At 72.9% G+C, this 56,450-nt stretch carries 51 protein-coding genes (1 of these 51 running past the window's edge); 20 read left to right on the forward strand and 31 right to left on the reverse strand.

What is annotated here, in order from left to right:
• Positions 1-99: 99 nt before the first annotated feature.
• Positions 100-258 (reverse strand): hypothetical protein, encoded by a 159-nt coding sequence (locus tag ABZ635_RS11895; protein WP_357762846.1) that lies wholly within the window; start codon positions 256-258, stop codon positions 100-102.
• 277 nt (positions 259-535) lie between these two features.
• On the opposite strand from ABZ635_RS11895, the gene ABZ635_RS11900 reads away from it, so the two are divergent.
• Positions 536-796 carry a PLD nuclease N-terminal domain-containing protein gene (locus ABZ635_RS11900; RefSeq protein WP_357762849.1) on the forward strand — a complete coding sequence of 87 codons (261 nt, stop codon included), beginning with the start codon at positions 536-538 and terminating at the stop codon, positions 794-796.
• A gap of 42 nt (positions 797-838) precedes the next feature.
• Here the strand turns inward: ABZ635_RS11900 and ABZ635_RS11905 are convergent, their stop codons facing one another.
• From ABZ635_RS11905 to ABZ635_RS11930, 6 genes are all read right to left on the reverse strand, one after another.
• Positions 839-2,191, reverse strand: a complete 1,353-nt coding sequence (locus ABZ635_RS11905) for a carboxylesterase family protein (RefSeq protein ID WP_357762852.1) — start codon at positions 2,189-2,191, stop codon at positions 839-841.
• A gap of 164 nt (positions 2,192-2,355) precedes the next feature.
• Positions 2,356-3,132: an MBL fold metallo-hydrolase gene (locus tag ABZ635_RS11910; protein WP_357762855.1), complete on the reverse strand. Its 777-nt coding sequence runs from the start codon at positions 3,130-3,132 to the stop codon at positions 2,356-2,358.
• A gap of 64 nt (positions 3,133-3,196) precedes the next feature.
• Positions 3,197-4,297, reverse strand: a complete 1,101-nt coding sequence (locus ABZ635_RS11915) for an ABC transporter ATP-binding protein (protein ID WP_357762857.1) — start codon at positions 4,295-4,297, stop codon at positions 3,197-3,199.
• Positions 4,294-5,055, reverse strand: a complete 762-nt coding sequence (locus tag ABZ635_RS11920; RefSeq protein ID WP_357762860.1) for an ABC transporter permease — start codon at positions 5,053-5,055, stop codon at positions 4,294-4,296. The genes ABZ635_RS11915 and ABZ635_RS11920 overlap by 4 nt, the downstream gene beginning before the upstream one ends.
• Positions 5,052-5,861, reverse strand: a complete 810-nt coding sequence (locus tag ABZ635_RS11925) for an ABC transporter permease subunit (RefSeq protein ID WP_357763142.1) — start codon at positions 5,859-5,861, stop codon at positions 5,052-5,054. Before ABZ635_RS11925 ends, ABZ635_RS11920 begins: the two co-directional genes overlap by 4 nt.
• A gap of 119 nt (positions 5,862-5,980) precedes the next feature.
• A complete protein-coding gene (locus tag ABZ635_RS11930) occupies positions 5,981-7,024 on the reverse strand; it encodes an extracellular solute-binding protein (RefSeq protein WP_357762863.1) in 1,044 nt (347 codons plus the stop codon).
• Positions 7,025-7,340: 316 nt separating this feature from the next.
• Here ABZ635_RS11930 and ABZ635_RS11935 point away from each other — a divergent pair, with 316 nt between their 5' ends.
• Complete coding sequence (locus ABZ635_RS11935) at positions 7,341-8,378, forward strand: LacI family DNA-binding transcriptional regulator (protein ID WP_357762866.1); 1,038 nt, start codon at positions 7,341-7,343, stop codon at positions 8,376-8,378.
• 159 nt (positions 8,379-8,537) lie between these two features.
• Positions 8,538-10,169, forward strand: coding sequence for a BCCT family transporter (locus tag ABZ635_RS11940; RefSeq protein WP_357762869.1), 1,632 nt, complete (start codon positions 8,538-8,540; stop codon positions 10,167-10,169).
• Here the strand turns inward: ABZ635_RS11940 and ABZ635_RS11945 are convergent.
• Positions 10,162-11,091, reverse strand: a complete 930-nt coding sequence (locus ABZ635_RS11945; RefSeq protein WP_357762872.1) for a DMT family transporter — start codon at positions 11,089-11,091, stop codon at positions 10,162-10,164. The two genes, ABZ635_RS11940 and ABZ635_RS11945, sit on opposite strands and share 8 nt — an antisense overlap.
• A 37-nt stretch (positions 11,092-11,128) precedes the next feature.
• Here ABZ635_RS11945 and ABZ635_RS11950 point away from each other — a divergent pair, with 37 nt between their 5' ends.
• Positions 11,129-12,532, forward strand: coding sequence for a PLP-dependent aminotransferase family protein (locus ABZ635_RS11950; RefSeq protein ID WP_357762875.1), 1,404 nt, complete (start codon positions 11,129-11,131; stop codon positions 12,530-12,532).
• Between the two features lie 17 nt (positions 12,533-12,549).
• On the opposite strand, the gene ABZ635_RS11955 is transcribed toward ABZ635_RS11950, so the two are convergent.
• The gene (locus ABZ635_RS11955) at positions 12,550-13,122 is read right to left on the reverse strand and encodes a TIGR03086 family metal-binding protein (protein ID WP_357762878.1); all 573 of its coding nucleotides are present in this window, start codon (positions 13,120-13,122) and stop codon (positions 12,550-12,552) included.
• A gap of 130 nt (positions 13,123-13,252) precedes the next feature.
• Here ABZ635_RS11955 and ABZ635_RS11960 point away from each other — a divergent pair, with 130 nt between their 5' ends.
• Positions 13,253-14,431: a saccharopine dehydrogenase NADP-binding domain-containing protein gene (locus ABZ635_RS11960; protein ID WP_357762881.1), complete on the forward strand. Its 1,179-nt coding sequence runs from the start codon at positions 13,253-13,255 to the stop codon at positions 14,429-14,431.
• A gap of 25 nt (positions 14,432-14,456) precedes the next feature.
• Complete coding sequence (locus ABZ635_RS11965; RefSeq protein WP_357762884.1) at positions 14,457-15,428, forward strand: patatin-like phospholipase family protein; 972 nt, start codon at positions 14,457-14,459, stop codon at positions 15,426-15,428.
• A 105-nt stretch (positions 15,429-15,533) separates the two neighbouring features.
• Here the strand turns inward: ABZ635_RS11965 and ABZ635_RS11970 are convergent, their stop codons facing one another.
• From ABZ635_RS11970 to ABZ635_RS11980, 3 genes are all read right to left on the reverse strand, one after another.
• Entirely contained in the window at positions 15,534-16,535 is a 1,002-nt protein-coding gene (locus ABZ635_RS11970; RefSeq protein ID WP_357762886.1) for a hypothetical protein, read from the reverse strand.
• Positions 16,536-16,863: 328 nt separating this feature from the next.
• Positions 16,864-18,357 (reverse strand): aminopeptidase P family protein, encoded by a 1,494-nt coding sequence (locus ABZ635_RS11975; protein ID WP_357762889.1) that lies wholly within the window; start codon positions 18,355-18,357, stop codon positions 16,864-16,866.
• Between the two features lie 167 nt (positions 18,358-18,524).
• A complete protein-coding gene (locus tag ABZ635_RS11980) occupies positions 18,525-19,070 on the reverse strand; it encodes a GNAT family N-acetyltransferase (RefSeq protein ID WP_357762892.1) in 546 nt (181 codons plus the stop codon).
• A gap of 139 nt (positions 19,071-19,209) precedes the next feature.
• On the opposite strand from ABZ635_RS11980, the gene ABZ635_RS11985 reads away from it, so the two are divergent.
• Entirely contained in the window at positions 19,210-20,307 is a 1,098-nt protein-coding gene (locus ABZ635_RS11985) for an alanine--glyoxylate aminotransferase family protein (protein ID WP_357762894.1), read from the forward strand.
• A gap of 21 nt (positions 20,308-20,328) precedes the next feature.
• Here the strand turns inward: ABZ635_RS11985 and ABZ635_RS11990 are convergent, their stop codons facing one another.
• Positions 20,329-20,550, reverse strand: a complete 222-nt coding sequence (locus ABZ635_RS11990) for a DUF3099 domain-containing protein (protein WP_357762897.1) — start codon at positions 20,548-20,550, stop codon at positions 20,329-20,331.
• A 204-nt stretch (positions 20,551-20,754) separates the two neighbouring features.
• Between ABZ635_RS11990 and ABZ635_RS11995 the strand changes: the two genes are divergently transcribed.
• Complete coding sequence (locus ABZ635_RS11995; protein ID WP_357762900.1) at positions 20,755-21,468, forward strand: nuclear transport factor 2 family protein; 714 nt, start codon at positions 20,755-20,757, stop codon at positions 21,466-21,468.
• Positions 21,469-21,485: 17 nt separating this feature from the next.
• On the opposite strand, the gene ABZ635_RS12000 is transcribed toward ABZ635_RS11995, so the two are convergent.
• Complete coding sequence (locus ABZ635_RS12000; protein ID WP_357762902.1) at positions 21,486-22,175, reverse strand: response regulator transcription factor; 690 nt, start codon at positions 22,173-22,175, stop codon at positions 21,486-21,488.
• Complete coding sequence (locus tag ABZ635_RS12005; RefSeq protein ID WP_357762905.1) at positions 22,142-23,560, reverse strand: sensor domain-containing protein; 1,419 nt, start codon at positions 23,558-23,560, stop codon at positions 22,142-22,144. The genes ABZ635_RS12000 and ABZ635_RS12005 overlap by 34 nt, the downstream gene beginning before the upstream one ends.
• Positions 23,561-23,696: 136 nt before the next feature.
• Here ABZ635_RS12005 and purB point away from each other — a divergent pair, with 136 nt between their 5' ends.
• A complete protein-coding gene (gene purB, locus ABZ635_RS12010; RefSeq protein ID WP_357762908.1) occupies positions 23,697-25,127 on the forward strand; it encodes an adenylosuccinate lyase in 1,431 nt (476 codons plus the stop codon).
• 84 nt (positions 25,128-25,211) lie between these two features.
• Here the strand turns inward: purB and ABZ635_RS12015 are convergent, their stop codons facing one another.
• Positions 25,212-26,468, reverse strand: coding sequence for a histidine kinase (locus ABZ635_RS12015; RefSeq protein ID WP_357762911.1), 1,257 nt, complete (start codon positions 26,466-26,468; stop codon positions 25,212-25,214).
• Positions 26,469-26,736: 268 nt separating this feature from the next.
• Here ABZ635_RS12015 and ABZ635_RS12020 point away from each other — a divergent pair, with 268 nt between their 5' ends.
• Positions 26,737-28,200, forward strand: a complete 1,464-nt coding sequence (locus tag ABZ635_RS12020) for an alpha/beta fold hydrolase (RefSeq protein WP_357762914.1) — start codon at positions 26,737-26,739, stop codon at positions 28,198-28,200.
• A 77-nt stretch (positions 28,201-28,277) separates the two neighbouring features.
• On the opposite strand, the gene ABZ635_RS12025 is transcribed toward ABZ635_RS12020, so the two are convergent.
• Complete coding sequence (locus tag ABZ635_RS12025) at positions 28,278-28,595, reverse strand: hypothetical protein (protein WP_357762917.1); 318 nt, start codon at positions 28,593-28,595, stop codon at positions 28,278-28,280.
• Positions 28,596-28,774: 179 nt separating this feature from the next.
• Here ABZ635_RS12025 and ABZ635_RS12030 point away from each other — a divergent pair, with 179 nt between their 5' ends.
• Complete coding sequence (locus ABZ635_RS12030; RefSeq protein WP_357762920.1) at positions 28,775-28,927, forward strand: hypothetical protein; 153 nt, start codon at positions 28,775-28,777, stop codon at positions 28,925-28,927.
• A gap of 55 nt (positions 28,928-28,982) precedes the next feature.
• Here the strand turns inward: ABZ635_RS12030 and ABZ635_RS12035 are convergent, their stop codons facing one another.
• Positions 28,983-29,939 carry a threonine/serine dehydratase gene (locus tag ABZ635_RS12035; protein WP_357762923.1) on the reverse strand — a complete coding sequence of 319 codons (957 nt, stop codon included), beginning with the start codon at positions 29,937-29,939 and terminating at the stop codon, positions 28,983-28,985.
• Between the two features lie 50 nt (positions 29,940-29,989).
• Here ABZ635_RS12035 and ABZ635_RS12040 point away from each other — a divergent pair, with 50 nt between their 5' ends.
• Positions 29,990-30,583: a flavin reductase family protein gene (locus ABZ635_RS12040; protein WP_357762926.1), complete on the forward strand. Its 594-nt coding sequence runs from the start codon at positions 29,990-29,992 to the stop codon at positions 30,581-30,583.
• A gap of 12 nt (positions 30,584-30,595) precedes the next feature.
• Here ABZ635_RS12040 and ABZ635_RS12045 read toward each other — a convergent pair whose 3' ends face one another.
• From ABZ635_RS12045 to ABZ635_RS12095, 11 genes are all read right to left on the reverse strand, one after another.
• Positions 30,596-31,267: a maleylpyruvate isomerase family mycothiol-dependent enzyme gene (locus ABZ635_RS12045; protein ID WP_357762929.1), complete on the reverse strand. Its 672-nt coding sequence runs from the start codon at positions 31,265-31,267 to the stop codon at positions 30,596-30,598.
• Between the two features lie 85 nt (positions 31,268-31,352).
• Positions 31,353-32,432, reverse strand: a complete 1,080-nt coding sequence (locus ABZ635_RS12050) for a lytic polysaccharide monooxygenase (RefSeq protein WP_357762932.1) — start codon at positions 32,430-32,432, stop codon at positions 31,353-31,355.
• Positions 32,433-32,494: 62 nt separating this feature from the next.
• Complete coding sequence (locus ABZ635_RS12055) at positions 32,495-33,517, reverse strand: glycoside hydrolase family 5 protein (RefSeq protein WP_357762935.1); 1,023 nt, start codon at positions 33,515-33,517, stop codon at positions 32,495-32,497.
• A gap of 83 nt (positions 33,518-33,600) precedes the next feature.
• Positions 33,601-35,007: a glycoside hydrolase family 6 protein gene (locus ABZ635_RS12060; protein ID WP_357762938.1), complete on the reverse strand. Its 1,407-nt coding sequence runs from the start codon at positions 35,005-35,007 to the stop codon at positions 33,601-33,603.
• Positions 35,008-35,342: 335 nt separating this feature from the next.
• Positions 35,343-36,164: an IclR family transcriptional regulator gene (locus ABZ635_RS12065; protein ID WP_357762941.1), complete on the reverse strand. Its 822-nt coding sequence runs from the start codon at positions 36,162-36,164 to the stop codon at positions 35,343-35,345.
• Positions 36,161-37,000: a carbohydrate ABC transporter permease gene (locus ABZ635_RS12070; protein ID WP_357762944.1), complete on the reverse strand. Its 840-nt coding sequence runs from the start codon at positions 36,998-37,000 to the stop codon at positions 36,161-36,163. The genes ABZ635_RS12065 and ABZ635_RS12070 overlap by 4 nt, the downstream gene beginning before the upstream one ends.
• Positions 36,997-37,953: a sugar ABC transporter permease gene (locus tag ABZ635_RS12075; RefSeq protein ID WP_357762947.1), complete on the reverse strand. Its 957-nt coding sequence runs from the start codon at positions 37,951-37,953 to the stop codon at positions 36,997-36,999. Before ABZ635_RS12075 ends, ABZ635_RS12070 begins: the two co-directional genes overlap by 4 nt.
• Positions 37,954-37,958: 5 nt before the next feature.
• Positions 37,959-39,257 (reverse strand): extracellular solute-binding protein, encoded by a 1,299-nt coding sequence (locus ABZ635_RS12080; RefSeq protein ID WP_357762950.1) that lies wholly within the window; start codon positions 39,255-39,257, stop codon positions 37,959-37,961.
• Between the two features lie 174 nt (positions 39,258-39,431).
• Complete coding sequence (locus ABZ635_RS12085; protein WP_357762953.1) at positions 39,432-40,049, reverse strand: FMN reductase; 618 nt, start codon at positions 40,047-40,049, stop codon at positions 39,432-39,434.
• A complete protein-coding gene (locus ABZ635_RS12090) occupies positions 40,046-41,149 on the reverse strand; it encodes an LLM class flavin-dependent oxidoreductase (RefSeq protein WP_357762956.1) in 1,104 nt (367 codons plus the stop codon). Before ABZ635_RS12090 ends, ABZ635_RS12085 begins: the two co-directional genes overlap by 4 nt.
• Positions 41,150-42,013: 864 nt before the next feature.
• Complete coding sequence (locus ABZ635_RS12095; RefSeq protein ID WP_357762959.1) at positions 42,014-44,278, reverse strand: serine/threonine protein kinase; 2,265 nt, start codon at positions 44,276-44,278, stop codon at positions 42,014-42,016.
• A 163-nt stretch (positions 44,279-44,441) separates the two neighbouring features.
• Between ABZ635_RS12095 and ABZ635_RS12100 the strand changes: the two genes are divergently transcribed.
• From ABZ635_RS12100 to mmsB, 8 genes are all read left to right on the forward strand, one after another.
• Entirely contained in the window at positions 44,442-45,425 is a 984-nt protein-coding gene (locus ABZ635_RS12100) for a LacI family DNA-binding transcriptional regulator (protein ID WP_357763145.1), read from the forward strand.
• 263 nt (positions 45,426-45,688) lie between these two features.
• Positions 45,689-46,906 (forward strand): MFS transporter, encoded by a 1,218-nt coding sequence (locus ABZ635_RS12105; protein WP_357762962.1) that lies wholly within the window; start codon positions 45,689-45,691, stop codon positions 46,904-46,906.
• Positions 46,907-47,164: 258 nt separating this feature from the next.
• Positions 47,165-48,880 (forward strand): ribulokinase, encoded by a 1,716-nt coding sequence (gene araB / locus ABZ635_RS12110; protein ID WP_357763148.1) that lies wholly within the window; start codon positions 47,165-47,167, stop codon positions 48,878-48,880.
• Positions 48,877-49,584 (forward strand): L-ribulose-5-phosphate 4-epimerase, encoded by a 708-nt coding sequence (locus tag ABZ635_RS12115; RefSeq protein ID WP_357762965.1) that lies wholly within the window; start codon positions 48,877-48,879, stop codon positions 49,582-49,584. Before araB ends, ABZ635_RS12115 begins: the two co-directional genes overlap by 4 nt.
• Positions 49,585-49,593: 9 nt before the next feature.
• On the forward strand, positions 49,594-51,030 hold the full coding sequence (locus ABZ635_RS12120) for an L-fucose/L-arabinose isomerase family protein (protein ID WP_357762968.1): 1,437 nt from the start codon (positions 49,594-49,596) through the stop codon (positions 51,028-51,030).
• A 79-nt stretch (positions 51,031-51,109) separates the two neighbouring features.
• Positions 51,110-52,201 (forward strand): multiple monosaccharide ABC transporter substrate-binding protein, encoded by a 1,092-nt coding sequence (gene chvE / locus ABZ635_RS12125; protein WP_357762971.1) that lies wholly within the window; start codon positions 51,110-51,112, stop codon positions 52,199-52,201.
• Entirely contained in the window at positions 52,198-53,763 is a 1,566-nt protein-coding gene (locus ABZ635_RS12130) for a sugar ABC transporter ATP-binding protein (RefSeq protein ID WP_357762974.1), read from the forward strand. Before chvE ends, ABZ635_RS12130 begins: the two co-directional genes overlap by 4 nt.
• The gene (gene mmsB, locus ABZ635_RS12135; RefSeq protein WP_357762977.1) at positions 53,760-54,992 is read left to right on the forward strand and encodes a multiple monosaccharide ABC transporter permease; all 1,233 of its coding nucleotides are present in this window, start codon (positions 53,760-53,762) and stop codon (positions 54,990-54,992) included. Before ABZ635_RS12130 ends, mmsB begins: the two co-directional genes overlap by 4 nt.
• Here mmsB and ABZ635_RS12140 read toward each other — a convergent pair.
• Together ABZ635_RS12140 and paaI are read right to left on the reverse strand one after the other, a co-directional pair.
• Positions 54,989-56,005, reverse strand: a complete 1,017-nt coding sequence (locus ABZ635_RS12140; RefSeq protein ID WP_357762980.1) for a LacI family DNA-binding transcriptional regulator — start codon at positions 56,003-56,005, stop codon at positions 54,989-54,991. The genes mmsB and ABZ635_RS12140 overlap by 4 nt on opposite strands.
• Positions 56,006-56,236: 231 nt before the next feature.
• On the reverse strand, positions 56,237-56,450 hold the 3' portion of the coding sequence (gene paaI, locus ABZ635_RS12145; RefSeq protein WP_357763150.1) for a hydroxyphenylacetyl-CoA thioesterase PaaI. It continues 164 nt past the right edge of the window; 214 of the gene's 378 nt are visible here — the last part of the coding sequence; the start codon falls outside the window, past its right edge; the stop codon is at positions 56,237-56,239.

Raw genomic sequence — 56,450 nt, forward strand, 5'->3', positions numbered from 1 at the left:
CGCGCTGTACCGGGCCCGCAGAAGGAGCGCGACCGCGACCGACACCGCGGAGCACACCGCCAGCACGGCCAGGAGGACACCGGAGGAGGCGTAGGTCGGTCAGTCGCGGCCCACGACCTCGAACTCCAGGGTGTCGACGGGGGTGCGCACGACCTCGACGCCGCCCCGGTAGACGGGGGTGTCGCCGCCGGAGGCGAGGGCCGCCGCGGCGGGGGCCGACCGGCTGCCACCCTCCTCGACGCCGCCGAACGCGGGCACAGGCGCCGACCAACGGCCGACCACCGTTCGGTGACGACTCGCCCCTCTCGGTGATCGGACCCGGGGGCGGAGGACCCCCGACGAAAGTCGGTGCGCGCCGCCACGAAAGCGTCGGCCGGGCGGGGTCGGGCACCGTCCAAGGCGACGCGCGGGAACGTCCCCCGGAGGGAGGCCCCACGGGGGTGGGCGGGCCTAGCGTGGAGTGCGTAGCCAAGGGGCCCGGTCCCGCACCGAGACGGGGGCGGCCGGGCCCCGCCTGACCCTGAGGAGAACCGAGATGTCCCTGCTGTCGCTGTTCGAGTCGATGACCCCGGAGACCGGGATCGCCCTGGCCCTGATGATCGGCGCCCTGTTGGCGGGGCTGGTGGCGGTCGTGCTCATCGTCGCCGCCGTGTTCAGCATCCTGTTCTCCGGGCTGGACCTCGCCATGAAGTTCGTGTGGATCGTCCTCGTGTTCCTCGCTCCGCTGGTCGGCGCGATCCTGTGGTTCCTGATCGGCCGCAACCGGGTCCCGGCCCGGCAGTACGGGTACCGCTGAAGCCCACCGCGCCACCGGACGCCGACGGGCCGGGGCGGTGGGTCAGGAACGGTGGACGGTGAGGCTGTCGGCGGCGGCTTCGGCGTTGTCGGCGGAGACGGTGCCGGTGCGCGCGAAGTCGGCCCACAGGCGCCGCACGGCCCGGCCGCGCCGGTCGAGTTCGGCCCAGTCGGTTCGCCCGACGAGCCTGGTGCCCTCCCAGGCCTCCCTGGTACCGAGCAGCAGGGGGACGTCCACGATGTGGGCCGCGCCGTAGGGGCTGCCCTCCGGACGCCAGGTGACGGTGTAGCGGGTGGCCCGGCCGCCGGACCTTCGGTGGTGGCGGGCGAACCGCTTGGTCGGTCCGGTGTAGATGCGGTGGGTGGTGGCCCACACGAGAAGGCGCCGCAGGGCTCCGCCGACCACGGGCAGGGCGGCCAGGCGCCGGATCGGCGGCAGGAACTCGGCGAAGAGCCCGGTCTCCTCGCTGGTGGCGCCGATGAGCAGGTCGACGCCGGGGGCCGCCGCGCGCCAGGCGCGCAGCCGCAGGGACTCGGGGGGCAGGGGCGCGTGCCCGTACTGGGTGCCGAACGGCATGGCGCTGGCCAGTCCGAACCCCTTGGCCGCCGCGCCCGCCCGTTCTTCGAGGGCGACCAGTTCGGCCGCGGTGGCGTCGGGGTCGGGGGCGCCGACGGCCCGCGCCATGGCCTCCGACATCCGGGAGCGCCCGGTGATGATGCCGAGCGGCGCGCTCTGCACCACCGCGCGGCGGAAGAGGCCCTCGGCGCCTTGGCTGATCATGAGGTGGGCGACGGCGTCGCCGCCGGCGGACTGGCCGAAGAGGGTGACGAGGTCGGGGTCGCCGCCGAAGGCCGCGATGTTGGCGCGCACCCAGCGCAGCGCCTGGACCTGGTCGAGGAGGCCGAGGTTGGCGGGTGCGGTGTCACCGAGGCGCAGGTAGCCCAGCACCCCGAGCCGGTAGGTGAGGGCGACGACGACGATCCGCTGTTCGGTGACCAGCCGGGTGGGGTCGAAGATCTCCATGTCCCCGGCGCCGGTCACGTAGGAGCCGCCGTGAATCCACACCATGACGGGCAGGCGCTCGTCGTCGGCCAGGTCGGCGGGGAAGGTGACCGAGAGCCGCTGGCAGTGCTCGTCGTGGCGTCCGACCGAGACGCCGTCGACGGCCGTGGAGACGACGCGGGAGGTCAGCTGGGGTGAGGCGGGTGCGGGGCTGGTGGCCTGGAAGGGTGCGGTGAACGCGGGGGCGGGCCTGGGCGGGGCGAACCGTTCCGCGTGCGCGTAGGGGATGCCGAGGGCGCGGACGACGTCGCCGCGGACAGTGCCGACGACGGGCCCGGCCGGGGTCTGGACGCGGCGGAGCTCCTCACGGGCGACGGAGGTCTGGTCGGTCATGGTTCCCTCCCGGTGCGGCGCGCCGCGGCTGGGGCCCCGGGCTGCGGGGACGGCGTCCAGGGCGAGGATAGTCCACCCGGCCCCCGCGGCCCCCGTGCCCCGGCACCGCGACCACGGAGGGCGCGGTTCGTGGCCGGGGCGCGGGGACGGGACCGGGGCCGCCGTCAGAAGCGGCTGCCGGGTACGGCGACGCTCACCTTCCCCGCGAAGGCCTCCTGCGCGTGGCGGCGGCCCTCCTCCCAGTCGGCCGGGTCGGCGAAGTGCGTCAGCACGAGGTGTCGGGCGTCGGCCTCGGTGGCCAGCAGCCCCGCCATCCGCGCGGTGAGGTGGCCGTGTCCGTGCAGGGCCTGTTCGTCGGCCTCCAGGTAGGTGGCCTCGCACACGAACAGGTCGGCCGCGCGCGCAGCCTCCGCGACCGGGGCGCAGTACCCGGTGTCGGACGAGAACGCGACGCTGCGGCCGTCGGGCGACTCGAAGCGCAGCGCCGCCGAGGGCACGCTGTGGTGTGCCGGGAACGACCGGAAGGAGACCCCGTCCACCTCGTGCGCGGTCCGGCCGTCCCTGGGCATCGGGGTGATCTCGAAGGACTGCGCGATGGGCTGGTGCATGGTCGGCAGGGTGGGGATGCCGAAGACCGCGTCGAAGGCGGCCACCCGCTCGGTCTCGCCCTCGGGAAGGAAGAGGGGTACGCGCGGCAGCACCCGCGGGAAGGTCCAGCGGTAGGCCCAGGCCATGAGGTCGAGGCTGTGGTCGGCGTGCATGTGGGTCACCACGATGCCGCGCAGGCGGTCGAGCCCGTACCGGGAGCAGTAGGCGAGCAGTGACCCGGGACCGGCGTCCACCAGGACCACTCCGGTCTCGGTGTGCAGCAGGTAGCAGGAGGCGGGCCCCTCCTTGGTGGGCGCGGTGGCGTTCGATCCGAGGATCTCCAGTTCCAGCATGCGTGTTCCTCTCGTGGCCGTGGCCGTGGTCGGCGGGCGGGGGCGGGTGTGCGTCGTGTGCGGGTCAGGGGCGCAGCAGGGTGGCCCTTCCCGGGGCGGCGGCGAGCGCCACAGAACGCCCGATCCGCGCGTCCGGGGGGACCCGCACCCCCAGGTGGTGGCCGCCCGCGCGGACGGTCAGGTGCACGCCGTCGCCGGTGAACTCGGAGTGGGTCACCTCCGCGACCAGCGCCGAGGCGTCGGAGTCGTCGGTGACGGTGAGGCTGTCGTGCCGCAGCAACAGGCGCACGGCCCCGTGTTCGGTGGGGCGCACCTCCAGGTCGCGGACCGGCAGGCGCCAGCTCCCGTCCAGGGTGACGGCGTGCCCGTCGTCGAGATCGGCGTCCAGCAGGACCGCCCCGGCCAGGAAGTCCGCGACGAAGGCGTCGGCCGGGTCGTCCCAGAGGCGTTGGGGCGTGTCGAACTGCACCAGCCGCCCGTCGCGCAGCAGGGCGATGCGCGACCCCAGGGACAGTGCCTCGCGCTGGTCGTGGGTGACGATGAGGGTGGCGCACTCGGTCGCGGCCAGCATCGTGGCCAGTTCGCGGCGCAGCCCGCCGCGCAGCTGCGGGTCCAACGCGGCCAGGGGTTCGTCCAGGAGGAGGGCGTCCGGCTGGATCGCCAGCGCCCGGGCCAGGGCGACCCGCTGGCGCTGGCCGCCGGAGAGCTGGTCGGGGCGGCGGTCGGACAGGTCGGACAGGTGGGTCAGTTCCAGCATGTCCCGCACGAGCGCCTCGCGGCGGACTCCGGCCGTCCCCCGGGCGCGCAGGCCGTAGCCGATGTTGGCGGCCACGCTCATGTGCGGGAAGACGGCGTAGTTCTGGGGGACCAGGCCGATGTTGCGCCGGGCCGGTCCGAGGGCGGTGACGTCGCGTCCGGCCAGGCCGATCGCCCCCTCGGAGACGGGGACCAGACCGGCGACGGCGCGCAGCGTGGTGCTCTTGCCGCAGCCGGAGGGGCCGATGACGGCGACGGTCTCGGCCGGGGCCACGTCCAGGGACACGTGTTCCACGGCGGTGGTGGAGCCGTAGCGGACGGTCAGGCCGTCCACGGTCAGCCCGGCCGCGCGGGCGACGGCGGGGGCCTCGCCGCTCGGGGTCGGTGACGCGGTGGCGTGGGTGGTCACGGGGTCCTCCTCGGGGCCCGGCGCCGGGCCAGGACGATGGCGGTCAGCACCGGTGCGACGAAGGCGACGAAGATCATCGACTGCGCCGAAGCGAGTTCGAGGCGCTGGGTGGAGTAGGAGTCGAAGAGGGCGAAGGGCGCGGTGGGCGTGGCGGGCGGGTTGATGAAGAAACTGATGTTGAACTCGCCGAACGAGAGCGCGAACACCATCGTGACGGCCTGGGTGACGGCGACCAGGCAGGCGGGGACGGTGATCGTCCGCAGGACGCGCACGGAACCGGCGCCCAGGCTGCGGGCGACGCTCTCGTTGGTGCGCAGCTCGTCGTCGGCCAGGGCGGGCACCAGCGCCGCCAGGGTGAAGGGCAGGGTGAAGACGAGGTGGCCCAGGACCAGCAGTAGCCCGCTGGGGCGCAACATCGGGTAGGTGCCCACGAGGGCGACGCTGAGCGCGATGCCGGGCACCGCCAGCGGCACGTTCACCAGGTAGCCGGTGAGACGGGTCAGCCATGAGGGGTGGCGGGCCACCCACCAGGCCAACGGCCCCCCGATCGCCAGGTTCAACACGACCACGAAGGCGGCCACGCCCAGGCTGCGGCCGATCACCGGAGCCAGGGGCGGCCACGCGTAGGCGAACCAGTCCAGGGTGGGACCGCCGCCCCACGGGCCTTGGGAGAAGTCGACGCTGGTGGCGGCGACCAGGGTGGCCACCAGGGGAATGACCACGAAGGCGCAGGTCAGCCGGGCGACAAGCCGGGTCATGAGGACACCGCCCGACGGACGACGCGGGCCAGCACGCGGCCCAGGACCAGGGCCAGCACCGCCGTCACGGCCAGGATGACCGCGAGGGTGGACGAGGCGGCGAGCCGGTAGCCGGTGGTGAGTTCGTTGGCGACGTTGAGCGGCAGCAGCCGCACCCCCTCGGACAGGGTCGCGACCGTGCCGTACCCGCCGAGGGCGACCGCGATCGCGGTACCGCTGGTCTCGATGGCGGCGGGCAGCAACAGGGGCAGGGTGACGGTGCAGAACACGCGGGGTCGGGAGGCGCCCAGCGTGCGGGCGCTCTCGGCCAGGGACGGGTCCAGGGTGGCGGCGGCGCCGCGCAGCGGCCCCAGCACCCGGGGCAGGGAGAAGTAGAGGTAGGCGATGAGCAGGCCGGGGAAGGTGTAGGCCAGTCCCGCGAAGCCGTCCCACGCCAGCCCGAGCAGACCCGTGCGTCCGGTCAGGACGATCGCGAAGAACCCGATGATGATGCCGGGCAGCGCGATGGGCAGGGTCAGCAGGGCGTCCGTGAGGGCTCCGCCCCTGCCCGCCCGGTCGTCGTCGGCCTGGCGCAGCACCACCGGCACGGCGACGCAGAGCGTGATCAGCACCGATCCGAGGGCGATGTAGAGGGAGTTGGCGAGCGCGTCGCGGACGGCCGCCGAGCCGAAGGCCCGGACGTAGTGCTCCAGGGTGGGCCCGCCGTCGGCCGGGGGCTGCCCCAGGCCGAGGGAGTTGGCGACCATCACCACGACGGGGTAGGCGCTGAACAGGCCGATGACGATCAGGGCGGGGAGCGCGGCGATCCAGGCGGGCGCGGCCGCCGCGCGTCCTCGTGTGCCGGGGGCGGCGCCCCCTCGTGTGCCGGGGGCGGCGCCCCCTCGTGTGCCGGGGGCGGCGCCCCCGGCGGTGGCGCTGGAGCGCACTAGAAGCCGACCTCGTCCTGGTAGAGCTCGATGAACTCCTGCTGGCGCGCGCCCTGTTCGACGTAGTCGATCGTGGTGGCGCGCTCGTACTCCTGCGGCGGCAGGACCTTGTCGGCGAGCTCCTCGGGCATCTCTCCGATCACCGGGCGCATGTACCCGGCGGCGAACAGGCCCTGGCCCCGCTCGGAGAAGTAGAAGTCGAGGAGCTCCTTGCCGTTGTCCTCGTTGGGCGCGCCCTCGACCAGGCCCACGATGTAGGGGATCTGGAGCGAGCCCTCCTCGGGGATGACCACGGAGACGTTGGCGCCCTCGTCGCGGAGCTTGTAGCCGTTGAAGTCGGTGTCGATCAGGATCGGGATCTCGCCCTGGGCGACCTTGGCGGTGGCGGTCTGCGCGGAGGTGGAGGCCCCGTTGTCCTTGAGTCGGCTGAGGTAGTCCAGGCCCGGTCCCCAGTCGTCGAGGTCGCCTCCGAGGGCGACGTTGACGGCGGTGGCGGCGGAGTAGCCGACGGCGGCCTGGGTGGGGTCGAGGTAGCCGACCTTGCCCTCGTAGGCGGGGTCGAGCAGGTCCTCCCAGTTCCGCGGTACGGGGGCGCCGTCGAGGTGGTCCTCGTTGACGATGAGGGCGATGGTGCCGGTGTGGACGCTGGTCCAGGCGCCGTCGGGGTCGCGGAGTTCCTCGGGGACCTGGTCGGCGCCCTCGGGCACGTACGCCTGGAGGACACCGGCCTCCACCAGCTGCTCTCCGAAAGCGATGCCGGTGTAGGCCACGTCGGCGACCGGGGAGCCCTTCTCGGCCTGGAGCGCGGCCAGGGCCTGGCCCGAGTTCTTCGGGTCGTTCGGGGCGTTGATGCCCGTCTCCTCCGTGAACGCGCTCAGCACCTCGCCGTAGTTGCCCCACTCGGAGGGCGAGTTGTAGGTGATGACGATGTCGCCGCCGCCCGAGGCCGCGCCTCCGGGGGCGTCGACGTTGCCGCACGAGGTCAGGGCCAGGACGGAGAGGGTCACGACGGCGCCGGTGATCGCCGTGCGTCGGTGGGACATGGGGGCTCCGAAGGGTGGTCGGACGGCCCGGACGCCGGGCCGAGGGGTGGGTTGAGGGTACTTCGTGATGAAACGATTTACCATAGGGGTGACCTGCACTGTCGTGATCGGTGTCCGCGAGGCCAACACCCTGGGAACCCTCGGCCAACCGCGTCACCTGCGTCACCTGCGCACCTCGGTGCGCCCGCCCCGTGCCAGCCCCGGTTCGCGGCCCGTGCTCCCCCTCGACACCGCCGCGCGTACCTCTCGACGCGCGTGGCGTCTCCACCGCCCCACAGGCATCATGACCGCACACCTCCTTTCGGAAGGACCTCCCATGCCCTCCTCACGCAAGCGCGTGACCCTGCGCGACGTCGCCGCCCTGGCCGGGGTCTCCGTGGCCCAGGCCAGCTTCGCCCTGAACGGTCAGGGACGGGTGGCCCCGGCGACCGTGGAACGGGTCCGCCGCGCCGCCGCCGACCTCGACTACCAGGTCGACGGGCGGGCGCGGGCCCTGCGCACCGGGCAGCGCTCCGCCTACGGGGTCGTCATCCGCAACATGCGCAACCCCTTCTTCCTCGACGTCCTGCGCGGCATGGAGGTACGGGCGCACCGCGAGGGCGCCTTCCTGCTGATCCTCAGCTCCGACTACGACGTCGAACGAGAGTCGGCCGCGCTGCGCAGGCTCGCCACCGAGGGGGTGGGCGGAGTCGCGATCAGCCCGATCGGGCGCAGGGGACCGCTCACCGACTGGCTCCCCCGGCACCCGGACGTCCCCGTGGTGGCGTTCAACCGCACCCCGGAACCGGCGGTGCCCGGCGCCGAGCGGCTCTCCACCGTCGGGCCGGACGACGGGGCCGCCGTGGCCCTGGCCCTGGAACACCTGCGCGCGCGGGGGCACCGTCGCGCGACCCTCGTCATGGCCCCCGAGGGGTTGGCCGCCGACTGGGGCCGCGAGGAGGAGTTCGTCCGGCTCTGCGCCGCGTGGGGACTGACGGGGACCGTGGTGCGCTGCCCGCTCGACCACGACAGCGTCGCCCGGATGGTCGCCGGGCGGATCGCTCCCGCCGGAGGGGGCGGGTCGGCCGGACACGAGGCGTTCGTGGTCAACTCCGACTACCTGGGCACCGCCGTGTACGCCGCGGCCCGCTCCCTGTCGATGCGGGTCGGTCGGGACGTGAGCGTGGTCGGGCACGACGACCTCGCCACCTCGGGGCTGCTCGACCCGGGTCTGACCACCGTGGGCCTGGACCGCGAGCTCCTGGGCGACCACGCCATGCGCCTGCTGACCGCGCCCGGGGACGGTCCCGGGCGGTGCGTACGGCTGCCGGTCCACCTCGTGGAGCGCGACTCGGTGGCCCTCCTCGGCGGGTGACGCGGCCAGACCCGACCCGGCGACGCGGCCGCGGCCACACACCCGCGTGGTGGGACGCACCCCCGCACACCCACTCGGATCAGGACGAACGCACGTAGACTCGGCCGGCCCGCCGGGGCCTCCGGCGGGCGCTTCCGATCGAGGGGCAACCTCTTCTCCATGTCTTCCACCGCGAGCCCACGCGTGCCCGAAACCGGCCGCCGACCCGATCTCTGGGTGGTCGGTGTCTCCGGCGGCCTGCTGATCGCGTTCGTCCTTGCGGCGCTGGTGTCCCCGTCAGGGGTGAACACCGCCGTCGACGCCGCCTTCGCGTGGTCGGCGCGCTGGTTCGGCGCCTACTGGCAGGTGCTGCTCCTGGCCACCATGGCCGTCGCCACCGTGCTCGCCCTCTCCCGGTACGGACGCGTGCGCATGGGCGGGACCGACGCCCCCGGATTCACCTGGTTCCGGTGGGTGGCCATGGTCCTGACCACCCTGCTCGCGGCGGGCGGCGTCTTCTGGGCCGCCGCCGAACCCCTCGCCCACTACGTCGACCCGCCGCCGCAGTACGCCCACATGGCCGGTGGCATGGAGGGCGCCTCGGTCGCCCTCGCGCAGACCTTCGTCCACTGGGGGTTCCCGGCCTGGGCGATCGGCGGTTCCCTGGCCACGCTGGTGATGATGCGCGGCGTGGAGAAGGGCATGCCCCTGCGACCGCGCACGCTCCTGTGGCCGGTCCTGGGCGACCGGGTCCGCACACACTGGGTCGGCACCGTCGCCGACATCAGCTGTGTGGTGGCGGTGGTCGCGGGAACGGTCGGCCCCATCGGCTTCCTCGGCCTCCAGATGTCCTACATCGGCGGTGAGATGTTCGGCTTCGGCTCCGGTTTCGGCACCCAGGTGGCGATCATCGTGGGTCTGACCGCCGTGGCGACCGTCTCGGTGCTCAGCGGCCTCGACCGGGGCATCCAGCTGCTCAGCCGGATCAACGTGTGGGCCGCGCTCGTGCTCATCGTGTGCGTGGTCGGGTTGTCCTCGCTGCCCTTCGTCGTCGACCTGTTCCTCCAGGCCAGCGCGGTGCACGTGCGCGAGTTCGTGCCGATGACGCTGTACCGCGGCGACACCGGGTGGCTCGGCTACTGGACGGTCTTCTTCTTCGGCTGGTTCATCGGCTACGGCCCGATCATGGCGATCTTCATCGCCCGCATCTCCAAGGGCCGCACGGTCCGGCAGATCTTCCTGGGCGCGACCGTACTGCCCGCCGTGGTCACCTCCGTGTGGTTCACCGCGCTGGGCGGCAGCGGGCTGTGGCTGGAGCAGCGCACTCCCGGGGCCATCTCCGGGCCCTACGAGGAGCACGGCCTGCCCGCCGCCGCGCTGGCCATCGTCCAGGCCCTGCCGATGAGCGCCCTGCTGGCACTGGTCATGATCGCCGTGACCCTGATCTTCTTCGCGGCCACCCTGGACGCCATGTCGTACTCGATCTCGTCCGCGAGCATGAGGACGGGCGAGCCCTTCCCGTGGGTGAGGGCGTTCTGGTGCGTGGGCATGGGCGCCGCCGCCATCGTGCTGCTCACCGTGGGCGACAACGGGGTGCAGGCCCTCCAGTCGTTCATCGTCGTGACGGCCGTGCCGGTGGGGCTGGTGCTGCTGCCCACCCTGTGGAGCGCGCCGCGCCTGGTCAGGGAGATGGCGGTGGAGCAGGGCGTCGTCGCGGCCCCCGAGCCCGCTGACGGAGCCGGCGCCGACGGTGCCCGGACCGAGGGCTCCGAGGCCGCCCAGGACGTCCCGGAGCGCGTGAGCGCTAGTTAGGGATCGGCCCCGGTGCCGGGGCCACGCGCGCCGTCGTCGTCCGCCCGGCCCTGGAGCGGACGGCGACGGCGGCGCACAGGACCACCGCACCCCCTCCGAGGAGCGCGGGCCAGGTCAGACGTTCGCCGAGCAGCAGGACCGCCCAGCTCAGGGTCATCACCGGCTGGGTGAGCTGGATCTGGCTGACCCGGGTCATCGGGCCGATCGCCAGGCCCCGGTACCAGGCGAAGAAGCCCAGGTACATGCTGACCACCGCGAGGTAGGCGAGCGCCCCCCACTGCCCGGGCGACCCGCTCGGCGGCTGCTGGACCGCGGCGACCCCGCTCAACAGGGCCATGAGCGGCGCGGCCAGCACCAGGGCCCAGGAGACGGTCTGCCACGCGCCGAGCTCACGGGCGAGGAGTCCGCCCTCCGTGTAGCCGATCGCGGCCGCGATGACGGCGCCGAACAACAGCAGGTCGGCCCAGGCGGGGCCGCCGCCCGTCCCCCCGCCCTGGAACGCGGCGAAGCCGACCGCCGTGACCGTGCCCACCGCGGCGGTGGCCCAGAACACCGCGGGGGGCCGCTCGCGGCCGCGCGCCACCGCCGCCACCGCCGTCGCCGCGGGGAGCAGGGCGATCACCACCGCCCCGTGACTGGCCGAGGCCGTCGTCAGGGCGAACGAGGTCAGGATCGGGAACCCGGCCACCACTCCCCCGGCCACGAGGGCCAGACGCCACCACTGGCGCCCGCTGGGCGGGCGCTGACGGGTGAGGAGGAGCGCCGCGGCGGCCAGCAGCGCGGCGACCACGGCGCGGAAGGAGCCCACGAACAGGGGCGACATCGCCCCCTCGGCCACGGCGACGCGCGTGAACGGGACGGTCAGGGAGAAGGCGGCGACCCCGAGCAGACCCCACCAGAGCCCGGAACGCGAAGATAGCACCGGGGGAAGTTTTCGAGTAGCGCTACTATGATTACTCATGAACAACGATAGCAGTGCGCGTATCGTCGAGGGGTTGCGCGCGTGGATCTCCCAGGCTGCCCCCGGAGCCCGCCTCCCCTCGACCCGGTCCCTGGTGGCCGAGTACGCCGCCAGCCCGGTCACCGTGCAAAAGGCCCTGCGCGCTCTGGTGGCCCAGGGTGCGGTGGAGAGCCGTCCCGGAGTGGGCACGTTCGTACGCGCGGTCCGGGTCGCCCGCCCTCACGACTACGGCTGGCAGACCGCCGCGCTCGGCGCCCCACGGCACCGCTCCCCCGGCCCGGACACGGCGTTGCGCACCCCGCCCAACGACGCGATAGCGCTCCACTCGGGATACCCGGACCGGGACCTGCTCCCTGAGCGCCTGGTACGCGCCGCCCTCACACGCGCCGCTCGGAGCGAGGCGACCGTGAGCCGTCCTCCGGCCGCCGGTCTGCCGGATCTCCAAGCCTGGTTCGCCCAGGGGCTCGCCGCCCACACTCCGGTGGGGGTCACGCCCCCCACCTCCGCGGACGTGCTCGTCCTCCCGGGGAGCCAGGGCGGCCTGGGCGCGGTCTTCCGTTCCCTGGTCGGTACCGCGGGGCCGCTGCTGATCGAGTCACCCACCTACTGGGGCGCCACTCGCGCGGCCGCGCGGGCGGGTGTGGAGATGGTGCCGGTTCCCAGCGGGGCCGACGGCCCCGACCCGGACGAACTGGACCGCGCCTTCGAGCGGACCGGGGCGCGGGTGCTGTACGCCCAGCCCAACTTCGCCAACCCCACCGGGGCCCGCTGGTCCGCCGACCTCGGTGAGCGGGTACTGGAGACCGTGCGCCGCCACGGCGCGTTCCTGGTGGAGGACGACTGGGCGCACGACCTCGGGATCGACGCGGAGCCGAGCCCGCTGGCCGCGCGGGACGACGCGGGTCACGTGGTGTACCTGCGCTCGCTCACCAAGAGCGTGTCCCCGGCCGTGCGGGTGGCCGGGATGGTCGTCCGAGGCCCGGCCCGGGAACGCGTCCTCGCCGACGTGCGGGCCGAGTCCATGTACGTCAGCGGCGTGCTTCAGGAGGCGGCGCTGGACGTCGTCACCCAGCCCGCCTGGGGCACCCACCTTCGGGGATTGCGCCAGCAGTTGGCGGCCCGCCGCGACCTCCTGGTCGACGCGCTCCGCGTACACGCGCCCACCGCCTACCTCGCGGCGGTCCCCCAGGGCGGGCTCAACCTGTGGCTACGGCTGCCGGACGCCACCGACCTGCCCCGTGTGGTCCGCGAGTGCGAGGAGGCGGGGGTCCTGGTCGCTCCGGGCGGCGAGTGGTTCCCGGCGGAGCCCACCGGACCGCACCTTCGGCTCAACTTCGCGGGCCCGCGGCCCGGAGCCTTCCCCGAGGGGGCCCGCGTGCTGGGTCGGGCGCTGGCGTCGTAGCCGGGCCCGCTGCCGGACTAAGGCCAGGGCTTTCGCCCGGTGAGGGCGAGCAGGCGGGTCTGGGCGTCGGCGCCGTCGCCGACGGGGACCCGCTCGGCGAACAGCGAACTGCCCGAGAGCACCGCCGTGTTCTCCTCGGCCCAGGCCAAGAGCTCGGCGACCAGGCCGGGGTCGAGCCGCTCGTCCGCGCCGATCCCCCGCGCCAGGTCCCAGGCGTGCACTCCCAGGTCGAAGGTCATCTGCCACAGGTACACGCGGCCCGGAACGTCCCCGAAGGACAGGTGGACGGTCCGTTCGGTGGCGGAGGGCGCCAGCCAGGCGGTGCGTGCCTCGCGGGAGGCCACCGACCAGGTGGCGGCCGGTTCCTCGCCCAGGATGTCGCCGTCGAAACGGTCGCCCACCTCTTCGAGGGTCGCCCCGTCCAGCAGGGGCGGCACCCACAGCTGTTCCGAGGTCAGGTGGTTGACGAGGTCGTGGACGTCCCAGTCCGCGCAGGGCGTGGGCCGGGCCCAGTCGGCGAGCGCCACCTCCGCCACCCGGCGGTCGAACTCCGCCATCGCGGTGCCGTGCAGGTCGACCAGGTCGGCCATGGTGTCTCCCCCGGATTCGGATGCCGTTCCCGGAGCGCCCTACCCCGCGCGACCGGCTCCCCAAACCGGCGCGGCCGGGCGTGCGAGACTGTGCTCGGCGCACGACACAGATCCGAGAGGCTGGAACACCGTGGAACGCGGTCACGACATCGTCCTGTTCGGCGCGACCGGGTACACCGGCGCGCTGACCGCCGAGTACCTGGCGACCAGCGCCCCGCGCGGCCTGCGCTGGGCGCTGGCGGGCCGGGACCGGGACCGTCTGGAGGCGGTACGGGCGGAGCTGGCCGAGATCGACCCCGACCGGCCCGTACCGGAACTGCTGCTGGCCGACGCCGAGGACCCCGGCTCCCTGCGCGCCCTGGCTGCCTCGACCCGGGTGGTCGTCACCACGGTGGGCCCCTACGGCGCGTACGGTGAGCCGCTGGTGGCGGCCTGCGCGGCCGAGGGCACCGACTACGTCGACCTGTGCGGCGAGCCCGCGTTCGTCGACCTCGTCTACGCGCGGCACCACGCCACCGCCGTGCGGACCGGCGCGCGGCTGGTGCACGCCTGCGGGTTCGACTCCGTCCCCCACGACCTGGGGGTGCTGTTCACCGTCGAACGGCTGCCCGAGGGGGTCCCCCTGAGCGTGGAGGGGTTCGTCCGGGCCAGGGGCGGCGTCTCGGGCGGGACCCTGCGTTCCGCCGTGGGCGCCTTCGCCGACACCTCCGGGATGCGGCGCGCCGCCCGCGAGCGGCGCCTCGTCGAGCCCCCTCTCCGGGGCCGCAGGGTCCGTGTCGACCACCGCGTCCGACCGCGCACCCGGCTGGCCCGGGGGTGGGCGGTGCCGCTCCCGACCCTGGACCCGCGCGTGGTGGTCAGGTCCGCGGCGGCCCTGGAGCGCTACGGGCCCGACTTCTCCTACGGCCACTACGCGGCCTTCCGTCGTCTGGGCGGCGCGCTGGGCGCGGTCGGCGGAGCCGCCGGGGTGGTGGCCGCCGCCCAGGTGCCGGCGCTGCGGTCACGGCTCCGGAACCTCGTCCCGGCCGGTGCGGGTCCGACCGAGGAACAGCTCGCCAACGGGTGGTTCACCGTGCACTTCACGGGGGCCGGGGGCGGGCGGCGCGTACACACACTGGTCTCGGGCGGCGAACCCGGCTACGGGGCGACCTCGGGCATGCTCGCGGAATCGGCGCTGTGCCTGTGGGAGGACGACCTGCCGCCGACCTCCGGGCAGGTCACCACCGCCGTCGCCATGGGCGGTGCGCTCATCAGGCGGCTGCCCCGCGCCGGGGTCGACTTCGAGGTCCTGCGCGCCGTGCGGGACTGAGGTCCGGCCTTCCTAGACTGTCCGCGTGACAGACACTCCCCGCACGCCCCGTACCGCCCCGCCCGCCCGCGCCACCGAGGACCCGGCGGACCCAACGGGCCCCGCGCCCACGGCGGGAGGCCCCGGACCGGTGGCCTTCGTCCTGGGCGGTGGAGGCGTACGCGGCGCCGTCGAGGTCGGTATGGTCCGCGCCCTGTTGGAGGAGGGCATCACCCCGGACCTCGTGGTGGGGACCTCCATCGGGGCGATCAACGGCGCGGTGCTGGCCCTGGACCCCTCCATGGCGGCGGTGGAACGGCTCGTCCGGACCTGGACCTCCCCGGAGGCCGACTCGGTGTTCGGTGAGGCGGTGGGCCGCCAGCTGCACCGCATCGTGACGACCCGCACCCACCTGATCTCCCCGGAACCGCTACGCCGCCTGCTGGTGGACGTTCTGGGCCCCGATCCGGTCTTCGAGGACCTGGCGGTCCCGCTGCGGGTGGTGGCGGCCAGTATCGAACGCGCCGCCGAGCACTGGTTCTCGGAGGGGCCGCTGATCGACGCCGTGCTCGCCTCCTCCGCCGTCCCCGGCCTGCTTCCGCCCCAACGGATCGGCGACGAGCACTTCCTGGACGGCGGGATCGTCAACTCGATCCCGATCGAGGCGGCGGTACGCGCGGGCGCGCGCACGGTGTACGTGTTGCAGGTCGGCCGGGTGGAGGAGCCGCTCTCGGTGCCCGCCAACCCGGTGGAGACGGCACGTGTGGCGTTCGAGATCGCCCGTCGCCACCGCTTCGCCCGGGACCTGGCGACGCTGCCCGAACAGGTCCGGCTGCACGTGCTGCCCAGCGGCGGTTCGCTGGCGGGGGACGACCGGCCGATGGCGTTCCGGCGGCTGGACTCCGTACCCCGGCGGATCGACCGGGCCTACACGGCCTCCCGCGACTACCTGGCCGGGGTCGACGCCGCGCCCCCGGACCCGTCCCGACCGGGGCCGGACCCCGCGACGCGGGAGTGACGTCGCGGCCACCTGGTCCGCCGTGTCGTGGACCGTGGCGGTCGCGGTGACCGCGACCGCCGGGACCCCGGTGCCGGGCGGGCCCGCCTCCTGGACCGAGCCGCCCTAGACGCTCACGTGCAGGGCGTACACGCCCTCGGTGGTGGCCAGGACCACCACGTGGTCGGGGGCGGCGACCAGGTCCTCCAGCTCCCCCGGCCACGTCCCGGGCACCTCCACCACGGGCTGGCCCGGGCGGTCCAGGTAGCGCACCCGGAGCCGGTCCAGGTACCAGGAGCCGAGGCCGCCGGGGCGGGCGTCCTCCTCCTGGTAGACGGCCACCGCCTCGCCCTCCCACTCGACCAGCGACACCAGGGTGCGCGGGCCGCCCAGCTCCGCCACCAACTCCAGGTCGGGCAGGGAGTGGACGCGCCCCGCGACCGCCAGTAGAGAGCGGCCCCCCACCCGGGCCGCCACGGTCTCGGAGTCGGCGTGGCTCTCCACCTCGCCGAGGTACTCGCCGTCCTCCAGCCGGTACACGCGCTCGCGCGGGTGCTCGTAGTCGGCGAGGATGACCGGGTCGAACCCCGGGTCCTGCCCCGGGGCGACGAGGAAGTCACCGGCGAAGGACATACGCTCGCCCCTGGCCTCGTGGCCGGGGCGGGAGTCCGCCAGGTCGGGGACGGTCGCACCGGTGAAGGGGTCCACCGCCCACCAGCGGGTGGCGCCGTCGCCGTCCTCTCCGAAGAGGAGGACCACCGCCTCCTTGTCCAGGACCCGCAGGGCCACGTCGTCGGGCCACAGCTCGCCCGGCTCGGCGAGGTCGGTCTCCAGCAGCGGTGTTCCGGTGCTGGGGTCGCGCACGGTCACCGAGCGCCGGGAGGCCTGGACCAGGACCGTGCCGGGCCACCCCTGCCCCTCGGGGGCCCGCGCCAGGTTGACCGGCCCCTGCGCCTCGAAGGCGGTGCCCAGGGGCCTCAGGGAGCGCGTGTCGAAGGCCCGGGCCTCGTACCGCGACTTCCGGGGATCGGGGTTGGGGTCGACGTCGCCGTGAACGAGGACCGTCCGCTCCGCCAGGAACAGGCGGGGAAACCTCAGCCCCCTGCGCCACAGCCGTTCCGCGCGCACGCGTGAACCTCCCCCAGTTCTGTCTTACGTATCCGCCCGCCACAAAAACCGTAGCGGGTGCCAGATCGGACCGCTCCCGGATCGGGAAGGCCGTCAGTGGAACAGCACCGATGGTTCCACACCCGGCCCGGTGAATATCCGGACAGGGCGGTCATGCCCCACTCCCGCCCGCACGTCGGGCCGAGCTACGGACAGCCGAAACGCGTCGGCGCTCCACCCGGTATCGGTCGACCCGTGTCCGAATCCCCGGACACGGCGACGGGCCGCCTTCCCCGGGGGGGGGGGGAAGACGGCCCGCGCTCCGGTCCGGGCTCCGCGAGCGACCGGGTCAGCGCGGCAGGCGCTCGGCCAGCCAGGCCTCGACGTCGGCGGAGGACCTCGGCAGTCCGGCCGACATCACGGTGCGGCCCTCCTCGGTGACCAGGACGTCGTCCTCGATGCGCACGCCGATACCGCGCAGCTCCTCCGGCACGGTCAGGTCGTCGGGCTGGAAGTACAGGCCCGGCTCCACGGTGAGCACCATGCCCGGCTTCAGTTCGCCGTACAGGTGGATCTCCTGCCGGGAGACCGCGCAGTCGTGCACGTCCATGCCGAGCATGTGGCCGGTGCCGTGCAGCGTGTACCGGCGCTGGAGGCCCAGCTCCAGTACGCGGTCGACCGGGCCCTCCAGCAGGCCCCACTCCACCAGACCCTCGGCCAGCACGCGCTGGGAGGCCTCGTGGAAGGCGGTGAAGGGCCGACCGGGGGCGACCGCGGCGATACCGGCCTCCTGCGCCTCGTACACCAGGTCGTAGACCTTGCGCTGGAGCTCGGTGAAGGTGCCCGAGACGGGCATGGTGCGGGTGACGTCGGCGGTGTAGAGGGTGGTGGTCTCCACCCCGGCGTCCAGGAGCAGCAGGTCGCCCTCGCGGACCGGACCGTCGTTACGGGTCCAGTGCAGGGTGGTGGCGTTGGCGCCGGAGGCGGCGATGGTGCCGTAACCGACGTCGTTGCCCTCGACCCGGGCACGGAGGAAGAAGGTGCCCTCCACGTAGCGCTCGGAGGTGTCCCTGGCCTGGGGCAGCGCCTTGGCGACGTCGCCGAAGCCGCGTACGGTGGCGTCGACGGCCAGCTGGAGCTGGGCGATCTCCCACTCGTCCTTGACCAGGCGGTGGTCGGCCAGCGCCACCCCGAGGTCCTGGTCCAGCTGGACGGACTTGGCGCGGGCCTCGTCGTCGGCGTCGGCGCGCAGACCGTCCACCAGGGCGTCGATCTCGGCGTCGTGGCCCCGAACGACGCGGGTGGTCGCCGAGGTGTCGGAGCCGAGCACGCCCGGCAGGGTGCGCACGTCGGCGGTGGGCAGGCCCAGCAGCTCGGCGGCCTCTCCCAGGCTGTTGCGGCGCCCGGTCCACAGCTCGCCGTAGCCGCCGAGCCAGAACTCGCCGTTGTCGCGGTTGGAACGCGGCTTGAGGTACAGGACGGCGTCGTGACCGCCGTCGGCCCTCGGGGTGAGCACCAGGCAGTTGCCGTCGGTGGTGTCACCGGTGAGGTAGGCGTAGTCGGTGGCGGCGCGGAAGGGGTACTCGGTGTCGTTGGAGCGGGTCAGGAGCTGACCTGAGGGAACGACCAGGCGGTCCCCGGGGAAGGCCGCGCTGAGCACGTCACGGCGGCGGGCGGTGTGCCCGGCCTGCTCGACGGGCTCCAGGTCGCGCAGCTCGGTGTCGGCCCAGCCGGTGGTCATCCACGCCGCGAGCTCGTCGGAGACCGACTGCGCCTGGCCGTTCTTGCGCGGCCTGAACACGGGGGCTTCGGCCTCGGCCTCGGGACGCTGCTGCTCGCTCACGTTGTGACTCTCCTCGTCGAGTTCGTCGAAAGGGTGCGGGGCGTGGTGACCGCTGGTGGCGGTCGCCCCTCTCATCGTACAAAGGCGTTCGTACCCCTGTCCGCGTGCCGGTCATAGCGCTGCCCATAACGTCCGGGCCAGCGTGCGCGCCCGTGCGCACCGGGCGGTCACCCGGTGGCGGGAACCAGGTCGCGGGCGAAGGGGATGGCCTTCGGGTAGGGCAGGTCGTCGACGGTCGCGGGGTCGACCCGGCGGTAGCCGATCCGTTCGTACAGGGCGACCGCCTCGGGCTGGGAGGGGCCGGTGAAGAGCATCACCCGGGAGTACCCGAGGTCGCGGGCGGCCTCCTCCAGCGCGCTCATGATCCGCCGCCCCAGCCCGCGCCGACGGTGTCGGGCGCTGGTCCACACGCGCTTGAACTCGACGGTGTCGGCGCGGTCCCGCCGGTAGGGGCGCAACGCTCCCCCGGCCACGACCTCGCCGTCGAGTTCGGCCAGGACGAGACCTCCCCCGGGGGCGACGAACTCGGTGACCGGGTAGCGGCTGAGCTCGTTGGCGGCGCCCTCGGCCCCGTAGCGCTCGGTGTACTCCTCCAGGAGCCCGTCGAGCAGACCCCCGATCCTGGGGTCGTCGTGGGCCACGCGCAGCAGGCGTACGCCGTCGGCAAGTGCTCCCCTGGTCGCGGCGGCGGCCGCGGCGTCGGTCTCGGTCATGGTGTCTCGGGCGGCGCGGCACGGTCCCCGCGGTCGTGCGCCGTCACCCTCTCCCTCCCTGTTCGGTTCGGACCCCGGGCACGCGATCCCGGATCACCCCGTGGGGGCCCGGCCGTCCCGTCCCGGCTAGTGTTCGACCATGTCAGTCAGCGAACGCACCCTACTGGGCCCCGGACCGAGCAACCCCTACCCGGAGGCCACCCTGGGCCTGGCCGCCCCGCTCCTCGGGCACCTGGACCCCGAGTTCATCACCCTGCTGGAACGCGCCTGCGCGCGGCTGCGTTCCCTCTGGGGCACCGAGAACCCGCTCACACTGCCGCTCTCCGGCACCGGTTCCCTGGGCATGGAGACCGCCTTCGCCAACTCCGTGCGCCCGGGCGACGTGGTGGTCGTGGCGGTCAACGGCCTGTTCGGCGAGCGCATGTGCGAGGTCGCCGGGCGCTACGGCGCCGAGGTGGTGCGAGTGGACCACGAGTGGGGTCGGCCCGTCGACGTCCAGCGCGTCCTGGACGCCCACCCCGCCCCGAAGCTCGTGGCGGTCGTGCACGCCGAGACCTCCACCGGGGTGGTCAGCGACGTCGGCGCGCTGGGCCGGGCCCTGCGCGAGCGCTCCGACGACACCCTGCTGCTGGCCGACTGCGTCACCTCGCTCGGCGGCATGCCGATGGCCCTCGACGAGTGGCTGGTGGACATCGCCTACTCCGGTACCCAGAAGTGCCTGGGCGTGGCTCCGGGGCTGGCTCCGTTCACCTTCTCCGAACGGGCGTGGGAACGCCGGGTGCAGTCCCCGCCGGTGTGGTACGTCGACCTCGGTCTGCTCGGCGCCTACGTGCGCGGCGGCCCGGGCGGGCGCGCCTACCACCACACCGCTCCGACCGCGATGGTCGCGTCCCTGGACGCGGCCCTGGCCCGGATCGAGGAGGAGGGCGTGGACGCCGTCGCCGCCCGTCACGAGGCCGCGGGCGCGCGCCTGCGCGAGGGCCTCCAGGAGATGGGGCTGGAACTCTTCGCCGCCGAGGGCCACCGGTTGGCGCAGCTCACCTCCGTGCGCGTGCCCGACGGCGTGGACTCCGGCAAGGTGCGTGAACGCCTGCTGCGCGACTACGGGCTGGAGATCGGCGCCGGGGTGGGCCCCCACGCGGCGACGGTGTGGCGGATCGGCCTCATGGGCCACAACGCCCGCCTGGACCGCGCGGAGCTGGTCCTGAGCGCCCTGCGTCGCGTGCTGGAGCGCTGACTCCGGGTGCGGGCCCGGCGCCTACTCGGCGTTGGGCCCGTACCTGTTGTCGTGGTCGCGCGGGTCGTCGGGGTCGGAGATACTGCCCAGGGTGACCGCGACGGGCGGCAGGACCATCGCGACGGCACACATCGCCACCGCCCACCCGACACCGAACAGGTAGTAGACGGGGGTGGCCCCGGCGAAGAGCAGCAGACACAGCCCCATGACGACCGTGTACCGGATCTTCCTGCGTTTGACCATGTCACCTCCGGTCGTCCCGTGGGTGAGGCCTCCTCACTTCCACGCTAACGCGCGTGGTCGGGGCGGTCGAGTCCCCGCCGGGCCGGGCAAACCCGGGCCTGACCCGGGATTGGTCGAATCGGAGACCGGTCGGGGAGCAGGGTGGAGGTAGGGCACCCGACAAAGGTCCGCGTGCCCCGTCGCTCCCAGAAAGGGGTCCGCATCATGTCAGCCAACACCAACGGCAACGAATTCGACATCGAGGTGTTCCGGCGGGCCGTCGAGGACGGCGACACCGCCCTGCTGATCCGCCAGTTCGCGGAGGACGCGGACATGGAGACCGTGGACCGGCGCACCCCGCCCAGCTCGCCCACGGTGCTGCACGGGCGCTCCTCGATCGAGGACCAGCTCCGGCAGGTGTACTCGATGGACCTGGAACACGAGGTCCTGGAGTACTTCACCGACGGCGACCGCGCCGCCTACACGGAGCGCTGCACCTACCCGGACGGTCTCACCGTGCGGAGCATGTCCCTACTGGACCTGGAGGACGGCCGGATCGTGCGCCAGTCCATGGTGCAGGCCTGGGACGAGGAGCCGCCCGGCGCCGTGCGGATCGGTGACTTCGACACCTCCGGGGAACTGGTGGAGTTCGACCACGGCCGGTCCTCGTCCGTGCACCTGGGCGGCCAGCTCATCACCCGCATGACCCTGGAACCGGGGTGGCAGTGGAGCCGGCACATGCGCCCGGACGCCGGGACCGACCTGTGCATGGCCACCCACGCGCTCACGCTCCTCCAGGGGACCATGGGGTTCCGTACCCGGGACGGCTCCGAACGCGAGCTGGTGGCGGGCCAGGTGGCGTACGTACCACCCGGCCACGACGCCTGGGTCGTGGGCGACGAGACCGTGGTGGTCGTGGACCGTTCGATGGACGGTTGAGGGCCACCCCGCCCGGGTCAGGAGCTCTGGGCCCGGAGGTAGGCGAGCACCGCCTGGACACGGCGGTGCACGTCGTGGTCGGGCGGTAGGTCGAGCTTGGCCAGGATGTTGCCCACGTGCTTGCCCACGGCCGCGTCGCTGACCACCAGCCTGCGCGCGATGGCGCCGTTGGAGTGGCCCTCGGCCATGAGTTCCAGCACCTGCCGCTCCCTCGCGGTGAGCCGTTCGAGCGGGTCGGAGCTACGGCGCAGCAGCTGCCGTACGACCTCCGGGTCGACGAAGGTGGCGCCCTCGACGACCCTGCGCAGCACCGAGGCGAACTCGCGCACGTCGCCCACCCTCTGTTTGAGCAGGTAGCCCACGCCCTTTCCGTCACCGGAGTCGAGCAGGTCGGTGGCGTAGCTGAGTTCCACGTACTGGCTGAGCGCCACCACGGCCAGCCCGGGGTGGCGCTGACGCAGTCGCACCGCGGCCCGCAGCCCCTCGTCGGTGAAGTCCGGGGGCATGCGGATGTCGGTGACGACCAGGCGGGGCCGGTGTTCGGTGACCGCCTCGACGAGGGCGTCGCCGTCCTCGACGGCGGCGACCACCGGGAAGCCGAAGCGCTCCAGGACGCCCACCAGTCCCTCCCGCAGCAGCACACCGTCCTCCGCCAACACGGTCGGAACGGGGGTCACGGGGTCGGGTTCGCGGGAATCGGTCCGCACGGCAGCTCCACTCGGATTCGGGTCGGCCCGCCTGCGGGGCTCGTCAGTCCCATTGTCCCGCCCATCACCGCGACCCGGTCACCGAGACCGGTGAGGCCGGTGCCGCGCCGGGCGTCGGCGCCCCCGACCCCGTCGTCGGTGACCTCGACGGTGAGGACGCCCGTGCCCTCGTCCGGCACCGTTTCGGGAAGGGTGTGCGTCGCGGCGGTCCCGGTCGGCCCCGGGACCAGGCGGGCGCGCACGGTGACGGAGTCGGCGCGGGCGTGCTTGTAGACGTTGGTGAGCGCCTCCGCGACCACGAAGTAGGCGGTGCCCTCCACGTGCGGGGGCAGCCGGTGGGGGACGGCCGTCTCCACCGCGACCGGCACCGGGCAGTGGTCGGCCAGCTCCTGGAGGGCGTCGCGCAGGCCCCGGTCGGTCAGCACGCGCGGGTGGATGCCGCGCACCAGTTCGCGGAGCTCGTCGATGAGTTCGTCGACCTTGGCCTGGGCCGCCGCCACCCGCTGGTCGGCCGGGGAGCCCTCGTCCAGGTCCACCCGGGCCATGCCCAGGTCCATGCTGAGTGCCACGAGCCTCTGCTGGGCGCCGTCGTGGAGGTCGCGTTCGATCCGGCGCCGCTCGTACTCGAAGGCGTTGACGAGTCGGGCGCGCGACTCGGTGACCTGGTCGAGTTCGGCACGCAGGACCTCCTTGGGCGGCCCGACCAGCAGTGCGCGGGCGATCACGGCGTGGCCGAGGGACATCAGCCCGCACGCGTAGAAGAGCAGGACCGCGGTGACCGGCGCGGCCAGCGTGTACGGCAGGGCCTCGCCCGGGGTGGTGAGGGAGGTCCAGCCCAGGGAGATGGGGGCCTCGTTCCCGTCGAGGAGGATGAACGGGGCCAGCGTCAGCAGGATGGTGAGGGACGTCAGGGTGAACGACACCATCAGGGACAGGCCGAGGACCGGGAACATGACGGCGGCGTAGGCCACCTCACGCCAGGTGGCGGCCTCGGAGTAGCGGGTGCGCACCCAGCCCCACAGACCCGGCGGCGGGGTCCGGTGGCCGCTGCGGTTCTCACCCGGCATCACCAGGTGGAGGCGCTTGCGCTCCAGGGCGCCCAGGGGGATGGCCACGAGCGGGGCGAAGCAGAGCACCATGAGCAGCCCGAACAGGAACCAGAAGGCCAGGTGCCCGGCGTCCCGGTCGTGGCCGAGCCGGGACACGAACACGGCCCAGGGCGCGTACACGGGAAGGGCCACGAAGAGGAGCAGTCCCCCGACCACCAGGGTCGTCAGGGTGTGGGCCAGGGACCGCCACGCCCAGGCCGACAGGAGGAACCGGGGGTGGGCGAGCGCCTGGCGCAGGGTCTTCGGCCGTCGTCGCCGAGCGTTCGGGGTGGTCATGTGTTCCACGCTAGGACGCGGCGCCGGACGGCGACATCCGCCGGACCCGCCAGTGGGGGGTAGGGACGGCACTACCGGTGAACTGGGGCTGGACCGAAGCGCGTCCGGCCCGGCACGGGCGATAGGGTGGCACGACGTGAGCGCGAAACCTGTGATCCCCGATGTCCTGGCCGCCCGCTACGCGTCCGCGGAGCTGACCCGGCTGTGGTCCCCTGAGTACAAGGTGGTCGCCGAGAGGCGGCTGTGGCTGGCCGTGCTGCGTGCCCAGGCGCGTCTGGGCGTGGACGTCGCGGCCGGTGTGGTGGAGGACTACGAGAAGGTCCTCGAACAGGTCGACCTGGCCTCCATCGCCGCGCGCGAGCGGGTGACCCGGCACGACGTGAAGGCCCGGATCGAGGAGTTCAACGCCCTCGCCGGGCACGAGCACGTGCACAAGGGCATGACCTCGCGCGACCTCACCGAGAACGTCGAACAGCTCCAGATCCGCGACAGCCTGCTGCTGGTGCGCGACCGCGCGGTGGCTCTGCTGGCCAGGCTCGGCCGACTGTCGGCCGAGTACGGCGAGACGGTCATGGCGGGCCGTTCCCACAACGTGGCCGCGCAGGCCACGACCCTGGGCAAGCGGTTCGCGTCGATCGCCGACGAGGTGCTCGTGGCCCTGGGTCGCCTGGACGAGCTGGTCGCCCGGTATCCGCTGCGCGGGATCAAGGGCCCGGTCGGCACCGCCCAGGACATGGTGGACCTGCTCGGCGGCGACCGCGCGGCGCTGGACGCCCTGGAGGACGAGGTCGCGTCGCACCTGGGCTTCGAGCACCGGTTCACCAGCGTGGGCCAGGTGTACCCGCGTTCGCTGGACTTCGAGGTGCTGACCGCTCTGGTGCAGCTGGCGGCCGGGCCGTCCTCGCTGGCCAAGACGATCCGCCTGATGGCCGGGCACGAACTGGTCACCGAGGGCTTCGCCGAGGGCCAGGTGGGCTCGTCCGCGATGCCGCACAAGATGAACACGCGCTCGTGCGAGCGGGTCAACGGCCTCACCGTGATCCTGCGCGGGTACGCCTCCATGGCCGGGGAGCTGGCGGGCGACCAGTGGAACGAGGGCGACGTGTCGTGCTCGGTGGTGCGCCGGGTGGCGCTGCCGGACGCGTTCTTCGCGTTCGACGGCCTGGTGGAGACCATGCTGACGGTGCTGGACGAGTTCGGCGCCTTCCCCGCCGTGATCTCCGCCGAACTGGACCGTTACCTGCCGTTCCTGGCCACCACCAAGATGCTGATGGCCGCGGTGCGCACCGGGGTGGGCCGCGAGACCGCGCACGAGCTCATCAAGGAGCACGCGGTGGGCTCGGCGCTGGCCATGCGCCAGGAGGGCGCGGCCAATCAGCTGCTGGACCGGTTGGCCGCCGACGAGCGCTTCCCGCTGGACCGCGCCGCCCTGGACGCGCTGCTGGCCGACCGGATCACCTTCACCGGCGCCGCCGCCGACCAGGTGGCGGCGGTGGTGGCGCGGATCGAGGAGATCACCTCGGCTCGTCCGGAGGCCGCGGCCTACACGCCCGGTTCGATCCTGTAGGTCCGCATCGGGGCTCGGCGGCGCGCGGCGCCCCGGGCCCCTTCGCGGTCCCGTCGCGTGCCGGGCCCGGCACGCGTCACCGCCTCAGACGGGTTCGGGTTCCGCGTCCACGGCCGCGGGCAGTTCGGCGCTCAGCCGCCAGCCGCCGTCGGCGGTCTCCTCGGAGGTGAGCCGTCCCTCCAGCTCGTCCACCCGCTCCCGCAGTCCGGACAACCCGTACCCGCTCGTCGGCGGGGGCACGAGGTCGCTCGGCGGTTCGGCGTTGGCGACCTCCACGGTCAGGCGGCCCGCGCCCAGCCGGAGCGTGACGGTCACGTCGGCTCCGGCGGCGTGCTTGGCGGCGTTAGTGACGCCCTCCTTCACCACCTGGAAGGCGGCGCGCTGGACGGCGAGCGGGAGGTCGTCCGCCCCGGTGAGCCCGTCGCGGAGTTCGACGCTCATCCCCGCCTCGCGCCACTCGTCGAGCAGTTCCGGTACTCCCGCCAGGGTGGGCTGCGGCCGCGGCCGCGCGGGCGCGGGTCCGGAGGGGTGTTCGCGCAGTACGCCGAGGATGTCACGCAGCTCCCCCAGGGCCTGGCGTCCCGTTCCCCTGATGAGCCCGGCGGTCTCCAGGGCCCTGGGGTCGCTGGTGGAGACCTCCAGCCCTCCGGCGTGCAGGACGATGAGGCTGACCCGGTGGGCGACGACGTCGTGCATCTCGCGGGCGATGCGGTTGCGTTCGGCGCTCACCGCGCGCTCCGCGAGCAGGTGCCGCTCGCGGTCGAGCCGTTCGGCCCGCTCCCTGAGCCCGTGCACCAGCTCGCGACGGGTACCCACGTACAGCCCCAGGGCCAGGAGCAGCAGAACGGCCATCGCTCCCATGAGGGCGATGTCGACCGCCTCCCGGAAGGCCAGCGCGATCCCGACGGCGTAGGCCAGGGACCACGCCACCGGCGAGAGGGGTCCCCGGGCGTGGACGGCGTGGGAGTAGACCGCCACCAGCACCGGCACGACGTTGCCGAACCCCAGGAGCAACACGAGCGCCGATCCCAGCAGCCACAGGGGCTGGGCGCGCCGTACCAGCATGGTCGCCGTCACACCCAGCACGGGGAGCCCGTAGTACAGCAGACCCGGGAGTTCGGGCCCGTACCGTGCGGATTCGGCCTCGAAGAGCTCTCCGGTCCAGGCACCCGCCAGACCCCAGCCGTCCATGGACTGGATCTGCAACTGGAGGGTCAGGAGCACGGTCCCCAGGGCGTACAGCCAGTCGGCGACGGTCCAGCGCCATTCGCGCCGGGTGAGGGGGTCCAGGCCGCGCCATCGGGCGAGGCAGCGGCTGGGGTGAGGCATCCGGGTGCGCATGGGGGCTGAGTGTAGGACGCCCGCCCCCGTGTCCGGACCGCGGGACGGTGTCCCTTCGCACGCGCCCCCCACGAAAGTGGGTGCCGGAGCCGACCAAGGAGACGGCGGCACGGCCTCCACCCGGTACTTCCGAGACCCCGGGAATCCTCCGTGAGGCGCACGCCCCGGGAGGGTGACCGAACGTAGCATGACGGCGACGCGAGGGCCCGCGCGCAACCGTCCCCACGGCCGCGCCCCTCGACCCCCACCCCCACGAGCGGAGACCCCCATGCCCCTGACGCGCGGAGCCGCGCTGATCGCCCTGTCCGGACTCCTGCTCACGGCGGGGGCCGTACCGGCCGCGGCCGAGCCCGACCCGGAACCGGACTGGCGGCTCTGCGCGGAGGTCGCCGAGGGTTGGGACGCGGGCGACGAGCGCACCCTGTGCGCGACGGTGACCGTGCCCCTGGACCACGACGACCCCGACGGACGCGGCCTCGAACTCGCCGTCAGCCGGGTGCCCGCCTCCGAGAACAACGACTACCCGGTGCTGTTCAACCCCGGAGGGCCCGGGCACCAGGGGGTGACCATGCCCGGCCACGTCCTCGGCACTGGGCTGCGAGACCTCGGGGCACGTCACGACCTGGTCGGATTCGATCCGCGCGGTGTCGGGTACAGCGGGGCCCCGGAGTGCGGGTTCGAGTTCACCGCGCCCGACCCCGGCCCCGGCCCGGACGCGGAGGAACGGGCCCGCGCCCTCGCCGGGGAGTACGCCCGGATGAACGAGGAGTGCCACGCGGCCGACCCCGAGCTGGTCGAGTCCCTGACCGTGGAGAACGTGGCCCGCGACATGGAGCTGGTCCGGAGGGCGCTGGGCGCGGAGACCATCGGCTTCTACGGGGTCTCGTGGGGCTCCCTGCTCGGCGCGACCTACCGTTCCCTGTACGACGACCGGGTCGAGGCCATGCTCCTGGACTCGGTGGTCTCTCCCGACACCAGTGTGTCCCGGCTGGAGGAGGGCCAGGCGGAGGCGGGCGAGGAGGTGTTCCACCGGTTCACCGACTGGGTGGCCGAGCACGACGCGGTCTACGGACTCGGCACGGAGGGTGAGCCGGTGCGTGCCCGGATGCTGGAACTGCGCGACGCACTGGCGGAGGAGCCGCGCACCGGCCCCGACGGGACCGTGGTGGACGGGGACTTCGTGACGGCGCTGCTGCCCACGCCCGAGCGCGAGTGGCCCGACAACGCGGCCGCCCTGGTGACCCTGCTGGACGGGGGCGTCCCCGATCCGGGGCAGCCGCGCGCCGAGGGCTTCGGGTGGGACGCCGAGACCGACGGCGCCACGTTCTTCTCCCAGGTGGCGCTGTTGTGCAACGACTCCGAGAGCCCTCGTGACTTCGACCGTGTGTGGCGGGACCGGGCCGAGCGGGCCGAGCGCCTGCCCGCCATGGGCACCACGGGCTTCTACGCGCACATGTGCGCGGGGTGGCCCACCTCCGGACGCGCACCGGAGCTGGAGCGGGGTCAGAGCCCGCTCCAGCTGGTGGGCCACACGCGCGAGATGGTGACGCCCCACCGCTGGGCCCTGGACATGCGGGACGTCGTCGGCGGCCGAGTGCTGAGCGTGGAGGACGACGGCCACGGCACACTGTCGCGCCTGCCCTGTGCCGAGGCCGCGGTGGAGTTCTTCGCGTCCCGCGAGGCGGTCGCCGACACGTGCCCGGGCACGGCCCCGCCCATGCCCCGAGGCTGAGGGAGAGCGACGGCGCGCCCTCCCGACACTCGGGAGGGCGCGGTGTTCGAGGCCTCCCAGAGCACAGGTGGCACCGGTCAGTCGGGGCGGGTGTCGGGGTCGAGGTCTCGCAGGTTCCGCTCCCAGCGGAGTCGGCGATCGTCGAGGGTCATCTCCCACCAGGGCGTTCCCCTCTCCCCCAGGCCCTCCTTGGCACGCGCCACGTTCGCCCGGGCCCGCGACTCGGCCTCGGCGTCCCCGGCGCGCAGGGCCGAGGCCACGTCTCGGCGGGCCGCCATCAGGTGGTCGACCAGGCGCTGGCGGACCGACTCCGGGAGTTCGGGGTCGCTGGCCCGCCACCTCCGGCCCCGGACGACGACGTAGCGGCCGTCGTGGGTGCGTTCGGCGTCCGACATGACCCGGAACGTGCCCTCGATCGCCGTTCCCCAACCGGGACCTCCCGAGCTCGGATATGACGCAGTTCACTCGGGCTTACACTGGGTCTGAAAGTTAACACCTATTACGGTTGGAGGCGCCGACATGCCCGGCATGTCGGACGCACGAGCGTTGGCGCCCTCGACCCCCGGAGCTCCCCATGATCGACCCCACCTCGTTCGGCACCGCCCTGACCACGCTGGCGGTCATCGTGGCGATGGTGATCGCCTTCGGCCTGGCCATCGTGTCCGACATGGCCATGCGCCGACGCGAGGACCGCGCCGCCGCCGACCGGCAGTCCACCGACGGCTGACCGGCCGCCTCCCGGGATCACCGTGACCGGTGCGCACGGACCGTCGGCCCCGGGTTCAGTCCACCCGGGTCAACCGCGTGAACAGGGCCGGGTCGACGTTGCCGCCCGAGACCACGGCGACCGTGGCCTCGGGCCGACCCGTCACGGTCTCCACCTTCCCCGCCAGGACCGCCGCCGTGGCCAGCGCGCCGCTGGGCTCGGCGACCAGCCGAGCCCCGTGCGCGAGCGCGGACACGGCCCGGGCGATCTCCTCCTCCGAGACCGTGACGATCCCGTCCAACCGTGCCGAGAGGTGCGCGAAGGTGCGTTCGGACAGGCAGACGCGCACCCCGTCGGCCATGGTCCGGTGGGTGCGCTCCGGTTCCCAGGAGACGAGGCGCCCCTCGCGCAGGCTCTCGGCGGCGTCGGCCGCCAGCTCGGGCTCCACTCCCACCACCCGCACCCGGGGGTGGGCGGCCCGCACCGCCGTGGCCACGCCGGAGGCCAGTCCGCCTCCGCCCACCGGCACGACGATGGTGGTGGCCTCGGGTGACTGTTCGAGGATCTCCAGTCCCACGGTGCCCTGACCGGCGATCACCCGGGGGTCGTCGAAGGGCGGGATCAGCACGCGGAGTTCACGGTCGCGCAGCTCGGTGGCGGCGGTGAGGCGCTCGGCGGGCGGCACGGTCACCACACGCGCGCCGTAGGAGCGAATCCGCTCCACCTTGACCGCCGGTGCGCCCTCCGGCACCACGACGGCGCAGGGCACCCCCTGACGGGCGGCCGCCAGGGCCAGCGCGAGGCCGTGGTTACCCGAGGAGTGCGTGACCACACCGCGTTCGCGCTGGACCGGGGTGAGCTGGGCGACGGCGTTGGTGGCGCCGCGCAGTTTGAAGGCACCGGTGGGTTGGAGGCTCTCCGGCTTGAGGAGGAGGTCCGTCCCGTGGGGCCCCGCGGTGAGGGGCGTGCGCACCACGTGGCCCCGAATCCGGGAGGCGGCGGCGCGGACGTCGTCGGCGGTGACCAGTTCCATCCGGTGGGTATGCCCGCCCCCACCCCCGGCACACGGGATACTCGTCGGTGATGCGTACCGAACACACCCCCGCCGCCCTGCCCGGCCGGGACTTCTACAAGCTGATGTCGTCGGTGATCCTCCCGCGCCCGATCGCGTGGGTCTCCACCACCTCCGAGTCCGGCGTGGACAACCTGGCGCCGCACTCCTTCTTCACCATCTCCTGCACCGAACCGCCGATCGTGCAGTTCACCTCGGTGGGCCGCAAGGACTCCCTGCGCAACGTGGAGGCCACCGGCGAGTTCGTGGTCAACCTGGCCACCGAACCGCTCCAGGACCAGGTCAACGCGACCGCGACGGAGTACCCGCCACACCTGAGCGAGTTCGACGAGCTGGGCATCGAGCGGGAGGCGAGCACGACGGTACTCCCTCCCCGGGTGGCCGCGTCGCCGGTCGCGCTGGAGTGCGCCCTGCACTCGACCCTGCGCCTGGGTGACTCCACGGTGGTGTTCGGCCGGGTCCAGACGGTGGCCGTGGACGCGTCCGTCGTGGTGGACGGCCTTCCCGAGGCCACCCTGCTGCGTCCGATGGCGCGGCTTGGACGCAACGAGTGGTCCACCCTGGGAGAGGTGCGGGCCGTCAACCGCGTCCCCTACACGCCCTGAGCCGGAGGCCGGTCAGACCGTGAGGTCGGCCTCGGGTGCGGGGAGGGTGGGCAGGAGCGGGGCGACGCTCGCGGGGTCGCCACCGGTCCAGTCCATGGCCAGGATCTGGCGCACACCGCGCCGTCCGGTCACCGCCCTGGCCAGCTCGTAGGCGGTGCCGCGCAGGGTGAGCCCGGGGTCCTCTCCGAGGGTCCACTCCTGTCCGGTGTCGGTGGCGACCACCCGCACGGCGGGCCGGTCGGCCGACCAGACCTTCGCCAGCCCGCCCAACGGGAAGTCCGCGAGCTGGTCGGCGTCCTCGGTCCGCGCGGCCAGACCCAGGGCGCCCCGCAGGTCGTTCTCGTGATGCCACAGGTCCAGGGCCAGCAGCGCGTAGCGCCTGCGCGTCCGGGTCCGCAGCAGCTCCAGCAGGGCGGGGGCGCTCGCGCGCCACTGGTCGGTGATGGCGCCGATGTCCAGGTGGGCGCGGTCCGCGACCTGGCGGGCCGTCACCTCGTCACCGACCGGAGGGGTGGCGTTTCCGCTCAGCACGTCGGCGCCGAGCCCCGCGAGGTGGGCGTACACCTGCTGGACGGTCCAGTCCGGGCAGGCGGGGACAACGGTGGCGAGCTGGTCCCGGTCGAGGGTGGGGGCCAGGTCGAGGAGGCGGTCCTGGCAGTTCTGGTAGATGCGCGCGGAGTCCATCGTCCCAGGCTACCTAACAGCGTTAGGAACGGGGTGGGCCGGTCCCGGGCCGTCATGCCCCAGGACCGGCCCGACGCGTCAGCGATCAGGGTCGCTGGCACTCCACTCCGGGCACGATGTTGGCGCCCTCGAAGGTCGCGGTGAACCCGAAGGTGGTGGAGTCACCCGCGGCGAGCGTTCCGTTGTGGGCCGCGTTGGAGGCCTCGAAGTGCGCGCCGTGGTTCACGAGCGAGGCGTTCCAGACGTTGCTGATCTCCTGCCTGTTGGCGAACACCCAGTCCACCATCCATCCGGTCACGCCGTCCTCTCCAGCGGTGACCTCGACCTCCGCCTGGAAGCCGTCGCTCCAGGCGTCGGTGACCCTGTACTCCGCCGTGCAGTACTCCTTCGCGGGCGGGTCCGTCGGGTCGGGGCCGGGCGGGTCGGTCGGCTCGGGGGCGGGCGGGTCGGTCGGCTCGGGGTCCGTCGGTTCCGGGCCGGGCCCGGGTTCGGTTCCCGGGTCGTCGCCGAAGACCACGTCGGAGCAGTTGTAGAAGGCCTCGGGGCTGTCGGAACGCTCCCAGACCGAGTAGACGAGGTGGCGCCCCTCCCGGTCGGGGAGGTCCACGTCCCAGTAGTACTCGGCGCCCGCCTCACCCCCGCTGCGCAGCGGGGGGTCGACGACCTCGTCGATCAGTTCCAAGTCATCCCAGGTCAGGGGCGAGTTCGGGTTCCAGCCGTCCACCGTGACATAGGTGAAGAAGGTACCCGGGTGGGGCGCCCACGCGTTGTGGTGGAACTCCACGGTCGTGTTCGGCTGCAACTGGGTGGACGGCCAGTCGGTGCGGGCCGCGTTGAAGGCGGCGAACTGCTCGGTGGGCCCGCACAGCTCCCCGTCCGCGACGAACTCCCGGTGCCGACCGTCGGAGTCACTGATCAGGTTGCCGAACCAGTTCCAGAAGGCGTAGTCGCCGCCTTCGGAGAGGGCGTCGGCGCAGGCGGCGTTGACGGGCTGGAGGGCGCCCCCGGAGCTTCCGCCGGTGGCGTCCTGGAAACAGGCGTAGGTGCGGGAGGCGGGATAGGTGAAGGCCCCGTGGGCCTCGGCGGGTTCGGGCGCGGCGACGACGGCGTAGCCGACGGCCAGGCCTCCGAGCGCCAGGGCGGCGATGGTCTGACGTGACCGCATGAGGTCACTCCTCGTGTGTGCGTTGGGGGAACCCGGCCGCGCACGGCGCGCGGCCGGGGGTCTTACGTGCGTACTCGTGGGCCGGGCTGCTCCGCTCCGTAGACGGGAGCCCGTACCGAGGTCTCGACGATGCCGTCGGGACCGTGGAAGATCCGGTCTCCCCAGGGGGTCAGGGAGTCGACGTCGAAGTCCTCGACCATGTCCAGGTAGGCGACCTCGCCGCTGTTTCCGCTCCACGACCAGCCGACGTACCCGAGGCCGAGTCGCTCGGTGTGGCGCATGATGGCGTCCTCGTCGGGATCGCCGTCACTGTGGTCGAAGCCGAACTCACCGACGATGAGGGGAAGACCGCGGTCGGTGAAGTACTCCAGGTAGTCGACGATCACCGACTCCTGTTCGTAGACGCCGTACATGTGGATGGAGAACACGGTGTTGGCGTGGGGATCGGCGTCGAAGACGCCCTGTGCGCCGTCGCGCATGGTGTGCGTCCAGTCCTGACCCCAGTTCGGGGCGTCCACGACCAACGTGTGGTCGAAGCCCGCCGAGCGCAGGCGCCGAATCGCCTCCGAGGTCGCGGAGGCCCAGGACGCGTTGGTCGCCTCGTCGTTGCCGAAGGGTTCGTTGGCGATGTTGACCAGGACGTGGTCCTCCTCCCCCGCGACCGCGTCCTGGATGCGCAACCAGTAGTCGACGGCCTGGTCCAGCGTCGCGGCCTCGGAGTCCTCCCCGTAGCCGGTGGTGTCGTGCACCTCCAACATGCAGATGAGTCGGTTCTCCTTGCAGTCGGCGACGACCGCCGCGACGTCCGCGACGTCGTTCTCCTGCCAGCGGTCGCCGCTGCTGAGGACCACGCGGACGGTGTTGGCGCCCAACGACCCGATGTCGGCCAGGGCTCCGGTCTCGTGGGTGAACCAGGTGTGCGGGTGGCTGACCCCGCGGATGACGAAGTCGTTGCCCGCCGCGTCGACGAGGCGCCCGTCGCTGACCCGGAACCCGGTGTCGGCGTGGGCGGGGATCGCGTGCGCGAACGGCGCGGCCAGGAGTGCGAGGGTCGTGGCGAGGGCGAGTGTCAGGCGTTGCTTCACGAGGGCTCCGTTCGGGAGGGGTGGCCCTTCCGGGCGCCCGCCGCCGGGGGACGGCGGCGGGCGCCCGATCCGGGGAGGGCCTCCTACTGGACGGGCGGGTACGCGTTGGCCAGCAGCTCCTGGAACTGTGCGGAGAACCAGTGGCCGGAGACGGGGGCGTCGGGCAGGGCGCCGCTCATGTTGTGGTTGTTGCGGGGGTTGCCCTCATAGGTGGGGTCGCACATGCGGTCGAACCCCTTGCCCTCGTCGTTGGGAATCTCGGCGCTGGAGCCGTCGGACTCACCCGGGGGCTTCATCCACACGTACGCGTCGATGCCCGGTTCGGGAGCGGTGGTGGGCCGCTCACCCAACCCGGCTCCGGCCTGGTTGCACCAGTTCCCGTACTGGATGCGGCGGTCGAAGCGGCCGCCGTCGACGTAGGCGTTCACGTCGGTGGTGGGCCCGGCACTGGTGGGCCGGTCGGCGCCGCCCCAGCCGTTGCGGGAGGTGTCGATGAGCATCCCGATGCCCGGGTCGAACCCCTGGGAGACCAGCTCGGAGCGCAGGGCCTGGGCGAAGGAGAGCTCGTCGACGTAGTTGTTCCAGTCCACCCAGCTGGACTGGCGCACCGGGGTCCCGTTGATGGTCTGCCCGATCGCGAAGTGCTCCTCCTTCAGGGCCGAGTAGTTGGCGGTGTTGGCGATGAATCCGTGCACGTCGTCGGGGGTGGCCCCGTTGGCGTTGGCGGCCTCGTGGAACAGGGCCGCGGAGGGCGCGAAGTTGTCCTCCCAGCCGATCCAGCCGTGGTGGCCGGCGTCCACGTAGTTGTAGACGTTGCCGATCGCGCCGAGCTGGGCGAGCGCGTAGCCGACGCCGTTGACGTAGTTGCCGTTGGCCAGCATGACGTCGCACTCGGGGGTGGCGGTGTTGCGGGGGGACACATTGGTAATCAGATTGGGCAGCGAGTCGAGTTCGATCGTCGTGACGATCCGCAGGGAGGTGTCCTCGTAGTCGCGCAGGATGTCCGCGATCGGGTCGATGTACTCCGACTCGTAGCGGTCGATCTCCTCGGGCCCGAGCTCGCCGTTGGAGGCCAGAGCGGCGCAGTCGCGCCCGGGCAGGTTGTAGACGACCAGCTGGAAGACCAGCGGTTCTCCGGCGGCCTGCTCGACGGCCTCGTCGAGGTGGTCGCGCAGGCCCATGTCACCGGTGGTGGGGCTGTCGTTGCCCTCGATGGCGCTGATGCGGTCCAGCCAGATACCGGTGGGCTCGTCCGCGACGGCCTCACCACCGGGTTCGGCCGCGGCGTTGGCGGACCAGATCGGGTTCACGTAGACGTCCGCGCCGACGTAGGGGTTGTCCACCCGCTCGTTGGCGGCGGACGCTCCGTCGTCGGCCGCGGTGGCGGGGGCGGCGGTCAGTGCGGTGGTCGCGCCCAGCAGGAGGGCGGAGGCCACGGCGAGTGCGCGCCGCGGCGGGGTCGGGTGTGCGGGGGAAGGGGATCTGCTCATCGTCGTTTCCTCGCGTAGGGGGGTGCCAAGGAGGGTGAGCTTGCGGGGGCGTCGCACGGTCCCGAAGGGGGCCGGGAGGGCGACGCGGCGTGCGGACCCGGCCGGGGTGGACCCCTCGGGTCCGGTCGCGCACCAGTCGGTCGTGGCGCTGTCCGGACGGCGAGCGGGGGCGTCCTCGCGTTCGCGGGAGCGCTCCCATGCTTCGCTTCCTGGAAAGTTAACACCATTGAAATCCCGTGGCAACGGGTGACCGGAGGAAAACTCTCCGGAGCTTCCGGATGATCGCGGAAGCGCTGGTCACGCGCCGTGACCCCCCGCACCGGGGGCCCGGGGGCCTACGGAACCCCGCGCCCTCCGGCGGCGGTGTCCACGACACGCCCGCCCAGCTGGGCCGACACCCGCGCGGCCACCGCGGCGACCTCCGGCCCCAGTCCGCGCACCCGCGCCACCGGCATCTGGCTGACCAGTGACGACACACTGATCGCCGCCACCGGGTCCCGGTTGTGGTCGAAGATCGGCGCGGCCACGCAGCGCACCTCGGGCTCGTTCTCGCGGTCGTCGATCGCGTACCCGCGCTCGCGTACCCGCCGCAGCTCCTCGGCCAACACCCCGGGGTCGGTCACCGTCCGGGCCGTGACGGCGGGAAGTCCCGCCGCCACCACGTCCGCCACGAGGTCGTCCGGACCGAACGCCAGGATCGCCCGGCCCACGGCCGTCCGGTAGGCCGGCATCCGCGCACCGATCCGCGAGGACATCCGCACCGTCGCCGTGTTCTCGACCTTGTCCACGTACACGACGTCGTGCCCGTCCAACAGCACCAGGTGGCAGGTGTGCCCGGTCCGGCGCATCAGGCCGCGCAGGTGCTCGGAGGCGACCGACCGCAGGTCCATGTGGTCCAGGTAGGACTGCCACAACAGCAGTGCGGCACCGCCCACCCGGAACCGCCCCGAACGGGGGTCGCGCGTGAGCAGGCCGTACTCCACCAGCGGCGCGGACAGGCGCAGGACGGTGCTCTTGTTCACTCCGAGCCCCTCCGCGAGCTCGGTGAGGGTGGCACCGCCGTGCTCGGGCGGGGTGGAGCGCACCAGCTCCACCACCGCCAGGGCGCGGCGCAGCGACGCCGAGGAGTTGCGCCGGGGGCCGGACGGCGAACTCACCCCTTGACCGCCCCTCCCAGACCGTTGGCCAGCCGATGCTGCACGAACAGGAAGAACACCAGCACCGGCAGCGTCATCAGGACCGAGCCCGCCATGATCCCGCCCCAGTCGTTCTCGTCCGGCTTGAACAGGGACAGCAGGGCGATGGGCAGCGTCTGGTTCTCCTGCGCGGAGATGATGAAGGTGCGGGCGAACAGGAAGTCGTTCCACGTCATGATGAACGAGAAGATACTGCACGCCACCACACCGGGGGCGACCAGGGGGAACAGCACGCGGGTGACGAACGTCAGACTCCCCGCGCCGTCCAGCCAGGCCGCCTCCTCCAGTTCCTTGGGGACCGCCGCGACGAAGCTGCGCAGCATCCACACGGCCAGGGGGATCGCGAACGCCGTGTGCACGAGCATGAGCGAACCCAGCTGGTTCAGTCCGATCCCGGGGATGCCGTACCCCAGGGCGCGCATGAGGAAGAACAGCGGGATGGTCAGGGCCTCCACCGGCACCATCTGGGCGGTCAGCACCATCACCAGCAGGGTCGTGCGCAGCCGGAAGCGGTAACGGGTGAGCGCCACGGCCGCCAGGAACGCGCACAGGGTGGAGACGGTGACGACCACGACCGCCACCAGCACGCTGTTGAGCAGGTACTGCCCGAACCCGTCGATGAGCAGGACCCGGCGGAACGACTCCAGGGTGGGTTCGAGCGTGTAGGGGGCGGGGTCGCCCGCCTCCAGGGCGGCGCGGGGCTTGAGCGCCGACAGCAGCATCCAGTACAGGGGCAGTGCCACGACGAGGGCCACGAGCAGTCCGGCGGCGTCGTTCCTGAGTCTGCGGAGCGTCACAGTACCTCCCCTTGGCGGCGCAGCGCGCGCAGGTACACGAGGGTGATCAGCAGCAGGAGCAGGGTGGTGATCACGCCGATCGCCGACCCCAGGCCGTACTGCCCGGAGGCGAACGCCTTCTGGTACGCGTACACGTTGAGGACCAGGTTCTGGCCGGCGATCCCGCCGCCCCCGGTCATGACGTAGATCTGGGTGAAGATCTTGAAGTCCCAGATGATCGACTGGATGGTCACGATGGTCACCGCCGGGCGCAGCATCGGCAGCATCACCGACCACGCGATCCGGGACGTGGAGGCGCCGTCCAGCCGGGCGGCCTCCACGACCTCCTCGGGGATGGCCCTGATCCCGGCGTAGAGGGTGACCATGACGAACGGGAACGAGCACCACACCACCTGCGCGCCGACCAGTGCGAAGGCGGACCACTTGTCGTAGGTCCAGGAGTGCCCGGTGAAGTCTCCGACGCCCAACCAGGTCAGGGCCTGGTTCACCGGCCCCAGAGTGGGGTCGAACAGGTGCAGCCACACCGCGCTGCCAGTGACGGCGGGGGTCGCCCAGGCGCCCAGCGCGGCCAGGAACAGCAGTGTGCGCACCCAGGGGGTCAGGCGGGTGGCCAGGACCGCGAGCGCACCGCCCACGGCGAGGGTGCCGGCCACGCAGGCGGCGGCGAAGCCCACCGTGTTGCGCAGCACCTCCCAGAACTGGGGGTCGGACAGGAGCGCGCGGTAGTTGGCCCAGCCGACGAACTCCAGCGGCTCGGCACCGGTGACCTGCGGTTGGCGGTAGTCGAAGAACGACACCAGCACCAGCTGGTAGAGCGGGTAGACCAGCATGACACCCAGCACCAGCGCGGCGGGTACCAGGTAGATCCAGGGTTCGATCCGGCGACCGCGGGAGCCCGGGGGCCTCCCGGTGGGGCGCCGTACGGCGACGGGGACGGGGGGTCTGGCGTCCATGGGCGTCATCCCTCCCCGAACGCGGTGTCGAGGGCCCGGGCGGCCTCGTCGGCGGCCTCTTCCACGGTGGCGTTCCCGGCCGCCACCCGCTGCACCATGGTGGGCAGGACGCCCTCGGCGTCGACGGTCGCCCAGGCTCCGGTGACCGGGACGAACCGGGTCCCGGCGTCGATGGTCTCCACGAACGGGGTGATCTCCTCGTCCGAGGCGGCCAGTTCCTCGCGCACGTCGGTGTAGGCGGGCAGGTTGCCCATGGCCTCGTACATCCTCAGCTGGTACTCCTTGCCCGCCAGGAGCTTCACGAACTCCACGGCGAGGGTGCGGCGCTCCGTACCGGCCAGGACTCCGAGGTTGTTGCCCCCGGCGAAGGCGGGGGCCACCGTGCCGGGTTCGACGCCCGGGAGCGGGACGACGGCGGCGACGTCGGCGACGTCGCTGTCGCGCAGCGCGTTCAGGTTGAAGTTGCCGCCGATGGTCATGGCGGCGTTGCCCGCGAGGAAGTTCTGCACGGAGGCGTCCCCGGTCATCTGCGAGCAGGTCTGCGGCGGGCAGACGTCGTCGGACAGGATGCGCGTGTACAGCTCCAGGCCCCGTCGCGAGGCCTCCGAGTCGATGGCGGCGGTGTGGGTGGCGCCGCGCGCCTCGGCGATGTCGCCGCCGTGCGCCCACACGAACGGCATCATGGCGTAGGTGTAGGCCCCTCCGGTGGAGACTCCCAGCATGCCGGGGTCGTGTTCGCGCACCGCGCGGCCGGTCTCCACGAGCTCCTCCAGGGTCGCGGGGACCTCCAGGTCGAGCTCCTCCAGCACGTCGGTGCGGTAGAAGAGGGCGCGGGCGCCCAGGAACCAGGGCACGCCGTAGGAGGCGCCGTCCACCCGTGCGGTGGCCGCGACGTCGTCGGCGATGTCCCGGTGCGGCGCCCAGTCGGCGAGGTCGTCGGTGATGTCCACGAAGCCCGCCGACTCCACGTACCCGGCCAGGTCCGTGTTGCCGTACTCGGCGACGTCGGGGGCGGAGGCGGGGTCGAGGAAGGCGCCCTGGAAGCGCTCGGCCCTGGTCTCGACGGGGATGTACTGGACCTGGACGTCGACCCCGTCGTGGGCGGCCTCGAACTCGGTGACGGCCTCGTCGACGACCCGTTCCTTGGGCCCTTGATCGACCTCGGAGAACAGCCAGACGCGCAGGGTGCCGTCCGGTTCGTCGACACCGGAGGCGGCTCCGGTGGTCTGGAGGGGGGCGCAGGCGGTGGTCAGGACCGCGAGTCCGAGGAGTGCGCACAGGCGCGCGGGGGTAGTGAGTCGCATCGAAACTCCCCAGGTCGGAGGTAGGGAAAGCGGGTACCGACCCATCGGTGGGATGACTCTAGGGACGCCCTCGGACCAGGCAGAAGGGAGTGCGGACAAAGTTGTGCCCTGCACAACGCGGGGTGCGCAGTGCAGGGCGGTCGGCGGTGGGCCCCGGCTTTGCGGGGGCGGGGTTCACCTGCCCAGGCCGGACATCAGGTCGGCGAAGGGCGTGGGCTCCTCGTAGGGGTCGGCGGCCGTGGGGGCGCTGTCGGTGACCAGTAGGGCCAGCTGCCGGGCGGCCCGCGCGACGCGCTCGGACAGCTCGCGGCCGCCGCTCTCGCCGGCGCCCCAGTCCTCGGAGGCGGCGTAGACGCCCGTGGGCACCACGATCGAGCGGGTGTAGGTGAACATGGGGCGCAGGGCGTGCTCCAGCACCAGCGAATGGCGGGGGCTGCCGCCGGTGGCGGCCACCACCACCGGCTTGCCGTCCAGCGCCTCGGTGTCGACGACGTCGAAGAACGCCTTGAACAGGCCGCTGTAGGAGGCGTTGAAGACCGGGGTCACCGCGATGATCCCGTCCGCCTCGGCCAGGTCCGCCAGCACCCCGGACAGGTCACCGGTGGGGACGCGGGTGGTCATGGCGTTCATGATGTCGTGGGCCAGGTCGCGGAGCTCGACCACCCTGACCTCGACCTTCTCGCCTCGGTCGGCGAGGGCCTCCTCGGCGGCGGCGGTGAGCCGGTCGGCGAGCAGACGGGTCGAGGAGGGGTTGCTGAGCCCGGCGGTGACGGTGACGAGCCTGCGGGTCATTCCTGGACCTCCGTGTTCGTGGTGGCGCGCTCCTTCGCGGCCAGGAGCGAGGCGTGGGTGGGCGCGTCGGGCACGTGGGCGGGCTTCTTCGCCGCGAACTCCCTGCGCAGCACCGGGACGACCTCCTCACCGAGGATGTCGAGCTGTTCCAGCACGGTCTTGAGCGGGAGCCCCGCGTGGTCCATCAGGAAGAGCTGGCGCTGGTAGTCGCCGAAGGACTCCCTGAACCCCAGGGTACGGTCGATGACCTCCTGCGGGCTGCCGACGGTGAGCGGGGTCTCGCGGGTGAACTCCTCCAGGGAGGGGCCGCCGCCGTAGACCGGGGCGTTGTCGAAGTAGGGCCGGAACTCCTTGACCGCGTCCTGGGAGTTCCTGCGCATGAACACCTGGCCGCCGAGCCCCACGACGGCCTGCTCGGCCCTGCCGTGGCCGTAGTGCTCGTAGCGGCGGCGGTACAGGGAGATGAGCTTCTTCGTGTGGGTGGCGGGCCAGAAGATGTTGTTGTGGAAGAAGCCGTCACCGTAGAAGGCGGCCTGCTCGGCGATCTCCGGGCTGCGGATGGAGCCGTGCCAGACGAACGGCGGCACGTCGTCGAGCGGGCGCGGGGTGGAGGTGAAGCCCTGGAGCGGCGTGCGGAACTTGCCCTCCCAGTCGACGACGTCCTCCCTCCACAGGCGGTGCAGGAGGTTGTAGTTCTCCAGCGCCAGCGGGATGCCCTGGCGGATGTCCTGGCCGAACCAGGGGTAGACCGGCCCGGTGTTGCCCCGGCCCATCATCAGGTCCACGCGCCCGTCGGCCAGGTGCTGGAGCATCGCGAAGTCCTCCGCGATCTTGACCGGGTCGTTGGTGGTGATGAGGGTGGTGGAGGTGGACAGGATGATCTTCTCGGTCCGCGCCGCGACGTAACCGAGCATGGTCGTGGGCGAGGAGGCCACGAAGGGCGGGTTGTGGTGCTCGCCGGTGGCGAAGACGTCCAGGCCCACCTCCTCGGCCTTCAGGGCGATCCGCACCATCGCCTTGATCCGCTCGCCCTCGGTCGGCGTACGTCCCGTCGTGGGGTCGGTCGTCACGTCGCTGACCGAGAAGATTCCGAACTGCATGGCCGTTCCCCGATCCAAATAGCTTCTCAGGAAAATACTTTCGATGAAACTATCATGCGGAACCCCGCCCCGGAGCCAGGTATTCCCGCGCGCGGACCCCGGGGACCCGGGGTGGCCGGAGCGGCACACCACGTCGCCGACCGATGTCCGCTACCGGTCACTATGCCCCGAAGCGGGCCCCTTCGACCGAACCGACGCGGCCCCCGGAGCGCACACCCGGGCGGGCACCACGGCAACCGGCACTCCGACCCGCGTCGAGTGACGTCTCCCTCTCCGTCGCGTGGCGGGTTCCACTCCCCGGTGGTCCCCACCGCGGCGTCCCCGTCCGGAACCGCGGAGAGGACCGCCCACCGCCGACGGGTCCGGCGGCCGGGACCGCCCATCCGCGATCCCCGACCAGCGCGAGCTCCCCGGGTCGGGCGGGGCGTGGCGGGGCCGACCCCTCCGGCCCGGTCGCCCCTCGCCGACCGGGGCCGCGAAGGACTTGGACCCCCCGTGCCGGAGTCCGCACCCGCTTTTTACCGGGCCAAACGAAAATCGGAGCACTCACCGGGAACACCTATGCTCAGAGAAGCGTTCTCACAGGTGAAGCACCCCAGACCGACCCCGACCCCAACACACCCACCGGATCTGTGCGAAGCTTCCGAGAACACCTCAAGACCATGCGCGGTTGTACGCGTTCGTGTCGGCAATGGGGGTTTCTGACACGAAACCATCGCTACAACCGCCTTCCCAGCGGCCAGACCGCACCTAGTGCGTAGGCCGCGCGGTCGGGTCCCACGTTGGGGGACGTGGGACCCGGCCAGGCTTCGGGGGGCGCGCCCACGGGCGCGCCCCCTTCGCCTTTCCCCGAGGGCGGCGGCGTCAGCCCCGCTCATGGAAGTCGATCAGGGTGACCGCGCCGAAATCGACCTCCGACACCACGCGGAGCGGGTCGGAGTCGTCCCGGGACACCACGGAGGCCTCCTGGCACGGGCCGTACCCGTAGGAGGGCGCGGGATGGCCCCCCTCCATGACGAACTCGTTCCAGTAGAGGCCGCACGCCACGGCGTCGTCGTACAGCCACACGCCGCTCCGGGGCCCCCTCGCGCCGTGCAACAGCTCGGACCGGTCGCTCTGCGCGTTCACGTCGCGGTTCAGCTCCGCCAGCTCCATCGCGTAGTCACAGTCCACGCCCCAGCCGCTGGCCCGGACCTCCCACTCCCGCTCCGCGTCCCACTCGTCCACCCAGTCCGGCAGGCGCACCGAGCCGCACACCGGGGCGTGCACCACGTCCCAACCGAACCCGTCGTTGCCCGCCGCCCACACCTGGGGGTCCTCCAGCTCCGCGGCCTCGCCCACCTGGTCGAAGTCCACCCGCACGTCCCAGCGGTCCGTGCCGTACTCGGCCCAGTCCGGGTGGCCCTCCGCGTCGAGTCCGACCCGACCGGTCACCTCTTCCGTGACCAGCAAGCCCTCTTCCAGGAGTGCGAGGACCGTGGACCCCGCGTAGACGCCCTTCTCCCCCCGGAGCGCCTCCGTGTCCTGTGCGTCGGCCAGGGTCCTCAGCGGGCCGACGAGCAACGAGACGGAGACGGAGTCGGCGTTCGTGTCGGGGTCGAGTTCCAGCGGCTCGGCCGAGGGTCGCCACAGCCCGTGCTGGCCCTCTTCACCGAAGGAGAGGCTCACCCCCGACACGTCAACGGACAGGTTCCTCTGGGACTCCTGCTCCAACCCCCGGTCCTGCGTCCGCGACGCGTACACGTACAGGTCATCCCGGTGACTGGCGACCGCCACCGTCCCCGGGCCCATCACCGCGCCCCGGATGAGGAGGCTCCCCTCCTGGGCCGAGTACAGGTACTCCTCCTCGACCCGGCCCTCCTCCACCACGGCCTCCACCGGCTGCCCCGTCTCCTCCGAGACCTGTTCCGCGTACGCCCGGGTGGGGCTCCGGGTCACCCGGGCGGTGAACCCCGACCCCTCCTCCAGCGCGTTCGCCGCCGCGTTGATCCGGTCCGCGGGCCGACCGATCACCTGGTCGTAGACGACGTACCCTCCTGCGGCGATCCCGGCGACGGCCAGCACACCCGCGATCGCCCTACCGGTCCTCGACGACGCGATCGCGGCCACCACCCCGCGGCCGGGAGCGGCCACCCCCGGCACCGTGTCCGTCGGCGCGCCGACCCCGGCGGGACCACCCCGCGCCTCCAGCGCGGCGGCCCAACTCGCCGGATCGTGCCCGGCCGCGTCCACGCCCCGCCAGTGGTCACCGATCATGCGTCTCAGGCCGTCGGCGACGGTCGCTCGATCCACGTCGGACCCGGGTAGCAGGGCCCTGACCAGCTGCTCCGAGCTCGGCCTCCGCGCCGGGTCGACCGCCAGGGCGGCGCCGACCAGGCCACGCAACTCCTCGGGGAGCCCGGTGAGGTCGTACTCCCCCGCACGGGGCCCGTACTCCAGCTCCGCCGTCTCCGCGGTAGCGAACGGCCCCCGCCGCGTGGCGGCCAGCGTGACCAGCGCGCCCCAGGCGAAGACGTCGGCGGCGGGGCCGACCCCGGCTCCGTCGTGGGGCGCGCTCCCCCCGAGCGAGCCGGAGGAGGACGGGGCGCCCCCGGTCCGCTCCGCTCCGGTGCCGCCCGCGATACCGAGGTCCACGATCCTCGGCCCGTCCGGTGAGAGGACGACGTTGCCGGGTTCGAGGTCGCGATCGGCGATTCCCACCGCGTGCAGGGCCGCCAGCCCCTCCGCCACACCCAGGGCGAACGTGCGCAGCACAGGGCCCGCCAACGGGCCGAACACGCGCACGTGGTCACGCAGGTTCCGTCCGGGAACGTGGTCGAACGCCACCCAGGGGGATTCGGCCCCCGGGGCCGAGACGCGCGGGCGCGCGAAACCGACGCCGTCGGCGCGGGCCAGCGCGGCGACCTCCCGCGTGAGCGCCTCCCGGAACCCGGGGCGGCGGGCGAGGTCGGCGCGCACGGTCCTGACCGCCACGCACGCACCCCGGTCGTCGAGGGCGCCGTAGACGGTGCCGGCGCTGTCGGTCCCGATCCTTCCCACCAGGCGGTGGGGGCCGATGGCCACCGGGTCGCCCTCGTGCAGAGGGGAGAGCCCGCGCGGCGGGGGGACGGGGTCCGGAATCGGGGACATGGCGGCCCTTCAGGCAGAAGTGGGGGGAACATCGATCGGCCACTCTGATGCGCACGCGCGGCGTGAGGTTCACGGGTCGATCAGCGTGGGGAACGGATACGATGCGCCTGCGTGGGAGGGGGTCTCGATGGCGGCTGGTGGAACCGCGGGCGGACGGCCGACGATGGCCGACGTCGCGGCGCACCTGGGTGTCTCCCGGCAGCTGGTGTCGCTCGTCCTGGGCGACCGGCCCGGCCCCAGCGCGGCCACCCGTGAACGGGTGCTGCGCGCCGCCGAGGAGCTCGGCTACCGCGCCGACACCGCGGCCCAGCTGCTGCGCCGGGCGCGCAGTCGACAGGTGGGCGTGCTGTTCACCATGGAGCACCCGATGGACGCCGACCTGGTCGAGGCCCTGTACCCGCAGGCGGCCCGACTCGGCTACGGTCTGGCGCTCAGCGCGATGCTCGCCAACCGCACCGAACGGCAGGCGATCGACGAGCTCGTCGGGCTGCGCTGTGAGGCCCTGGTCCTGATCGGCATGTCCGCGCAGGCCCCGGAGGACCTGGCCCGCGTGGCCGAGCGGGTACCGGTGGTGGAGATCGGCCAGCGCACCAACGCCGCCGGTACCGACAGCGTGCGCACCGACGCCGTCTCCGGGGTGCGGCAGGCGGTCGACCACCTGGTCGCCCTCGGCCACCGGCGGATCGTCCACGTGCACGGGGGCGGGCTTCCCGGCGCTCCCGAACGCACGGCCGGGTACCTGGAGGGCATGCGCGGCCACGGCCTGGCGGCGGAGGCGGACCTGGTGCGGGGCGGCTACACCGAGGAGGACGGGGCCCGGGCCGCGTCCGAGCTCCTCGGCCGGGAGGCGGTGCCCACCGCCGTGGTGTGCTGCAACGACCAGTCCGCGCGCGGACTCATGGAGACGCTGGTCCGCGCGGGGTGGTCCGTGCCCGGGCAGGTGTCGGTGGTGGGGTACGACGACAGCCGGGCGGCGCGGTTGTCCTTCCTCAGCCTGACCTCGGTGCGCCAGGACGTGACGCGCATCGCCGAGCTGACCCTGGAGGCGGTGGCGGAGCGTCTGGAGGAGGGCCGCGCCGAGGGCAGGCACGTGCTGCTGCCGACCACGCTCACCGTGCGGGAGAGCACCGCTCCCCCACGCCGCTGAGACCCTCGCGGACCGCCGGTCGCCGGGTGCCGCGGTCGGTGCGGCGGCCCGGCGATCTCCGGCGGTCCCGGGGCGCGATCCAGATCACGTGCCGCCCGTTGGAATTTCTCCGAAGCCGGTGCCATTGTTGATTTAGCACGTGCTAAATCCCTGTGCTCCACCCCTCCGAGCGACCCGTCTGCGCGTCGCGCCCCACGCCCGCACGCACCGCGGGGTCACCGACCCGCGCGTCCCGCCGTCCACCCTCCGAAGGGGGCACCGCCATGCCTCTGGCCCTGTTCGCCCTGGCCCTCGGGGCCTTCGCCATCGGCACCACCGAGTTCGTCATCATGGGGCTGCTTCCCGAGGTCGCCGCCGACCTCGACGTGCCCATCTCCACCGCCGGGTACCTGATCTCCGCGTACGCGCTCGGGGTGGTGGTCGGAGCGCCCCTGCTCACCGCCCTGGGAACCCGCCTGCCGCGCAAGACCATGCTGCTGGTGTTCATGGGGATCTTCCTGGTCGGGAACCTGGCCACCGTCATGACGAGCTCCTACGGGGCGGTGTTCGCCTCCCGGGTACTGGCGGGGCTCCCGCACGGCGCCTACCTCGGCCTCGCCGCGCTGGTGGCCGCGCACCTGGCCGGACCGGCGCGCCGGGCGACGGCCGTGGCGCGCGTGATGCTCGGGCTGACCGTGGCCAACATCGTGGGGGTGCCCGCCGGGACCCTGCTGGGCCAGCTGCTCGGGTGGCGCACCGCCTTCCTCGTCGTGGTGGCCCTGTCGGCCCTGACCATCCTCGGGGTGGCGCGCTTCGTGCCGCACACACCGGCCTCCCGCGTGGGCGGCCTGCGCGGAGAGATGGCCGCGCTGCGTCACCCGCAGGTGGTCCTCGGGCTGGCCACCGCGGTGTTCGGCTTCGCCGGGGTGTTCGCGGTCTACAGCTACATCTCGCCGATGATGACCGAACTGGCGGGGATGCCCAGCACGGGGGTCCCGATCGTCCTGGCGCTGTTCGGCGTGGGGATGACCCTGGGGTCGCTGGTGGTGGGGCCCGTCGCCGACCGCTGGCTGCGTCCGACCATCTACGTCTCCCTCGCCTCGCTGGCCGGTGTCCTGGCGCTGTTCACCCTGACCGTGCACCACCCCTGGACCGCCGCCGCCACCGTGGTGGTGCTCGGCGCGGTCGGCTTCGGTGTGACGGCGCCGCTCCAGGTACTGGTGATGAGCAAGGCCGAGGCGGCCCCCACCATCGCCTCCGCCACCAACCACTCGGCGTTCAACCTCGCCAACGCCGGCGGCGCCTGGCTGGGCGGACTCGGCATCGGGATGGGACTCGGCTACGTCTCCCCCGCCGTGATCGGCGTGGTCCTCGCCCTGGTCGGGCTCGGCATCGCCGTCACGGCGGGGATGACCGACCGGGAGCGCTCCGGCGCCGAGGCCTCCTCCGAGGTCCCCGACGCGGCGGAGGGGGCGCGCCCCGCACCCGCGGCCCGCGGCTGACCCGGCGCGGGTAGGCGCCCGTACCCCGAGGGGTGCGGGCGCCTACCCGTGGGCGGTGGGGGGTTGACTTCATGGATTGTTAACGCCAACAATGTTGGCCAGCTCACACTGAACCCCCCAGAGCTTCGGAATCCGGAGTCAGAAGGGCCCGCTCAGCCTGCGCACCCGTGAAGGGATCACTCCTTGGCCGCGAATGTTAACGCCCACAATCCTGTTGCGGAGGCTGAGGAGGGAGCCCGCACGGCCCACGAACCGGTCGTGGTCGGGATCGACTTCGGCACCCTCTCCGGCCGCGCCGTGGTGGTGCAGGTCAGCGACGGCGCCGAGCTGGGCACGGCCGAACACGCCTACCGGCACGGCGTCATCACCGACCGCCTGCCCGGCCGCACGGTCGCCCTCGAACCGGACAGCGCTCTCCAGGACCCCGACGACTACCGCGAGGTCCTCAGACGTGCCGTCCCCGAGGCGCTGCGCAAGGCCGGGGTCACACCCGACCGGGTCATCGGCGTCGGCACCGACTTCACCTCCTGCACGGTCCTGCCCGTGACCGCCGACGGCACCCCGCTGTGCGAACTCACCGACCTGGCCGACCGACCGCACGCCTGGCCGAAGCTGTGGCGCCACCACGCGGCCCAGCCCGAGGCCGACGAGATCACCGCCCTGGCGGCCGAACGCGGCGAGGCCTGGCTGCCCCGGTACGGCGGCAGGATCTCCTCGGAGTGGCAGTTCGCCAAGGCCCTCCAGGTCCTGCGCGACGACCCCGGGGTGTACGAACGCACGGAGCGCTGGATCGAGGGCGCCGACTGGATCGTCTGGGAGCTGTGCGGGCACGAGACCCGCAACGCGGCCTGCGCCGGGTACAAGGGCCTCCACCAGGACGGCGCCTGGCCCTCACGGGACTTCCTGGCCGCTCTGGACCCGGGTTTCGCCGACTTCGTCGGTGCACGGCTCGACCACCCGCTCTCCCAGGTGGGCGACCGCGCGGGCGGCCTCACGGCGCGCGCCGCCGCCTGGACCGGTCTGCCGGAGGGCACCCCCGTCGCCGTCGGCACCATCGACGCGCACGTCACGGCGGCCACCGCCCAGACCACCGGTCCCGGCCGAATGCTCGCCATCATGGGGACCAGCACGTGCCACGTGATGAACTCCGAGGTCCTGGCCGAGGTGCCGGGCATGTGCGGCATGGCCCTGGGCGGGATCACCCCGGGCATGTGGGGCTACGAGGCCGGGCAGAGCGGCGTGGGCGACGTCTTCGGATGGTTCGTCGACACCCACGTGCCCCCCGCCTACCACGAGGAGGCCGCCTCGCTGGGGGTGTCCGTCCACGAGCTGCTCTCCGACAGGGCCGCCCGCGCGGCCGTGGGAGAGCACGGTCTGGTGGCCCTGGACTGGCACAGCGGCAACCGTTCGGTCCTGGTCGACCACTCCCTGTCCGGCGTGCTGGTCGGCATGACCCTGGCCACCCGTCCCGAAGACGTCTACCGGGCCCTGGTGGAGGCCACCGCCTTCGGTACCCGCACCATCGTGGAGGCCTTCACCGGAGCCGGGATACCGGTGCTCGACCTCACCGTGGGCGGGGGGATGGTGCGCAACCCCTTCGTCCTCCAGGTCTACGCCGACGTGCTGAACCGGCCGCTTCGGGTGGTGGCCTCCGAGCACAGCTGCGCCGTGGGGGCCGCGATCCACGCCTCGGTGGCGGCGGGGGCCCACCCGGACGTCCACACGGCGTCCGCGGCGATGGGACGGGTGCGCGCGGACACCGTCGACCCCGACCCGGAGCGCGCCGCCGCCTACGAGCCGCTGTTCGCGATCTACACCGAACTCCACGACCACTTCGGCCGGGGCGGCAGCGACAGCCTCCGGCAGCTGCGCGCCCTGCGCCGCGCCGCGTTCACCGGCGCCTCCCCGGGTGGGGCCCCCGGTGCCGCCGACCGCCCCACCGACACCACCGCGCCAGTGAAGGAGGAGCGATGACCACCACCGAACCGCCCCCGACCGACCCCCGCCAGCAGCTCGCCCGGCACCGCGAGGAGGTGGAGCGCCAGCGCCTGCGGGTCTGCGAACTCCACGCGGAACTCCCCCGGTGGAACCTGGTCACCTGGACCAGCGGCAACGTCTCGGCCCGCGTCCCCGGCACGGACCTGATGGTGATCAAGCCCAGCGGCGTCTCCTACGACGCCCTGCGCCCACGGGACGTCGTCGTGTGCGACCTGCGCGGGCGCCTCGTCGAGGGTGACCACCACCCCTCCAGCGACACCGACGCCCACGCCCACGTCTACCGCGCCCGCCCCGACGTCGGCGGGGTGGTGCACACGCACAGCCCCTACGCCACCGCCTGGGCGGCGCGGGGGGAGGCCATCCCCTGCGCGGTCACCGCCATGGCGGACGAGTTCGGCGGCGACATCCCGGTGGGCCCGTTCGCGCTCATCGGGGACGACTCCATCGGCCGGGGCATCGTCACGACCCTGGAGGGCCACCGCTCCCCCGCCGTCCTCATGCGCGGCCACGGCGTGTTCACCGTCGGCGCCTCCGCGAAGGCGGCCGTGAAGGCCGCGGTCATGTGCGAGGACGTGGCCCGCACCGTCCACATCGCCCGCCAGGGCGGCCCCGTCGAACGCCTGCCCCAGGCCGACATCGACGCCCTCCACCACCGCTACCAGAACGCCTACGGACAGTAAGGAAGCCCCGTGCCCCCACCCACGCCCCCCGCGAGCCGCAACCCGGCCGTAGGCGACCGCCGTCCCCGGATCGGGCTCCTCGGCGTCATGCAGCCGCTCTACGACGCCATGATCCCCGGTATCACGGAGCACCAGGCCGCCTACGCCCGTCGGCTCGCCGACGGCCTGTCCGACGCGGCCGAGTGGACCCTCGCACCACCGGTCCGCGGCCGGGAGGACGCCGAGGCGGCGATCCGGGACTTCGAGGGCCGGGACCTGGACGGGGTCCTCGTCGTCATGCTCACCTACGGCCCCTCCCTGCGCGTGACGCGGGCCCTGACCGGGACCCGGCTCCCCCTCGCTCTCGCCAACACCCAGCCCGACCCAGCGGTCAGCGCCTCCTGGGACATGGCCGACATGACCTACAACCAGGGAATCCACGGGGCCCAGGACACCGCCAACGCGCTGGTCCGGGCCGGAGTCGACTTCGAGGTCGTCACCGGGGACTGGCGCAGTCCCGACTTCGCGGAGCGGGTGGGCCGCTGGGCCCGGGCCGCGCACACCGTCAGCGCGCTGCGGCGGCTGCGCGTGGGCGTGTTCGGCTACCCGATGAACGGCATGGGCGACGCCCGGGTGGACGAGACCGCGCTCCTGCGCAAGCTCGGTCCCGAGGTGCACGTGATCGCCCCCGGCGCCCTGCACCGCACCATGGCCGACCTGCCCGAACAGGCCGTCGACGACCTCCTCTCGTGGGAGGACGAGGTGTTCGACGTCGACGACCGTCTGTCCCGGGAGGAACGCGAGGACCACGCCCGTATGCAGCTGGGCATCGAACGCCTCCTGGAGGAGTCGGGGTGCGGTGCCTACTCCACCCACTTCGACGCCATCGGGGAGGACGGCCGCTTCGCCCGCCTCCCCATGGCGGCCGCCTCGACCCTCATGGCCCAGGGCTACGGGTTCGCCGGGGAGGGCGACGTCCTGGCGGCCACCATCGTCCACGCCGGGCACCGGCTGGCGGGGGACGGCCACTTCACCGAGATGTACGCGATGGACTTCCCCAGCGACTCCGTCCTGATGAGCCACATGGGCGAGGGGAACTGGCGGCTGGCCCGCGAGGACGAGCCGACCCGGATGATCAAGCGCCCCCTGGGCATCGGGGGCCTGGCCGACCCGCCGACCATCCTGTTCCGGTACCGGCCGGGGCCCGCCACCCTGGCCTCCCTGGTCTCGTTGGGCGGCGAGCGCTTCCGCCTGGTGGTGGCCGAGGGCGAGGTACTGGACTCCCCCGCGCTGCCCGCGCTGGAGATGCCCTACGGACAGTTCCGCCCCGCGTCGGGCGTCCGGGGCTGCATGGACGCCTGGCTGCGGGCGGGCGGCACCCACCACATGGTCATGAACGCCGGTCGGATCGCCCAGGACTGGAAGGTCCTGTGCGAGCTGGCCGGGATCGAGTACGTCCAGGTCTGAGACGGCCCGGGCACCGCAGCGGACCGGCGCCCCGGCGCCGGTCCTCCCCCTCACGAGACTCCCCAGGAAAGCAGGACCGATGTCACGACCACCCCTCCTCCCCCTCACCGCGACCCTCGTCAGCGCGACCCTGGCCCTGACCGCCTGCAACGGGGTCGGTGACGCCGCCCGCCCCCAGGGTGAGAACGGGGTCATCGGCATCGCCATGCCCACCCAGTCGTCCGAACGCTGGGTCAACGACGGCGCCAACATGGTCGCCGAGTTCGAGGAGCGCGGCTACGGCACCGACCTCCAGTACGCCGAGGACGTCGTCCAGGACCAGATCTCCCAGATCGAGAACATGATCACGCGCGGAGTGGACCTCCTGGTCATCGCGTCCATCGACGGTGAGGCCCTGGGCGACGTGATCGACACGGCCGCCGACAACGACATCCCGGTGATCGCCTACGACCGGCTCATCATGGGCAGCGAGAACGTGGACTACTACGCCACGTTCGACAACTTCGAGGTCGGCGTGCTCCAGGGCCAGTACATCGTCGACTCGCTGGACCTGGAGAACGAGGACGGTCCGTTCGACATCGAACTGTTCGGCGGCTCCCCCGACGACAACAACGCCTACTTCTTCAACGACGGCGCCATGTCGGTGCTCCAGCCGCACATCGACGACGGCACCCTGGAGGTACGCAGCGGGCAGACCTCCATGGAGCAGATCGCCACGCCGCGCTGGGACGGCGCCGTGGCCCAGTCGCGGATGGACAACCTGCTCAGCGCCAACTACTCCGAGGAGGAGGTGGACGCGGTCCTGTCCCCCTTCGACGGCATCAGCCTCGGGGTGATCGAGTCCCTGCGAGCGGTGGGCTACGGCACCGAGTCCCGCCCCCTGCCGATCGTCACCGGTCAGGACGCCGACCTGTCCTCGGTGCGGTCCATCATCGCCGGGGAGCAGACCCAGACCGTCTTCAAGGACACGCGCGCGCTGGCCACCCAGACCGTCGACATGTCCGAGGCGATCCTGGCGGGCGACGAGGTACCGGTCAACGACACCGACACCTACGACAACGGCGTCAGGGTCGTGCCCTCGTTCCTGCTGGAGCCGGTCTCGGTGGACCTCGACAACTACCACGAGGTGCTGGTCGAGAGCGGCTACTACGAGGAGACCGACCTCGAATGAGTGCCCCGAACCCCGAGTCACCGCTTCTGCGCATGCGGGACATCCGCAAGGAGTTCCCCGGGGTCCGGGCCCTGGACGGGGTCTCCCTGGACGTGGCCCACGGAAGCGTCCACGCCCTCATGGGTGAGAACGGGGCGGGCAAGTCCACCCTGATGAAGGTGCTCAGCGGGGTGCACCCGGCCGGTTCCTTCACCGGACTGGTGGAGGTGGACGGCGTACCCCGCGCCTTCTCCGACGTCGCGGCGAGCGAGCGGGCCGGGATCGCCATCATCCACCAGGAACTCGCCCTCGTCCCCCAGCTGTCCATCAGCGAGAACGTGCTCTTGGGCCACGAGGAGACCCGCTACGGCGTCATCGACTGGGGCGCCACCCACGCCCGGGCGCGTGAACTGCTGCTGCGGGTGGGGCTGGACGAGAACCCCGCCACCGCCGTCTCCGCGCTGAGCATCGGCGCCCAGCAGATGGTGGAGATCGCCAAGGCGCTGGCCAAGGACGTCCGGCTGCTGATCCTCGACGAGCCGACCTCGGCGCTCAACGAGGCCGAGAGCGACCGGCTGCTCGACCTGCTCCTGGACCTGCGTGAGCAGGGGGTGGCGTGCGTCCTCATCTCGCACAAGCTCGGTGAGGTGATGCGGGTGAGCGACGAGGTCACCGTCCTGCGCGACGGGCGCACCGTCGAGACCCTGAAGGTGGAACGCGGTCCCGGGGGCGCGGCCTCGATCGACGAGGACCGCGTCATCCGGGGGATGGTCGGCCGGGACCTGGACCAGCGCTACCCCGACCCCGTCGGCGAGGTCGGTCCGGTCCGTTTCGAGGTGCGCGACTGGACCGTGGACCACCCCACCCAGGCCGGTCGGCGCATGGTCGACGGCGTGGACCTGACCCTGCGGAGCGGCGAGGTCGTGGGGCTGGCCGGGCTCATGGGGGCCGGACGCACCGAGTTCGCGATGAGCCTGTTCGGGCGTTCCTACGGCCGCTACGTCCGGGGCTCCCTGCTGCGCGAGGGCGTCGAGCTGCGGGTGGGCGACGTCGCCGACGCCATCGCCGCCGGGGTGGCCTACGTACCGGAGGACCGCAAGTCGCTCGGGCTGGTCCTGGACGACGACATCCGGCACAACACCACCCTGGCCGCCCTGGACCGCGTCTCCACCCGCGGGGTCCTCGACCCGGGGCTGGAGACGGTCGAGGCCCGCCGCATGAGCGAACGCATGCGGGTGCGCAGCCACGGGGTCGACCAGACCGTGCGCACCCTCAGCGGCGGGAACCAGCAGAAGGTCGTGTTGGGCAAGTGGATGTTCACCCGGCCCGAGCTGCTGATCCTGGACGAGCCCACCCGAGGCATCGACGTGGGCGCCAAGTACGAGATCTACCTGATCGTGCGCCGCCTGGCGGCCGAGGGCGCCTGCGTGCTCCTCATCTCCTCCGAACTGCCGGAGGTCCTCGGCATGAGCGACCGCGTGTACGCCATGTGCGAGGGACGCGTCACCGGCCAGGTCGCGGCCGCCGACGCCGACCAGGAGAACCTGATGAGACTCATGACCCGAACCGGGGACCCGACGTGAACCACCCGACCCGAATCCCCCTGAGGGGGCTGCTGCGGGGCAACACCCGCCAGTACGGCATGGCCATCGCCCTGGTCGCCGTGATCATCCTGTTCCAGGTCCTCACCGGAGGGCTGCTGCTCACCCCGCTCAACCTCACCAACCTGATCATGCAGAACTCCTACGTCCTGATCCTGGCGATCGGGATGATGATGGTGATCATCACCGGGCACATCGACCTGTCGGTCGGTTCGGTGGTGGCCTTCACCGGCGCGGTGTCGGCGATCATGCTCACCTCGTGGGGGCTGCCGACACCCGTCGTGGTCCCGCTCGCGCTGCTGCTGGGCGCGGCCATCGGCGCGTGGCAGGGCTTCTGGGTCGCCTACGTGGGAGTCCCCGCGTTCATCGTCACCCTCGCCGGGATGCTGATCTTCCGGGGCGCCACGCTGGCGGCCCTGGGCGGGGAGTCCATCGCCCCGCTCCCGCAGTCGCTGCGGGTGATCGCCAGCGGTTTCCTCCCCGGGCAGACCGACGGCCTCCACCTGCCCACCCTGGCCCTCGGGGTGGTCGGGGCGGCGGCCCTCGTGTGGGTCCAGTGGCGTTCGCGGGCCCGGTCCCTGGCCCGTGACCTCCCGGTTCCCCCCGCCGCGGTCACCGTCGCGGGTTCGGTGGCGGTCTCCGCCGCGATCGTCGCGTTCACCTACGCCCTGGCCGGGCACAACGGTCTGCCGCTCGTGGGAGTGCTGCTGATCGCGCTGATCGGCGGCTACGCGTTCGTGATGCGCTCCACGACCATGGGGCGGCGCGTGTACGCCGTGGGCGGCAGCGAGAGGGCCGCCGCGCTGTCGGGCATCCGCACCCGCCGGGTGACGTTCTGGGTGTTCGTGAACATGGGGGTGCTCTCGGCGCTGGCCGGGCTCGTCTTCACCGGGCGCCTGAACGCCGCCACTCCCGGCGCGGGCACCATGTTCGAGTTGGACGCGATCGCGGCGGCCTTCATCGGCGGGGCGTCGGCGACCGGCGGTGTGGGTAGCGTGATCGGCGCGGTGATCGGCGCCCTCTTCATGGGCGTGCTCAACAACGGCATGTCGCTGATCGGCCTGGGCGTGGACTGGCAACAGCTCATCAAGGGCCTGGTCCTGTTGCTCGCGGTGGCCTTCGACATCTACAACAAGAGGCGCGCGGGCGGTTCGGGACCGATCCTGCCGGGACTGCGCTCGGGGTCCGCGCGTCCGGCGCGCAGCGGCTAGACGCTCTCCCGCTCCACGAGCGTGGGGGTGACGACGCGGCGCTCGGCCCGCTGTTCCCCGGAGATCCCGGAGAGCAGCAGGCTGAGCGCCTCGGCGGCGACGGTGTCGAAGTCGGGGCGCACGGTGGTCAGCGGCGGGATGAAGTAGCCCGCCTCGGGTACGTCGTCGAACCCGACCACGCTGACGTCCCCGGGGACCGACCGGCCGCGCTCGGACATGGCGCGCAGGAGTCCCAGCGCCAGGTGGTCGTTGGCCGCGAACACCGCCGTGACCTCGGGCATCCGCGCGAGCATGAGCCCCGCGCGGTACCCGGAGGCGGCGCTCCAGTCGGCCGGGCTGACCGGCGGCACCTCCGCTCCGGCCTCCTCCAGGGTCTGCCGCCACCCCCGTTGGCGTCCGGCGGCGTCGAACCAGTCCTCCGGGCCCGCCACGTGCCAGACCGTCGCGTGCCCGGCGTCCAACAGGTGGCGGGTGGCCAGCCGGGCCCCGGCCTCCTGGTCGACGGTGACCAGTGCGGCCCCGGCGCGCGAGGGGTCGCCGTCGACAGCCACCAGGGGCACGTCGGTGGGGACCTCGGTCAGGGCCTCGTCGGCGGCGGCGGTGGGGGCGATCACCACGATCCCGGCGGCCCGCTGTTCGCGGTGGTGCTCCACGGCGGCGGCGATCGAGACGCGGTCCAGGACCCGGACCCGGCGCACGCTCACCACGAAACCCCGGGCCGCGGCGGCCAGCTCGAAGGCGGCCAGCAGCGAGGACGGGCCGAACAGGGTGGAGTTTTGCGCCACGACCCCGATGAGCTGGGACCTGCCGGTCGCCAGCGTGCGCGCCGCCCGGTTGGGCCGGTAGCCGAGCTGTGCGATCGCGGCCCGCACCCGCAACCTGGTCTGCTCGCGCACGTTGGGGTGCCCGTTGAGTACGCGCGACACCGTCTGGTGGGACACCCCCGCCAGACGTGCGACGTCCGTCATCGCGGGATCGCGGTTGGTCCGGGTGGATGAGGGGGTGGGCTCCACCCGTGGCTCCTTGGCTGGCGGCTCGGTCAGGTAGGCCCGGGGGCCTGAGTTGGCGCTAACATATCCCACTCGCCGGAAAGGTTCAATGTTCACGGCACTGGCGACGACTGGTGCGGTGCAATCTTGTTAGCGCTCTCACTCCGAGCACCGGAGGAGCGTGTCGTCCCCGTACGGAGCACGCGCCCGGCGGCGGAAGCGGGGCCCTGCGGGCCCGGCCGGCCACCGCCCTCGTCAGGCCCGCCCGGGCAGGCTCCGGCTCCGCCCGCGGAACTCGGCGACGACGTCGTCGCCTCTGCGCACGGTGACGTCGTAGACACCGCTGCGGCCGAACCTCACCCTCTCCACGGCGGTCGCCACCAGGAGGTCCCCCTCCCTGGTGGGCGCCACGAAGGTCACGTCCGCGCCGGAGGCCACGGTGACGTCGCCGCCGTCGAGGTTGCACGCG

Source organism: Nocardiopsis sp. NPDC007018 (assembly GCF_040635075.1).
GTDB lineage: Bacteria > Actinomycetota > Actinomycetes > Streptosporangiales > Streptosporangiaceae > Nocardiopsis.

What these genes read in the sequence shown, in the direction of transcription:
- ABZ635_RS11900 (WP_357762849.1), top strand. Translation starts at nt 536, where the DNA reads ATGTCCCTGCTGTCGCTGTTCGAGTCGATGACCCCGGAGACCGGGATC.
- ABZ635_RS11905 (WP_357762852.1), bottom strand. Translation starts at nt 2,191, where the DNA reads ATGACCGACCAGACCTCCGTCGCCCGTGAGGAGCTCCGCCGCGTCCAG.
- ABZ635_RS11910 (WP_357762855.1), bottom strand. Translation starts at nt 3,132, where the DNA reads ATGCTGGAACTGGAGATCCTCGGATCGAACGCCACCGCGCCCACCAAG.
- ABZ635_RS11920 (WP_357762860.1), bottom strand. Translation starts at nt 5,055, where the DNA reads ATGACCCGGCTTGTCGCCCGGCTGACCTGCGCCTTCGTGGTCATTCCC.
- ABZ635_RS11930 (WP_357762863.1), bottom strand. Translation starts at nt 7,024, where the DNA reads ATGTCCCACCGACGCACGGCGATCACCGGCGCCGTCGTGACCCTCTCC.
- ABZ635_RS11935 (WP_357762866.1), top strand. Translation starts at nt 7,341, where the DNA reads ATGCCCTCCTCACGCAAGCGCGTGACCCTGCGCGACGTCGCCGCCCTG.
- ABZ635_RS11940 (WP_357762869.1), top strand. Translation starts at nt 8,538, where the DNA reads ATGTCTTCCACCGCGAGCCCACGCGTGCCCGAAACCGGCCGCCGACCC.
- ABZ635_RS11950 (WP_357762875.1), top strand. Translation starts at nt 11,129, where the DNA reads ATGAACAACGATAGCAGTGCGCGTATCGTCGAGGGGTTGCGCGCGTGG.
- ABZ635_RS11955 (WP_357762878.1), bottom strand. Translation starts at nt 13,122, where the DNA reads ATGGCCGACCTGGTCGACCTGCACGGCACCGCGATGGCGGAGTTCGAC.
- ABZ635_RS11980 (WP_357762892.1), bottom strand. Translation starts at nt 19,070, where the DNA reads ATGACCGAGACCGACGCCGCGGCCGCCGCCGCGACCAGGGGAGCACTT.
- ABZ635_RS11985 (WP_357762894.1), top strand. Translation starts at nt 19,210, where the DNA reads ATGTCAGTCAGCGAACGCACCCTACTGGGCCCCGGACCGAGCAACCCC.
- ABZ635_RS11990 (WP_357762897.1), bottom strand. Translation starts at nt 20,550, where the DNA reads ATGGTCAAACGCAGGAAGATCCGGTACACGGTCGTCATGGGGCTGTGT.
- ABZ635_RS11995 (WP_357762900.1), top strand. Translation starts at nt 20,755, where the DNA reads ATGTCAGCCAACACCAACGGCAACGAATTCGACATCGAGGTGTTCCGG.
- ABZ635_RS12005 (WP_357762905.1), bottom strand. Translation starts at nt 23,560, where the DNA reads ATGACCACCCCGAACGCTCGGCGACGACGGCCGAAGACCCTGCGCCAG.
- ABZ635_RS12015 (WP_357762911.1), bottom strand. Translation starts at nt 26,468, where the DNA reads ATGCGCACCCGGATGCCTCACCCCAGCCGCTGCCTCGCCCGATGGCGC.
- ABZ635_RS12020 (WP_357762914.1), top strand. Translation starts at nt 26,737, where the DNA reads ATGCCCCTGACGCGCGGAGCCGCGCTGATCGCCCTGTCCGGACTCCTG.
- ABZ635_RS12025 (WP_357762917.1), bottom strand. Translation starts at nt 28,595, where the DNA reads ATGTCGGACGCCGAACGCACCCACGACGGCCGCTACGTCGTCGTCCGG.
- ABZ635_RS12030 (WP_357762920.1), top strand. Translation starts at nt 28,775, where the DNA reads ATGATCGACCCCACCTCGTTCGGCACCGCCCTGACCACGCTGGCGGTC.
- ABZ635_RS12035 (WP_357762923.1), bottom strand. Translation starts at nt 29,939, where the DNA reads ATGGAACTGGTCACCGCCGACGACGTCCGCGCCGCCGCCTCCCGGATT.
- ABZ635_RS12040 (WP_357762926.1), top strand. Translation starts at nt 29,990, where the DNA reads ATGCGTACCGAACACACCCCCGCCGCCCTGCCCGGCCGGGACTTCTAC.
- ABZ635_RS12045 (WP_357762929.1), bottom strand. Translation starts at nt 31,267, where the DNA reads ATGGACTCCGCGCGCATCTACCAGAACTGCCAGGACCGCCTCCTCGAC.
- ABZ635_RS12050 (WP_357762932.1), bottom strand. Translation starts at nt 32,432, where the DNA reads ATGCGGTCACGTCAGACCATCGCCGCCCTGGCGCTCGGAGGCCTGGCC.
- ABZ635_RS12060 (WP_357762938.1), bottom strand. Translation starts at nt 35,007, where the DNA reads ATGAGCAGATCCCCTTCCCCCGCACACCCGACCCCGCCGCGGCGCGCA.
- ABZ635_RS12075 (WP_357762947.1), bottom strand. Translation starts at nt 37,953, where the DNA reads ATGGACGCCAGACCCCCCGTCCCCGTCGCCGTACGGCGCCCCACCGGG.
- ABZ635_RS12080 (WP_357762950.1), bottom strand. Translation starts at nt 39,257, where the DNA reads ATGCGACTCACTACCCCCGCGCGCCTGTGCGCACTCCTCGGACTCGCG.
- ABZ635_RS12085 (WP_357762953.1), bottom strand. Translation starts at nt 40,049, where the DNA reads ATGACCCGCAGGCTCGTCACCGTCACCGCCGGGCTCAGCAACCCCTCC.
- ABZ635_RS12090 (WP_357762956.1), bottom strand. Translation starts at nt 41,149, where the DNA reads ATGCAGTTCGGAATCTTCTCGGTCAGCGACGTGACGACCGACCCCACG.
- ABZ635_RS12095 (WP_357762959.1), bottom strand. Translation starts at nt 44,278, where the DNA reads ATGTCCCCGATTCCGGACCCCGTCCCCCCGCCGCGCGGGCTCTCCCCT.
- ABZ635_RS12100 (WP_357763145.1), top strand. Translation starts at nt 44,442, where the DNA reads ATGGCCGACGTCGCGGCGCACCTGGGTGTCTCCCGGCAGCTGGTGTCG.
- ABZ635_RS12105 (WP_357762962.1), top strand. Translation starts at nt 45,689, where the DNA reads ATGCCTCTGGCCCTGTTCGCCCTGGCCCTCGGGGCCTTCGCCATCGGC.
- ABZ635_RS12115 (WP_357762965.1), top strand. Translation starts at nt 48,877, where the DNA reads ATGACCACCACCGAACCGCCCCCGACCGACCCCCGCCAGCAGCTCGCC.
- chvE (WP_357762971.1), top strand. Translation starts at nt 51,110, where the DNA reads ATGTCACGACCACCCCTCCTCCCCCTCACCGCGACCCTCGTCAGCGCG.
- ABZ635_RS12130 (WP_357762974.1), top strand. Translation starts at nt 52,198, where the DNA reads ATGAGTGCCCCGAACCCCGAGTCACCGCTTCTGCGCATGCGGGACATC.